The 57,064-nt window shown below is 53.6% G+C and carries 59 protein-coding genes and 1 tRNA gene (2 of these 60 running past the window's edge); 21 read left to right on the top strand and 39 right to left on the bottom strand.

Annotated elements, in window-relative coordinates:
* The 4 genes from AC4G46_RS11675 to AC4G46_RS11660 form a co-directional block, all read left to right on the top strand.
* Positions 1-449 carry the 3' portion of a YitT family protein gene (locus tag AC4G46_RS11675; protein WP_491128071.1) on the top strand. It extends 385 nt beyond the left edge of the window, so the window shows 449 of its 834 coding nt (coding positions 386-834); its start codon lies beyond the left edge, outside the window; the stop codon is at positions 447-449.
* Positions 450-612: 163 nt separating this feature from the next.
* Positions 613-807 (top strand): hypothetical protein, encoded by a 195-nt coding sequence (locus AC4G46_RS11670; protein WP_068727877.1) that lies wholly within the window; start codon positions 613-615, stop codon positions 805-807.
* Positions 808-1,045: 238 nt separating this feature from the next.
* Positions 1,046-2,272, top strand: a complete 1,227-nt coding sequence (locus tag AC4G46_RS11665) for a putative glycoside hydrolase (protein WP_491128070.1) — start codon at positions 1,046-1,048, stop codon at positions 2,270-2,272.
* A gap of 120 nt (positions 2,273-2,392) precedes the next feature.
* On the top strand, positions 2,393-3,763 hold the full coding sequence (locus AC4G46_RS11660) for an MATE family efflux transporter (protein ID WP_491128069.1): 1,371 nt from the start codon (positions 2,393-2,395) through the stop codon (positions 3,761-3,763).
* A gap of 131 nt (positions 3,764-3,894) precedes the next feature.
* Here AC4G46_RS11660 and pfkA read toward each other — a convergent pair whose 3' ends face one another.
* On the bottom strand, positions 3,895-4,866 hold the full coding sequence (pfkA, locus tag AC4G46_RS11655; protein ID WP_068727881.1) for a 6-phosphofructokinase: 972 nt from the start codon (positions 4,864-4,866) through the stop codon (positions 3,895-3,897).
* A 66-nt stretch (positions 4,867-4,932) separates the two neighbouring features.
* Positions 4,933-6,015, bottom strand: coding sequence for a tetraprenyl-beta-curcumene synthase family protein (locus AC4G46_RS11650; RefSeq protein WP_491128851.1), 1,083 nt, complete (start codon positions 6,013-6,015; stop codon positions 4,933-4,935).
* A 203-nt stretch (positions 6,016-6,218) separates the two neighbouring features.
* Here AC4G46_RS11650 and AC4G46_RS11645 point away from each other — a divergent pair, with 203 nt between their 5' ends.
* On the top strand, positions 6,219-7,529 hold the full coding sequence (locus AC4G46_RS11645; RefSeq protein WP_491128068.1) for an MFS transporter: 1,311 nt from the start codon (positions 6,219-6,221) through the stop codon (positions 7,527-7,529).
* A 171-nt stretch (positions 7,530-7,700) separates the two neighbouring features.
* On the opposite strand, the gene AC4G46_RS11640 is transcribed toward AC4G46_RS11645, so the two are convergent.
* Positions 7,701-7,898, bottom strand: a complete 198-nt coding sequence (locus tag AC4G46_RS11640; RefSeq protein ID WP_019911834.1) for a cold shock domain-containing protein — start codon at positions 7,896-7,898, stop codon at positions 7,701-7,703.
* A 171-nt stretch (positions 7,899-8,069) separates the two neighbouring features.
* On the opposite strand from AC4G46_RS11640, the gene AC4G46_RS11635 reads away from it, so the two are divergent.
* The 5 genes from AC4G46_RS11635 to AC4G46_RS11615 all read left to right on the top strand — a co-directional run bounded on the left by AC4G46_RS11635 (position 8,070) and on the right by AC4G46_RS11615 (position 12,781).
* Complete coding sequence (locus tag AC4G46_RS11635; RefSeq protein ID WP_039872008.1) at positions 8,070-8,303, top strand: hypothetical protein; 234 nt, start codon at positions 8,070-8,072, stop codon at positions 8,301-8,303.
* Positions 8,304-8,678: 375 nt separating this feature from the next.
* Entirely contained in the window at positions 8,679-10,469 is a 1,791-nt protein-coding gene (pepF, locus tag AC4G46_RS11630; protein WP_491128067.1) for an oligoendopeptidase F, read from the top strand.
* A gap of 97 nt (positions 10,470-10,566) precedes the next feature.
* Positions 10,567-10,866: a LapA family protein gene (locus AC4G46_RS11625; protein ID WP_491128066.1), complete on the top strand. Its 300-nt coding sequence runs from the start codon at positions 10,567-10,569 to the stop codon at positions 10,864-10,866.
* 48 nt (positions 10,867-10,914) lie between these two features.
* On the top strand, positions 10,915-11,958 hold the full coding sequence (locus AC4G46_RS11620) for a M42 family metallopeptidase (RefSeq protein WP_491128065.1): 1,044 nt from the start codon (positions 10,915-10,917) through the stop codon (positions 11,956-11,958).
* On the top strand, positions 11,942-12,781 hold the full coding sequence (locus tag AC4G46_RS11615) for a hypothetical protein (protein WP_491128064.1): 840 nt from the start codon (positions 11,942-11,944) through the stop codon (positions 12,779-12,781). Before AC4G46_RS11620 ends, AC4G46_RS11615 begins: the two co-directional genes overlap by 17 nt.
* A gap of 178 nt (positions 12,782-12,959) precedes the next feature.
* On the opposite strand, the gene AC4G46_RS11610 is transcribed toward AC4G46_RS11615, so the two are convergent.
* The 10 genes from AC4G46_RS11610 to hemE form a co-directional block, all read right to left on the bottom strand.
* Positions 12,960-13,463, bottom strand: coding sequence for a tetratricopeptide repeat protein (locus tag AC4G46_RS11610; RefSeq protein WP_491128063.1), 504 nt, complete (start codon positions 13,461-13,463; stop codon positions 12,960-12,962).
* Positions 13,464-13,506: 43 nt separating this feature from the next.
* Positions 13,507-15,417 (bottom strand): ABC-F family ATP-binding cassette domain-containing protein, encoded by a 1,911-nt coding sequence (locus AC4G46_RS11605; protein WP_491128062.1) that lies wholly within the window; start codon positions 15,415-15,417, stop codon positions 13,507-13,509.
* Between the two features lie 48 nt (positions 15,418-15,465).
* Positions 15,466-16,065 carry a TetR/AcrR family transcriptional regulator gene (locus tag AC4G46_RS11600; protein ID WP_491128061.1) on the bottom strand — a complete coding sequence of 200 codons (600 nt, stop codon included), beginning with the start codon at positions 16,063-16,065 and terminating at the stop codon, positions 15,466-15,468.
* A gap of 61 nt (positions 16,066-16,126) precedes the next feature.
* Entirely contained in the window at positions 16,127-16,927 is an 801-nt protein-coding gene (locus tag AC4G46_RS11595) for a DUF92 domain-containing protein (protein WP_491128850.1), read from the bottom strand.
* 18 nt (positions 16,928-16,945) lie between these two features.
* The gene (locus AC4G46_RS11590) at positions 16,946-17,569 is read right to left on the bottom strand and encodes a fumarylacetoacetate hydrolase family protein (RefSeq protein ID WP_068727893.1); all 624 of its coding nucleotides are present in this window, start codon (positions 17,567-17,569) and stop codon (positions 16,946-16,948) included.
* A gap of 39 nt (positions 17,570-17,608) precedes the next feature.
* Complete coding sequence (locus tag AC4G46_RS11585) at positions 17,609-18,340, bottom strand: glycerophosphodiester phosphodiesterase (RefSeq protein WP_491128060.1); 732 nt, start codon at positions 18,338-18,340, stop codon at positions 17,609-17,611.
* A gap of 89 nt (positions 18,341-18,429) precedes the next feature.
* On the bottom strand, positions 18,430-19,722 hold the full coding sequence (locus AC4G46_RS11580; RefSeq protein WP_491128059.1) for a CapA family protein: 1,293 nt from the start codon (positions 19,720-19,722) through the stop codon (positions 18,430-18,432).
* Positions 19,723-20,379: 657 nt separating this feature from the next.
* Complete coding sequence (gene hemG, locus AC4G46_RS11575; RefSeq protein WP_491128058.1) at positions 20,380-21,831, bottom strand: protoporphyrinogen oxidase; 1,452 nt, start codon at positions 21,829-21,831, stop codon at positions 20,380-20,382.
* Positions 21,828-22,778: a ferrochelatase gene (gene hemH / locus AC4G46_RS11570; RefSeq protein ID WP_491128057.1), complete on the bottom strand. Its 951-nt coding sequence runs from the start codon at positions 22,776-22,778 to the stop codon at positions 21,828-21,830. The genes hemG and hemH overlap by 4 nt, the downstream gene beginning before the upstream one ends.
* 18 nt (positions 22,779-22,796) lie before the next feature.
* Positions 22,797-23,858: a uroporphyrinogen decarboxylase gene (gene hemE, locus AC4G46_RS11565; RefSeq protein ID WP_491128056.1), complete on the bottom strand. Its 1,062-nt coding sequence runs from the start codon at positions 23,856-23,858 to the stop codon at positions 22,797-22,799.
* A gap of 240 nt (positions 23,859-24,098) precedes the next feature.
* Between hemE and AC4G46_RS11560 the strand changes: the two genes are divergently transcribed.
* Positions 24,099-25,319, top strand: coding sequence for an MFS transporter (locus AC4G46_RS11560; RefSeq protein ID WP_491128849.1), 1,221 nt, complete (start codon positions 24,099-24,101; stop codon positions 25,317-25,319).
* Positions 25,320-25,335: 16 nt separating this feature from the next.
* On the opposite strand, the gene AC4G46_RS11555 is transcribed toward AC4G46_RS11560, so the two are convergent.
* Positions 25,336-25,965 (bottom strand): O-methyltransferase, encoded by a 630-nt coding sequence (locus AC4G46_RS11555; protein ID WP_491128055.1) that lies wholly within the window; start codon positions 25,963-25,965, stop codon positions 25,336-25,338.
* A gap of 191 nt (positions 25,966-26,156) precedes the next feature.
* On the opposite strand from AC4G46_RS11555, the gene AC4G46_RS11550 reads away from it, so the two are divergent.
* On the top strand, positions 26,157-27,296 hold the full coding sequence (locus tag AC4G46_RS11550) for a THUMP domain-containing class I SAM-dependent RNA methyltransferase (RefSeq protein ID WP_068727920.1): 1,140 nt from the start codon (positions 26,157-26,159) through the stop codon (positions 27,294-27,296).
* A 110-nt stretch (positions 27,297-27,406) separates the two neighbouring features.
* Here the strand turns inward: AC4G46_RS11550 and AC4G46_RS11545 are convergent, their stop codons facing one another.
* The 5 genes from AC4G46_RS11545 to AC4G46_RS11525 form a co-directional block, all read right to left on the bottom strand.
* A complete protein-coding gene (locus AC4G46_RS11545; protein WP_491128054.1) occupies positions 27,407-28,231 on the bottom strand; it encodes an aldo/keto reductase in 825 nt (274 codons plus the stop codon).
* A gap of 296 nt (positions 28,232-28,527) precedes the next feature.
* Positions 28,528-28,770, bottom strand: coding sequence for a YuzB family protein (locus AC4G46_RS11540; protein ID WP_039871963.1), 243 nt, complete (start codon positions 28,768-28,770; stop codon positions 28,528-28,530).
* Between the two features lie 39 nt (positions 28,771-28,809).
* Positions 28,810-29,112 carry a HesB/IscA family protein gene (locus AC4G46_RS11535; protein WP_039871960.1) on the bottom strand — a complete coding sequence of 101 codons (303 nt, stop codon included), beginning with the start codon at positions 29,110-29,112 and terminating at the stop codon, positions 28,810-28,812.
* A 135-nt stretch (positions 29,113-29,247) separates the two neighbouring features.
* A complete protein-coding gene (locus AC4G46_RS11530) occupies positions 29,248-29,499 on the bottom strand; it encodes a hypothetical protein (protein WP_068727904.1) in 252 nt (83 codons plus the stop codon).
* A gap of 111 nt (positions 29,500-29,610) precedes the next feature.
* A complete protein-coding gene (locus AC4G46_RS11525; RefSeq protein ID WP_491128053.1) occupies positions 29,611-30,825 on the bottom strand; it encodes a M14 family zinc carboxypeptidase in 1,215 nt (404 codons plus the stop codon).
* 865 nt (positions 30,826-31,690) lie between these two features.
* Between AC4G46_RS11525 and AC4G46_RS11520 the strand changes: the two genes are divergently transcribed.
* Complete coding sequence (locus tag AC4G46_RS11520; protein WP_491128052.1) at positions 31,691-32,848, top strand: hypothetical protein; 1,158 nt, start codon at positions 31,691-31,693, stop codon at positions 32,846-32,848.
* Between the two features lie 76 nt (positions 32,849-32,924).
* Here AC4G46_RS11520 and racE read toward each other — a convergent pair whose 3' ends face one another.
* The 5 genes from racE to AC4G46_RS11495 form a co-directional block, all read right to left on the bottom strand.
* Positions 32,925-33,731, bottom strand: a complete 807-nt coding sequence (gene racE, locus AC4G46_RS11515) for a glutamate racemase (RefSeq protein WP_491128051.1) — start codon at positions 33,729-33,731, stop codon at positions 32,925-32,927.
* Positions 33,732-34,078: 347 nt separating this feature from the next.
* A complete protein-coding gene (locus AC4G46_RS11510) occupies positions 34,079-34,540 on the bottom strand; it encodes a YtxH domain-containing protein (RefSeq protein ID WP_491128050.1) in 462 nt (153 codons plus the stop codon).
* A gap of 102 nt (positions 34,541-34,642) precedes the next feature.
* Positions 34,643-35,320, bottom strand: coding sequence for a helix-turn-helix transcriptional regulator (locus AC4G46_RS11505; RefSeq protein ID WP_491128049.1), 678 nt, complete (start codon positions 35,318-35,320; stop codon positions 34,643-34,645).
* A gap of 73 nt (positions 35,321-35,393) precedes the next feature.
* On the bottom strand, positions 35,394-35,834 hold the full coding sequence (locus AC4G46_RS11500) for a DUF86 domain-containing protein (RefSeq protein WP_491128048.1): 441 nt from the start codon (positions 35,832-35,834) through the stop codon (positions 35,394-35,396).
* 214 nt (positions 35,835-36,048) lie between these two features.
* Positions 36,049-36,336 carry a Dabb family protein gene (locus AC4G46_RS11495; protein ID WP_068725332.1) on the bottom strand — a complete coding sequence of 96 codons (288 nt, stop codon included), beginning with the start codon at positions 36,334-36,336 and terminating at the stop codon, positions 36,049-36,051.
* A 164-nt stretch (positions 36,337-36,500) separates the two neighbouring features.
* On the opposite strand from AC4G46_RS11495, the gene AC4G46_RS11490 reads away from it, so the two are divergent.
* Positions 36,501-37,085, top strand: coding sequence for a helix-turn-helix domain-containing protein (locus AC4G46_RS11490; RefSeq protein ID WP_068725334.1), 585 nt, complete (start codon positions 36,501-36,503; stop codon positions 37,083-37,085).
* Between the two features lie 98 nt (positions 37,086-37,183).
* Here the strand turns inward: AC4G46_RS11490 and AC4G46_RS11485 are convergent, their stop codons facing one another.
* From AC4G46_RS11485 to rpmG, 9 genes are all read right to left on the bottom strand, one after another.
* A complete protein-coding gene (locus AC4G46_RS11485) occupies positions 37,184-37,810 on the bottom strand; it encodes a class I SAM-dependent methyltransferase (RefSeq protein WP_491128047.1) in 627 nt (208 codons plus the stop codon).
* 24 nt (positions 37,811-37,834) lie between these two features.
* Positions 37,835-38,587 carry a GNAT family N-acetyltransferase gene (locus AC4G46_RS11480; RefSeq protein WP_491128046.1) on the bottom strand — a complete coding sequence of 251 codons (753 nt, stop codon included), beginning with the start codon at positions 38,585-38,587 and terminating at the stop codon, positions 37,835-37,837.
* 22 nt (positions 38,588-38,609) lie between these two features.
* The gene (locus AC4G46_RS11475) at positions 38,610-39,029 is read right to left on the bottom strand and encodes a DUF6157 family protein (RefSeq protein WP_491128045.1); all 420 of its coding nucleotides are present in this window, start codon (positions 39,027-39,029) and stop codon (positions 38,610-38,612) included.
* Positions 39,030-39,187: 158 nt separating this feature from the next.
* Entirely contained in the window at positions 39,188-39,457 is a 270-nt protein-coding gene (gene rpsN, locus AC4G46_RS11470; RefSeq protein WP_491128044.1) for a 30S ribosomal protein S14, read from the bottom strand.
* A 41-nt stretch (positions 39,458-39,498) separates the two neighbouring features.
* Positions 39,499-40,689 carry a metal ABC transporter substrate-binding protein gene (locus AC4G46_RS11465; RefSeq protein WP_491128043.1) on the bottom strand — a complete coding sequence of 397 codons (1,191 nt, stop codon included), beginning with the start codon at positions 40,687-40,689 and terminating at the stop codon, positions 39,499-39,501.
* A 37-nt stretch (positions 40,690-40,726) separates the two neighbouring features.
* Positions 40,727-41,590, bottom strand: a complete 864-nt coding sequence (locus AC4G46_RS11460; RefSeq protein ID WP_491128848.1) for a metal ABC transporter permease — start codon at positions 41,588-41,590, stop codon at positions 40,727-40,729.
* Positions 41,536-42,243 (bottom strand): metal ABC transporter ATP-binding protein, encoded by a 708-nt coding sequence (locus AC4G46_RS11455; protein ID WP_491128042.1) that lies wholly within the window; start codon positions 42,241-42,243, stop codon positions 41,536-41,538. The genes AC4G46_RS11460 and AC4G46_RS11455 overlap by 55 nt, the downstream gene beginning before the upstream one ends.
* Before the next feature lie 345 nt (positions 42,244-42,588).
* Positions 42,589-43,797, bottom strand: a complete 1,209-nt coding sequence (locus AC4G46_RS11450; protein WP_491128041.1) for a GTP-binding protein — start codon at positions 43,795-43,797, stop codon at positions 42,589-42,591.
* A 49-nt stretch (positions 43,798-43,846) separates the two neighbouring features.
* Complete coding sequence (gene rpmG / locus AC4G46_RS11445; RefSeq protein ID WP_039871924.1) at positions 43,847-43,996, bottom strand: 50S ribosomal protein L33; 150 nt, start codon at positions 43,994-43,996, stop codon at positions 43,847-43,849.
* Between the two features lie 223 nt (positions 43,997-44,219).
* Between rpmG and AC4G46_RS11440 the strand changes: the two genes are divergently transcribed.
* The 3 genes from AC4G46_RS11440 to AC4G46_RS11430 are packed head-to-tail and all read left to right on the top strand — an operon-like array spanning position 44,220 to position 47,182.
* The gene (locus AC4G46_RS11440; RefSeq protein WP_491128040.1) at positions 44,220-45,263 is read left to right on the top strand and encodes a CobW family GTP-binding protein; all 1,044 of its coding nucleotides are present in this window, start codon (positions 44,220-44,222) and stop codon (positions 45,261-45,263) included.
* A 30-nt stretch (positions 45,264-45,293) separates the two neighbouring features.
* Complete coding sequence (locus AC4G46_RS11435; protein WP_491128039.1) at positions 45,294-46,283, top strand: permease; 990 nt, start codon at positions 45,294-45,296, stop codon at positions 46,281-46,283.
* A 20-nt stretch (positions 46,284-46,303) separates the two neighbouring features.
* A complete protein-coding gene (locus tag AC4G46_RS11430; protein ID WP_491128038.1) occupies positions 46,304-47,182 on the top strand; it encodes a TIGR03943 family putative permease subunit in 879 nt (292 codons plus the stop codon).
* Here AC4G46_RS11430 and AC4G46_RS11425 read toward each other — a convergent pair.
* The 4 genes from AC4G46_RS11425 to AC4G46_RS11410 all read right to left on the bottom strand — a co-directional run bounded on the left by AC4G46_RS11425 (position 47,175) and on the right by AC4G46_RS11410 (position 51,638).
* The gene (locus AC4G46_RS11425; RefSeq protein ID WP_491128037.1) at positions 47,175-47,573 is read right to left on the bottom strand and encodes a NusG domain II-containing protein; all 399 of its coding nucleotides are present in this window, start codon (positions 47,571-47,573) and stop codon (positions 47,175-47,177) included. The two genes, AC4G46_RS11430 and AC4G46_RS11425, sit on opposite strands and share 8 nt — an antisense overlap.
* Before the next feature lie 91 nt (positions 47,574-47,664).
* Positions 47,665-47,847: a DUF6954 family protein gene (locus AC4G46_RS11420; RefSeq protein ID WP_491128036.1), complete on the bottom strand. Its 183-nt coding sequence runs from the start codon at positions 47,845-47,847 to the stop codon at positions 47,665-47,667.
* Between the two features lie 24 nt (positions 47,848-47,871).
* Entirely contained in the window at positions 47,872-51,345 is a 3,474-nt protein-coding gene (locus AC4G46_RS11415; protein ID WP_491128035.1) for a PAS domain-containing hybrid sensor histidine kinase/response regulator, read from the bottom strand.
* Between the two features lie 209 nt (positions 51,346-51,554).
* Positions 51,555-51,638 (bottom strand) — tRNA-Leu (locus AC4G46_RS11410).
* A gap of 191 nt (positions 51,639-51,829) precedes the next feature.
* On the opposite strand from AC4G46_RS11410, the gene AC4G46_RS11405 reads away from it, so the two are divergent.
* The 3 genes from AC4G46_RS11405 to AC4G46_RS11395 all read left to right on the top strand — a co-directional run bounded on the left by AC4G46_RS11405 (position 51,830) and on the right by AC4G46_RS11395 (position 53,759).
* Complete coding sequence (locus tag AC4G46_RS11405; RefSeq protein WP_491128034.1) at positions 51,830-52,297, top strand: Lrp/AsnC family transcriptional regulator; 468 nt, start codon at positions 51,830-51,832, stop codon at positions 52,295-52,297.
* On the top strand, positions 52,294-52,899 hold the full coding sequence (locus tag AC4G46_RS11400) for a LysE family translocator (RefSeq protein WP_491128033.1): 606 nt from the start codon (positions 52,294-52,296) through the stop codon (positions 52,897-52,899). Before AC4G46_RS11405 ends, AC4G46_RS11400 begins: the two co-directional genes overlap by 4 nt.
* A 101-nt stretch (positions 52,900-53,000) precedes the next feature.
* On the top strand, positions 53,001-53,759 hold the full coding sequence (locus AC4G46_RS11395; protein WP_491128032.1) for a class I SAM-dependent methyltransferase: 759 nt from the start codon (positions 53,001-53,003) through the stop codon (positions 53,757-53,759).
* 55 nt (positions 53,760-53,814) lie between these two features.
* Here AC4G46_RS11395 and AC4G46_RS11390 read toward each other — a convergent pair whose 3' ends face one another.
* Complete coding sequence (locus AC4G46_RS11390; protein ID WP_491128847.1) at positions 53,815-55,011, bottom strand: CynX/NimT family MFS transporter; 1,197 nt, start codon at positions 55,009-55,011, stop codon at positions 53,815-53,817.
* Between the two features lie 242 nt (positions 55,012-55,253).
* Positions 55,254-55,355, bottom strand: a complete 102-nt coding sequence (locus AC4G46_RS11385; RefSeq protein WP_277470219.1) for a YjcZ family sporulation protein — start codon at positions 55,353-55,355, stop codon at positions 55,254-55,256.
* Between the two features lie 201 nt (positions 55,356-55,556).
* Between AC4G46_RS11385 and AC4G46_RS11380 the strand changes: the two genes are divergently transcribed.
* Positions 55,557-57,064, top strand: the 5' portion of a protein-coding gene (locus AC4G46_RS11380; protein ID WP_491128846.1) for an ABC transporter ATP-binding protein. 208 nt of this gene lie beyond the right edge of the window; the window shows 1,508 of its 1,716 coding nt (coding positions 1-1,508); the start codon lies at positions 55,557-55,559; its stop codon lies off the right edge, out of view.

The raw sequence follows: 57,064 nt of genomic DNA, 5'->3' as shown, positions 1-57,064 counted from the left end.
GCGGGTTTGATATCCTCGGTTCCATTATTACCCGATACCGTGACTTTCCAATCGGAAATGTGCTGGTCGGATTAAACGGATTAGTCATTCTGGCCGCCGCCTATTTCGATGATAATTGGAATCTGGCGCTGGCCTCCATGGTTTCCATTTATGTAACCGGCAAGGTAGTCGATCTGATTCACGTCAGCCACATCAAAGTCACCGTATACATTGTAACAACCCGTACCGAAGAGCTGCTCGAGCAGCTCCTTCCGCTTCAGCGCGGCGTAACCAAAATAAAGACCGAGGGCGCTTATTCTCATATCGAACGGGACATGCTAATGACTGTGACAACACGTTATGAGCTGGCGGAGCTGAGACGGATCATCAAAGCCAGCGACCCGCAGGCCTTTGTCAATATTGTGGAAACCGTAGGTGTTATGGGCTCCTTCCGGAGAAGATCCAGCTGAAAGAAATGCGCGTATTTTAAAATTGTGATATATTAGATTCACGCAGGACCTAATAAATTCATGAGGATTGTGCTTTACCCCTCTTTTTTCCAGGCACTTCGTTTTACGGATGTTCCCTGAATGAACCGTTCAGTACCATTCGAAAAAGGAAAGGGTGACTCTTATGGAAATGGAAACGGTAAAACTGTCAGCAATCGTCATGAGGTGGTATCCCGATATGATGCCGTTTCTCAAGCAGGACGAATTGAATTCTGTAATCGTGCTGCGCGACGGTCTAAGCATTCTGGAACCGGCGGATGCCATGGATATCATCCATTACAGCATTTGTGAGCATCAGAATCCTGCGTATCTTCAATAAGCACGACCGCTTGATGGCAAGTTTTGATTTGTTGCCGCCCGGAGCCAGCCATTGCCGCTCCGGGCGGCATTTACTTTTAATATGGAGGTTTAGAATCGGTACAGTCCGTTTAAAAACTCAAAGGGCGGTAAATATCCTGGCTTTTCAAAATTACACGGATTGTTACAAGTCTGTTCTTTTTGGATGCTGCCGTTCCATTATACTTTAAAGGAATGTACATAAAGGGAGAGAATACACAATGAACATCACCTGGGCATTACTAATGATGGCTCTGGGCAGCGTTGGCGTCCAGTCCGGCGGACATGAATCCGACGTCTCCGCAGCCCTGCAGTCGGCTGTTAATCCACCTGTCACGGCAGAACAGGCCGGATCCACTGCTTCTAATACATCAGCCGGAAATGTATCACCATCCCCTGCCCCAAGTGCTACACCCGCAGCGGACAGCGCACTTCATACGGATCCGCAGCCTGATGCGCCCAAGGTCAAAGGCATCTACGTCACTGCTTACAGCGCAGGCGGCTCCCGGATGGAGCAGCTCCTTGCTCTCCTTGACAAGACCGAGCTCAATTCGATGGTCATCGACATTAAGGACGACGCCGGATATATCACATATAAGACTGACAATGCCGAGCTGCAGGAAATGGGCACACCCCAGAATTTCATCGGCGATATCAACAAGCTTATGACACGGCTGAAGGAGCATGACGTCTATCCGATTGCCCGTATTGTAGTGTTCAAGGATTCCGTGCTGGCCAAGAAGCATCCGGAGTTGTCCTTCGTCAATTCTGACGGCAGTGTCTGGAAGAACAAAGGCGGCGACAGCTTCGTTAACCCGTACAATGAGAATGTATGGAAATACAATGTGGACATTGCCAAGGAAGCAGCAAAGCTAGGGTTTAAGGAGATCCAATTCGATTACGTCCGTTTCCCTGAGGGTTTTGAGAAACGCGCCGATACACTGAAATATACCAAGAGTGACCGTCCGCGCGTCGAAATCATTGCAGACTTCGTCAAATATGCCAAGGCTGAACTTGCCCCGCTCGGTGTCAGAGTATCTGTTGATATTTTCGGTTATGCGGCATCTGTCCCTGCAGCAGAAGGCATCGGCCAGGATTTTGTCAAAATCTCCAAAAATGTCGATGTAATCAGTCCGATGGTATATCCGAGCCATTACTCCACCGGCTGGTTCGATGTTAAGGATCCCGATAAGGATCCATACGCGACAATCAAGGGCTCCATGGTCGATACCCATAAGAAGCTGGACCCGCTGGGCAGCTACAAGCCGGTGATCCGGCCGTGGATTCAAGACTTTACCGCCAGCTGGCTGGGAAGCGGTCATTTCATTAAATACGGCAAGCAGCAGGTTGAAGATCAGATCCGTGCGCTGAAGGACGAGAACGTAGATGAGTTCCTGCTCTGGAACGCCAATAACCGATACACCTCAGATGTTGATTACGAGCAATAAGATTTAAGCCATCATATCCATTATATCCGGCTGTTAAGCGGATTCGGGACCCGGCAGATGCCGGGTCTTTTCCTGAATAAAATCTTTAAAAATCTTATCCAGATAATGAGGCAGCTATCCATGAAACAAACGCATTCACTCAGACAAAAGGCCGGGCAGTTCTTACATATTCTTTTTCCCATTCTGATTACCCAAATCGCTTTATCGGCCATCACCTTCTTCGACACCAATATGTCCGGTAAATTCGGCACGGATGATCTTGCCGGTGTTGCAATCGGCACAAGCCTGTGGATTCCTATCCAGACCGGCCTCAGCGGGATTCTGATGGGTATCACCCCTATCGTATCCCACCTGATCGGCAGCAGAAAAAATAAGGATGTAGCCTACCAGGTAACCCAGGGCCTATGGCTTTCGTTGCTGATTTCACTCCTCGTGCTGGCCGCAGGCAGCCTTGTTCTGTCCCCGGTACTGAATTTCATGAATCTGGAGCCGCAGGTCAGGGATATTGCCTTCCGTTTCCTCTGTGCCATCTCCATCGGAATTATCCCCCTGTTCGGGTATACCGTACTGCGCAGCACCATCGACGCCCTGGGACAGACCCGCGTTTCGATGCTGATTACGCTGATTGCCCTTCCGGTCAATGTCGGCCTGAATTATCTGCTGATCTTCGGGAAATTCGGCTTCCCTGAGATGGGTGGTGTAGGGGCGGGTGTTGCCTCGGCAATTACCTATTGGGTTATCTTTGCAGTCGCCCTGCATTTCATTTACCGGTTTGAGCCGTTCAAGAGCCTGCAGCTGTTCCGCAAGTTCTACGGGCTTTCTCTTAAAAGCTTCAAGGAACTGCTCAAGATCGGCGTGCCGATCGGGTTCTCCATCTTTTTTGAGACAGCAGTGTTCTCCGCCGTCACACTGCTGATGAGCCGCTTCGACACCGTTACGATAGCGGCCCATCAGGCAGCCATCAACTTTGCCTCTACTCTGTATATGATCCCGCTGAGCATCTGCATGAGCCTAACCATTCTCGTCGGCTTTGAGAGCGGGTCCGGCCGGCTGAAGGATGCGCGCCAATACAGCATTATGGGCATTGGCTCCGCTGCTGCACTGTCGCTGCTAACCGCACTCGTCCTGTTATTCGCAGGCAATCACGTAGCCGGTCTCTATTCGGACGAATCCGAGGTGATTGCCCTGATCCAGCATTTCCTGATCTACGCAATCTTCTTCCAGATTTCAGATGCAATAGCCACACCGACCCAAGGCGTGCTTAGAGGGTACAAGGATGTAAATCCGGCTTTCATCATCTGCTTTATTGCCTATTGGGTGATCGGTCTTCCGACCGGCTACCTGCTGGCCACCTATACAGACATGGGAGCATACGGCTACTGGATCGGGCTGATCGCCGGTCTAGCTATTGGAGCCATACTGCTGCTGGGCCGCCTCGTTAAGGTTCAGCGGAATTTTTCCGCCCGGATCATTGAGCAAAATAACGGCTGACCATACTTTCGCAAGCGGTCCTGTCCTCCTCCTGACTCCGGGAAGGACAGGGCCGTTTTATCATCCTCTGCAATTTACCCGAAATGTAAAAAGCCGCCTAGTAATAGGCGGCTTAAAAGCATATGCTGATGTTATTGGGACAGACGGGAAGCCAGCTCGTACAATTCAGTATCGAATGCCTTCTTGGTGTTTACAACTGTATCAATATCGGTAATAGTCAATTCACCTTTAATGATTCCGCAAGCTTTGGCGGATTCGCCTTCAATCAGCTTACGTACAGCAAAGTCGCCGAGACGGCTTGCCAGGTTGCGGTCTGCCGGAGTCGGCGTACCGCCGCGCTGAATATGGCCCAGCACCGTCACGCGGGCGTCGAGTGAAGCATGGCGGTCTTTGAGCGCCTGGGCTACATCTTCGCCTTTGCCTACGCCTTCAGCAACAATTACGATACTGTGGCGTTTGCCTCTGGCAAAGTTGTCCTTCATGCGGTCTGCCACTTCATTAAGGTCATACGGCATTTCCGGTACAAGAATGGTTTCAGCACCTGATGCTAGACCGGCGTGCAGAGCAATATCTCCGCAGTGGCGGCCCATAACTTCGACAATGGAAGAACGCTCATGAGAGGACATAGTGTCACGGAGCTTGTTGATGGCATCCACAACAACGCCTACCGCTGTATCAAAGCCAATGGTGTAGTCAGTGAAGGAGATATCATTGTCAATAGTTCCCGGCAAAGCCATTGTCTTGATACCAAGCTTGCTGAGCTTGTTGGCGCCTTGATAGGAACCATCACCGCCGATAACCACCAGACCGTCGATCCCCATTTCATTAAGGATATCCGCACCCTTCTGCTGGCCTTCCGGTTTAATGAACTCCAGACAGCGTGCCGACTGCAGAATCGTACCGCCGCGCTGAATAATGTCGCCTACACTGCGCAGATCCATCGGGAAAATATCACGGTTCAGCAGGCCCTGATAGCCGCGTTGAATCCCGTACACTTCAATTCCATAAAAGATTGCGCTGCGCACTACCGCGCGGACAGCCGCGTTCATGCCTTGTGAATCTCCACCACTGGTAAGTACTGCGATTTTTTTTACGTTTGACATCCTGTTAGTTCCTCCTTAAATTGTGCGAAGCATGGTTCCCTTAAACGGAAATTAAGCCCCGCAGCCTTAGTACATGTGCTTGCGGATCCAGCGGCTGTTGACGAAGAAGAACAATCTGGTAAGCGGGCTTCTTCTCATCAGCCGTTTGGATACCGAACGAACCTCCCGCTGTTCGCTGACTTTTGGATCGGATAAATAAAGTGCCAGAAGCCCCTCGATAACCATCCGATGCATTGAGTTCTCAGGCAGACTCCGGACATCCTTGCGGGCCCACTCCACGATGGAAGCAATCCGATTCAGCATGGTATCAGTATTGTCGTAATAATTGCAGAAATTGAGGTCACCGCCGGCCCGGTCTTCATCCTGATCAATGAGATAGTCCAGCATAATGTGCAGCCCGCAGACATGCGGAAAGTAAGCAGCACGGATCGAAGCCGCTTTCGACTTGTCCAGACGGGGGTCACACGCAGACAGAAACAGCATAAACACCCCCAGCGTAGAGCCGGTGGCCGCCGCAAATTCATTCCAGTGAAGATGGGGGGCACGCTTGCCTTCCACAGCCCACCATTCCTTCAGAGCATCTTCCCTGAGCTCGGGGCGGATATGCTTGTACACCTGCAGATCTGTATATAGCACAGCGAGATCATAAATCTCTTCAGCAGCTGCAGCGTAGCCCGGTAAAAGCGCAGTCATCTCCTGGCACTTGCGGACCAGCCTGCGCAGGTATCCCCCGTCATTCTGTTCGCTGCGCAGCGCATAGTAATTGACGGGTTCGGCATCCGGTCTGATTGCATCCAGCATCGACTGATGCAGCAGCCTGAAATCGGCCGGATCAAGCGAGGTGCTGCGGTCACACAGATTATCCAGATAATCACTGATCGTTTGATAGGCGACAATAAGCGGAATCAGTATATGTCTCATCGACAAATTGCCGGCGGCATAAATTCCGCCGCCTTCACAATGAAACTGTTTGGTTTCAATGCTGGCAAGCGCTTGTTTCCGGAGCTCGGGATCGGGAATCCCATCTGCATCCTCACGCCAGGAGTGCAGACACTCCCGGACTTCCGGCAGCACGTACTTATAAACCCGGCTCATAAGCCCTATCGGACCGCGCGGGCTTAGGTTACGGCCTTGCTCAAATTCATTCAATGACAGTGCCTCCACATTGTTGTCTCCTTATCCAAATCATCATTATTATAATATGCGGAACGTTTTTGTACAAACAACAAAATCACTTTCGCAAAACCTTGAAATATTCAGAAATCGCCCCAGTTTAACAAACTTTTAACAAACATCAGGTATGGCCTTTATGCTATACTGAGCGTATTTGATACCCCAAGGAGTGCAAACACATGGAATCAGGACGGACCGGCAGCCAGTACAGCGATCAGAATTGGCTGCGTTCCTTCATCTTCACCCTTTTCGGCACCAGTGTACTGGTGGTCTCTTATTTTCCGCTTTTTTACACCCATCTCGGCTTCAGCAGCACGCAGGTGGGACTGCTGTATTCCCTCGGCCCGCTGATCTCCATCTTGTCCAATCTGTTCTGGAGCATGATGAGTGACCGGCTCGGAACAATCAAAAAAATTATGGCTATTCTGCTGGCAGGACAAATGGTCACCGCTATTATGCTGGCGAAAGCTACTGATTTTTCTATGGTAATGCTTATAATATCCTTATTCTATTTCTTCTATTACCCTGTTTTCCCTCTGGCGGACACCATGGCGATAAAAGTTGCCCAGCGGCATGGGCGGAACTTTATAGCTATCCGTGTGTTCGGCTCACTCGGCTATTCTTTTTTTGCCCTTACTATCGGTTATGTGCTGAGAGCGCTCGGCTCCTCTTACAGCATTGGCGTATGTATCGTTATTATTATAGCAGCCCTGCTTATTTCCATTGGATTAAAGGATGTCAAACGTTCTCCTGAGGCGGACGGTAATGCAGGCCCTTCTCCTAAACCCGCTGTAAAGAGCAACGGCCTGAAGGAGATTTTGCTGCAAAAGGAAGTGCTGTGGTTCTTCGGCTGTGTCTTTATCCTGGCCCTCGGGCACCGGATGAATGAAGCTTTTCTGACGCTTAGCCTCAAGAGCATGAACGCCGGCGACGACGTAATCGGCTGGGCGCTGCTCGCATCCGCGCTGAGTGAGATCCCCATCTTCTTTTTGCTCAGTAAATACGGTGAACGGTTCAAGGAGCTGCCACTGCTCGCTTTTGCCAGTCTCATGTATGGAATGCGCTTTCTGTTTATGTCGCTTGCTGACCACCCGGGCGCCATCATTGCGATTCAGGCTCTGCACAGCATTTCGTTCGGCATTTTCTATGTGACGGCGGTCCGCTACATTACAAGAGTTATTCCCGATCATCTCCGGGCAACCGGCCTGGCGCTATTCACCGTAGTCTGGTCCAGCGCTTCCGGTCTGCTCAGCGGAACTTTCGGCGGTCTGATCTACGAGGATGCCGGACGCCGCATTTTCTATCTGGTGGCAACCCTCTTCTCTGTGCTTGCATTCATCGGCTTTATCACCAAGCATCTGCTGGATATCGGAGGACCTTCGCGGAGCTATTTCCGCAAAAGAGTCATTCCCGCAGTACCGCCGGAATCAGAGCCCGCCATCGCACCGCCGCCTCCGGAAGTTCTCCCCTCACAAAAGGCAACACTCTAGCCATATCCCGGTCCTTGCTGTCCGCCAGCGGCGGCGAGGACTTCCATGGCACAAAAAAACACAGTTCCCGAGAGAACTGTGTACTTTGTAAGTTGATGGTTACCACTCTTGCAAGTGCCTGCCATAAATCAAATATATATTGCAGCTGACAGCAAACTGTCCAGCCGTTTCTTATAATTTAACTACGTTAGCTGCTTGAGGACCGCGGTTACCGTCAGTGATGTCGAATTCAACCGCTTGGCCTTCATCCAAAGTCTTGAAGCCGTCGCCTTGGATAGCTGAGAAGTGAACGAATACATCTTCGCCGCCTTCTACCTGAAGGAAACCATAACCTTTTTCTGCGTTAAACCATTTTACTGTACCTTTCAAATGAACAACCTCCTAAAAATACCGCCATATATGGCGTATGCTTACATTATACCCCAACTATTCCTGCAAAGCAATCCACTTTTTCCCTATATTAGTGATTTAATTTGCTTTTCACTTCCCCGGTGCGTTATCATTGAGCCAAAAGCCAAAAATCGCCAGGGTGGTAATGATATGATCAAAAAACACGAAATATACAAAACAGACAAATGGAATATGATGACCGTCGAGGTTCAGGGACGCTACATTATCCTCAGGGAAATTTCCGACCAGTGGGGAGAAGAAACGCATACCTTTATGAGCCGTCCGGCCATGATGGAATGGGTGAACAACCGCTTCAATAAAGAGTCCTATAAAGACAACGAAGAAGAATACAAAAATATTATCGCAGCGTTTAAACAGGTATAGGCTGGTATGAATAACGAAAGTCTGGTTATTTATATCGTTGTGGTCCTCTGCCTCGGAGCCGTTCTTATTATGAGTAAGGACAAACTGCCGCCGCGCCTGAAGCGCGGTATGGCTCTGACTGCAGTCATTCTGATTGCTCTCGCCTTTATCTTCATTATTTATAGCCTGCTGGCATAACTCTTGTTAAGAAGAACATAATCAGAAACTGGCAGGGCATACTAAGCCGACTCTATGATCCAGGAGGCCTAAGTAATGTCCTTTACCGCCAGATCTCTTCGTCTTCTGCTGGCATTGAGCCTGCTGCCGGTCGGCTCCTCAAACGCTGCAGCACAGAATTCTATGCCTGCTACATCCCATCATTTAAGGAGGATTTCCATGGAACAGTTATTAAAGAGAAGTGAAGTGCCTGCCGAGAACCGCTGGAAGCTGGAAGATATGTTTGCATCACAGGAACAATGGGATAAGGAATACAATGAAGCAAAAGCGCTGATCAAGAAAGCCTCCGCCTTTCAGGGTAAGCTGGATTCGGCAGAAGAGCTCAAAGCCTGCTTTGAGCTGGATGATGAGCTGTCACTGCTGACTGAACGGCTCTATGTATACGCGCATATGCGCCAGGATGAGGATACTGCAGCCCCTACTTATCAGGCTCTTACCCAGAAGGCCAAGAAGCTCAGTGTCGAAGCCGGAGAGGCGCTGTCTTTTGTAACACCGGAAATCCTGGCCCTGCCGGTAGAAAAGCTGGATCAGTTCATTGCTGACCCTACCCTCTCCGCTTACGCCTTTACACTGAATGAAATGAAACGTGAAAAGGCCCATGTCCTTTCCAAGGCTGAAGAAGCACTGCTGGCCCAGGTTGGCAACATTTCACAGGCGCCGCAGAACATTTTTGGCATGCTGAACAATGCTGACCTTAAATTCCCCAAGATCAAGAACGAGGAAGGCAAGGAAGTCGAGCTGACCCACGGCAGCTATATTCAGTTCCTGGAAAGCCCGGACCGCGAAGTGCGCAGGAATGCCTTTAAAGCTGTTTATGAAACCTATGCCAAGCAAAAGAACACGATTGCCGCTACACTTAGCGCGAACGTGAACAAGAATGTGTTTTACTCACGGGTACGCAAATATCCGTCTGTTCTGGAAATGTCGCTGTACGGCGATAATATTCCGAAGGAAGTATACACTAATCTGATTGACACCATTCACGAAAGCCTGCCGCTGATGCACCGCTACATGAAGCTGCGCCAGAAGCTGCTCGGCGTTGATGAATTACATATGTACGACCTGTTCGCTCCGCTTGTGGACGAATATAAGCTGGATATTACTTTTGAAGAAGCGAAGCAGATCACCAAGGAAGGCCTGAAGCCGCTCGGCGACGATTATCTGAATGTGCTGCAGGAAGGATATGACAACGGCTGGATCGACATCTACGAGAATGAGAACAAACGCACCGGCGCATACAGCTGGGGGGCTTACGGCACTCACCCTTATGTCCTGCTGAACCATAACGACAACTTGAACAGCATGTTCACACTGGCGCACGAAATGGGTCACGCCCTGCATTCGTACTATTCGGACAATGCACTGAAATACCGTGACGCACAATATACCATTTTCCTTGCGGAAGTGGCTTCTACCACCAATGAGGCGCTGCTGATGGACTATCTGCTGAACAAGTCGACTGATCCTAAGGAAAAAATGTACCTGCTGACCTACTACGCCGACCAATTCCGGACCACAGTGTTCCGCCAGACGATGTTCGCTGAATTCGAGAAAATAATCCACCAGCGTGCAGAGGAAGGAGAATCATTGACTCCTCAGGATCTGTCGGCCATCTACTACGATCTTAACGTTAAATATTACGGTGCAGATATGGTAGTAGATAAAGACATCGAGATGGAGTGGGCGCGGATTCCGCATTTCTACAACAGCTTCTATGTTTACAAATACGCTACTGGCTTCTCGGCAGCAACCAGCTTCTCCAAGCAGATCCTGGAGGAAGGCAAGCCGGCAGTGGACCGTTACCTCGGCTTCCTGAAGAGCGGGGGCAGCGATTATTCCATCAACATCCTGGCCAAGGCCGGTGTCGATATGTCCTCTCCGGAGCCGATCCGCGAAGCAATGAGTGTATTCGAGAGTGTTATCGAGCAGATGGAGCAATTGACCAAATAAAGCCTGAACAAGCCGCTTAATCCTGCTGTAATCCCTTGCCCTCTGCGGGCAGGGGATTTATATTTGTCATTCTCGTCCATGGGGGGTAAAAAATATTATGAAATTTCAATGGTCGCTTATTCTCGGTCTGATATTCGCACTGATTACAGCTGTGTTTGCAGTCATTAATGTCGATCCGGTTCAGGTTAATTTCGGCTTCGATCAGATCAGCATTCCGCTGATCCTCGTCATACTGGGCTGTGCCCTGATCGGCGGCATTATCGTCGGCTCCTACGGGATTTTCCGCCAGTACAAGCTGCAAAAGCAGATCAAGGCGCTTAATGCAGAGTTGTCCAAGCTGCGCGATGCGGATCATTCGCTTGACTCCATGCAGCCGCTGCCGGATGAGACAGTCTGATTACCTGTTACTACCTTATCCTAAATGATGAATGGAGGATTTTAACCTATGCTTACAATTCAGCCTAATGAAGACTACATTCTATCCCTGCTCAAAAAATTGCTCGACACCCCGAGCCCCAGCGGGTTTACCGCTGAAGTCATGCGGGTGGTGGCAGAGGAAGCCGCGGCTCTGAACGTTCCGCTCAGCTGGAATGAAAAAGGCGGCGTCATCCTCACCGTACCGGGACTCGACCCTTCCCGCACTATCGGCATCAGCGCCCATGTGGATACGCTTGGCGCCATGGTCCGCTCGATCAAGCCAAACGGAACGCTGCGCCTGACCTCTGTCGGCGGTTTTACCATGAACAGCATCGAGAATGAATATTGCGTCATTCATACCCGCAGCGGCCTGACCTACACCGGTACGATTCTGACCAGCCACCCTTCTGTGCATGTTTACGCCGACGCGCGTGATTTCAAACGTGCCGAAGAAAACATGGAGGTCCGGATTGACGAGCTGGTTTCAACCAAAGACGATGTGCTTAAGCTAGGCATTGCTGTCGGGGACTTCATCTCCTTTGATGCGCGGGCGGTTATTACACCAAGCGGGTACATCAAATCACGCCATCTGGACGACAAAGCCAGTGTAGCCGCCCTGTTCGGACTGCTGGAAAGCATTAAGCGCGAAGGCTGGAAGCCGCTGCACAACCTCGCCCTGCTGATCTCCAACTATGAAGAGGTCGGCCACGGCACGTCGTGGATACCAGGTAATATCAGCGAATTCATCGCAGTAGACATGGGCGCCATGGGCGATGATCTCAGCTGTAAGGAAACGGACGTCTCCATTTGCGCCAAGGATTCCTCCGGACCTTATGACTACGCCATGACCGGACGTCTGATTGAGCTGGCGAACAGCCTGGCTATCCCTTTTGCGGTAGACATCTATCCGCAATACGGCTCAGACGCTTCGGCTGCACTGCGCGGCGGCAACAATATCCGCGGCGCGCTGATCGGGCCGGGTGTGCATGCTTCCCACTCCATGGAGCGTACGCATAAGCAGGCTGTCCTGAACACAGCCAAGCTGCTGGCCGCCTATGTCGGCACCAACTGAACCAGCAGACCGTAAATGGCGGCTGCTGTGGGAGCGCAGACGCTGGCAGCTTGGCTCTGCCCTGCTCGCCCTCCTTGTGCTGCTGATTCTGGCTGTGGCGGCTCTGCTCAATAAGCCGGACAAGCAGCCGCAGGAGGTTTTCAGCGGGCTCCCGCACAGCTATGAATATCTGGAAACGAAGAGCCCAGGCAAAGTGCAGCTGCATATGCTGGCAGTATCTCCCGAGGACGTTGTCCTGCGGGCCGACGGCCTGCCCCTGCGCCAGATTGCCGCCTACGGGATTAACGGCGGCTTCTTCTACGGCACAGATCTTCTGTCTGTAGCGATCATGAATGATGTCCCTGTTAACGGGGACAAGGGAGCCTACGGCTCCGGCTGGTTCAATGCCAAGTATGCCCGCGGCACGCTGGTCTGGGACGGCGCTGCCGGCAGGCTGTCGGTCCAGACCGTGTCCTCCGGCGACGAGCTGGCTGTCACCGACCGCGGCCGCTACTGGGCCCAGGGCGGGATCAGCATGAATCTGCAGCGGGAGGCGCTGTGGAAGGCCGCAAGTACGGCCGAGCATCTGCCCTTTGCTGAGGAGCAGCGCATGCGCTCGGGGCTTGTCTATGACAGGGACGGGAAGGTGTGGCTGATCGTCACGCCTACGCTCTGTACGGCCGAGGAATTCCGCCTGGCCGTGCTGGACGCCGTTCCCGGTGAAGGCCGGGAAGGGATCTTCCTCGACGGAGACGGCTCCTCGCAGCTGAATGCCGATGAAATAGTACTGACCGGCGACTCCCGCCCGGTCGTGCAGATGATTGCTGTAGCGGGCGGGAAATAGCGGACTGAATTAGCTTGAGTTAATAAGAAGATAAGGGATTAACGGAGAGGATGCAGGATCTGGCAGCACGGCTGCCGGTTCTGCATTATTCACGCTGACAACCTCAGTGACCACAAAAAAACAAGCTGAACACCAGTTACTCTGGTCTCAGCTTGTTTTTTTGATTGCTAACGAAAGGTTAAGGCCATATCTTGTCCAGCTTGTCTGCATAGAATGAGATAGCTTTACGGTACTCCCGGATGCCCGGACTTTCGGATGTATCGGCAAGCAACCGGAGCAGCATCCCGGTACCTTCACCGTGCTCTCTCAGGTTATATAACGCCATCGCAAGAAATGCTTTGAATTCTGCCCGTTCCGGGAATTCTTCCGCCCCTTGCTGCAGCAGTGTTTTGGCACGGGTGTACTCGCCCAGTGTCCGATACGTACTGCCTAACCCAAGTAGAGCACCCGCCCGCTGCTCCGTAGGCAGTCCTATAGCAAGGCTCTGCTCATAATAAGGAACAGCCTCCCGCTCAAGTCCAAGCACATCATGCGTCCAGGCCAGCTGGTACAGCAATTCGGCATCCGTATCAGCGCCGGCATCCTTGCTGTTTACCGCAAGTAAATCCAGCAGAAGCACCCTCGCTTCTTCTGCCCGGCCGGCCTCACGCAGGACTATCGCATCCTGCATCCTGGTATCCATGATTGTTGCCTCCTGACCTGCAAAGTGCTGTATGCGCCGGAATTTATTTGCCGGCAATCCGCTCTGCCAGCTCGTTGAGATACGTCCAGCGCTCCATCAGACGCTCCAGCTCCGCCTCACCCTGCTTCTGCTGTTCAACAAGCTCCTGCAGGGTCGCCGAATCGGCGAAGGCCGCTTCCATTTTCGCAGAAAGTTCAACGAGATGCTGCTCGGCCTGCTCAATCATTTCGTCGATGGTTTCGTATTCCTTTTGTTCTTTGAAGGTGAACTTAACCTTTTCTCTCACCGGAGGTGCCGCTACAGCAGAGGATTCCTGGACTGCGCTTTTCTTGGCTGCCCCGTCGTTACCGGCAGGTACATTCTTGGCCAGCCATTCCTCATACTCGGTGTAATCGCCGACATGCAGCCGGATGGTGCCGTTCTCGAATGCGATCAGCTTATCAATGGTGCGGTCGAGGAAGTACCGGTCATGGGATACCGTGAAGACTACACCCGGGAATTCATCCAGATAGTCTTCCAGTATCGCCAGTGTGCCGATGTCCAAGTCATTCGTAGGCTCATCCAGCAGCAGCACATTGGGCGCGCCCATGAGCACACGCAGCAGGTACAGCCGTCTTTTTTCGCCGCCGGACAGCTTGGCTATCGGTGTCCACTGCATCGCAGGCGGGAACAGGAAGCGCTCCAGCATCTGTCCGGCTGTAATCACGCTGCCGTCGGCCGTGCGTACGATTTCCGCTTCTTCTTTTACATATTCAATAACCCGCATCGTATCATCCATATCCTGATGCTCCTGGGTGAAGTAGCCCAGCTTGACCGTTGCCCCCAGCTGTACCTCACCGCTGTCCGGCTGAAGCTTCCCGGCAATCAGGTTAAGCAGTGTTGACTTGCCGCTGCCATTCGGGCCGACAATCCCGACCCGGTCCTGCGGAACGGCAATATAGGTCAGGTCCTTGATGAGGGTCCGCCCGTCCATCGACATGGTCAGATCCTTCAGCTCAATAATCTTGCGGCCCAGCCGGGTTGAGGCCACCGAAATATCCATAGAACCGGCGGAACTGCCGCCCACACTGTCCTTCAGCTTCTCGAACCTGTCGATTCTCGCTTTCTGCTTCGTCGTGCGCGCCTTGGCTCCGCGGCGGATCCAGGCCAGCTCGGTGCGCAGCAGATTTTTGCGCTTCTGCTCTTCGGACGCTTCACGCTCCTCGCGTTCAGCCTTCAGCTCCAGAAACCGCGAATAGTTCGCTTCATAGCGGAACAGGCGGCCGCCGTCCAGCTCCAGCATTACACTGGCTACGCGTTCCAGGAAATAGCGGTCATGCGTAATCATCAGCAGCGCACCGCGGCGCTTCTGCAGATACTGCTCCAGCCAGGCTACCGAGTCGGTATCAATATGGTTGGTAGGCTCATCCAGAATCAGCAGCTCTGACGGGGTAATCAGGGCGGCTGCAAGTGCCACCCGCTTGCGCTGTCCGCCGGACAGCGTGCCCATCCGTGCGTCAAACCGGGTAATCCCCAGCTTGGTCAGCACGGTTTTGGCCTCGCTCTCCAGATGCCAGATGCCGGCGGCATCTATTTTTTGGCTGGCCCGGACCATGGCGGCTTCCAGAGCGGTATTACCGGGGTCTTTTTCTATGCCGGAAAGAATCTCCATATATTCACGCATCGTCCGCAGATCCGGGTCATCGCCTGCAAACACCTGCTGCAGAACGGTATGGTCCGGCTCATAGGGCGGATTCTGGGCCAGATACTGGACACGTACATCATTGCCGATGGCAATCTGCCCTTCGTCTGCGGTATCAAGACCTGCGATTATTTTCAAAAAGGTTGATTTCCCGGTTCCGTTCACTCCAATAACGCCGATCTTGTCCCGCTCATCCATGCCGAACGAGGCATCCTGGAACAGCACCTTCTCCCCGTAGCTTTTGGAGAGATGCTCCACTGTCATAATATTCATGCTCTGTCCTCACTTGCCTTATAGTTTAATAGCGGGTTACGCTTCGTCTTAATCCCGTTCTGGTGTGGTATGTTCCTGACGGTTGCCGAGTGCACCGTGGATAAACAGGCCTGCGGCAAATTCAGCCCGTTTGCGTGCATCCGCTTCTGTGAAGCCGGGACGCAGCATGATGTCCATTTTGAGTCTGTCGAGCGTGCCGATATAGGACTCTGCCAGCAGCTCCGGCTCGGCAGCACCGCTGTCCTGCATCACCCTCATCACTGCCCGCATGTATTCTTCCATAAATTGCGCCATATAAGCTACCAGCTCGGAATGATTGTTGGGGGCACGGAAGAAGAGCTTCGTGTGCTGCTTGCGCTCATAATAGTACATCAGATGATGCCCGGCAATCACCGTAAGCTGCTCCTGCAGGCTGCCGCATGCCTTGAGCTTCACATCCAGCTGCTCGAGGAACCCTTCGCAATCACGGCGTGTGACAGCGAGAAACAGCTCTTCCTTGCTTTTAAAATACAGATAGACCGTCCCTTTGGCGATCCCCGCCTTCTCGGCCACCTCTGACATCTTCGTCTCGTAAAAGCCCCCTGAACCGAAAAGCTCATAACCGGCATCAAGTATGGCTGTATGCTTGTGACTTACTGTGCTGCCCAACCGGTTCACCTCCACATCTTAATCTCTGTGCCCCTTTAAGGAGCATTCTGCCGGCTTTTCGTCAGAGCAGGCTGACCAGCAGGGCGGCAGCGCCGCCGGCCAGCGTGCTGAGCGCGTTGACGGCATCATTGTTCATCCAGCGCCAGCCTCTGGCATGCACAGTAGGCCGGCCGCAGTGCCGCGAGGCTTCTACTTCGCGGCCGCATACGGTGCAGCGGTTCATCCGCTGCACCGTTGCCCCGAGGAGCGAGTCGGCGAACGCGCCGGCGAGTCCGCCCAAGAGGCCTGCCAGTGTCAGCAGCAGGAAGGAGCGCTCTTCCATGCCGGAGACCGCCCGCAGCAGCCAGGAGGCTGCGCCGATCAGGGCTCCGCCGGCTGCGGCGGCAAGCGTGCCCGGGAGCGAGACGCCGCCCGAGGTACCGGCCGGCACCACCTTGCCGGTCAGCACAGACCGCGGCGGCCGCCCGGCCAGTGTGCCGATCTCGGTCGCCCAGGTATCCGAGGTAACGGTAGCCATAACGCCGATAAACAGCAGCTCCCATAGCTCCAGAGGATACACTGCGTTCAACAGAACCAGCAGCATACCCATCCCGCCGTTGGCAAACACCTGCCCGGCATCCCTCGTTCCCGTTTTGTCATAGGTCAGCTCAAGCTCTGCCTTGTTCTCATGGTGAAGCTTCGAAAGCAGGCTGGAGGAGATGAAAAAAATCAGCAGAATCCCGAACCAGAACGCATTGCCCGCCCCGAAATAAACGGTCCCCATAACAAAGGCTGCGATCATCCCCGAGAAGCTGAGCGATCGTTTGCGGTAAGCCGCTCCAGCCACCAGCATAGCGCCGAGGGCGCCAATTATCCAAGACACCATTACCGGCCAGCTCCTTTATCCGATGATGCAGGTGCCAAGCAGCCGCTCGCCCCAGAACAGCTCGAAGGAATCACCGGAAACAACGGGGCCGACTCCTGCCGGTGTCCCTGTGAAGATCAGATCATTTTTGCCAAGCCCGTACCGGGACGCTATAAATTCAACAATCTTCTGCAGCGAAAAAATCATATCCTTCACATTGCCGCGCTGTACCTCAACCCCGTTTTTACGCACAGTAAAGTCAGTAGCCTCCAGCTCCTCCTGTTCAGGTAAGGCGATGTAGGGCGTCAGCGGGGCGGCATTTTTGAAGCCTTTTGCCGCTGTCCAGGGCAGCCCCTTCTTCTTTAGGTCCTCCTGTACATCACGCAGCGTGAAGTCCAGGCCAAGCGCCATTACATCCACCAGCTCCTCCACACTCATCCCGGGAACATAATCACGGGCAATGCGCAGAACCAGTTCACCTTCATAATGGATCTGGCCGGCGTTCTGGGGAAGATGGATAATGGCCTTATCCAGCGGCACAGCAGCATGGGAAGGCTTTAGAAAAATCAGCGGCTCCGCAGGAACTTTGTTCCCCAGCTCCTCCGCATGTAATCTGTAGTTCCGTCCAACGCAATACACATTGTTAATATCAGCGCACATTATAGCTTCAGCTCTTTTCCCGATAAATTTGGAATCCGTTCAGGCTTTCAGAAAAGTGTCACCCCAGATGTCCGGACGGTTCGTACAGATCATAATATCCGAATGCATCTCGGCTAGACGGTGCATTTCCTTGGCTTTGTCCACAGTCCACGCCATCATTTTAACCCCGCGCTCCGCAAGCAGACGGGCCAGCCCCGGGCTTAACCTGGCAAAGCTGATCGACAGAAAGGAGCAGTCCAGCTCCTTAACCTTGCGCGCAGGGTCACCCAGCCGCGAATCGTAGATCAATCCGGTGTGAAAGCGGGTATCCAGCTCTTTAATCCGTTTAAGGACTCCTGCATCAAACGAGGTCAGGACGACCTCATCCCGCATGCCTTTGGAGGAGACAAGGTCGATAACTGCCTTTTCCAGACCGGGGTACATATCACCGCTTGTCTTCAGTTCAATGTTCAGCTTCAGCCTGCCGGACGCCAGCTCAAGCACTTCTTCCAGTGAGGGCACCTTTTCTCCGCGAAAAGCACGCCCCTTCCAGCTTCCCGCATCCAGACGCCTCATTGGCTCAAAATCCATATTCTTGACCTTGCCGTGCCCGTTGGTCGTCCGGTCCAGCGTGAAGTCATGAATGACGACGGGCACACCGTCCCTGGTCAGCTGCACATCGATTTCCATCCAGCTGACAAAAGGCAGGGCGAGCGCCATGCGTACGGCGGCTAATGTATTCTCCGGTGCTTTGCCGGAAAACCCGCGATGGGCTACACATATGTTTTGCATTAGCATCTATCCCTCCAGCAGAAGTAGTCTGACCCGGCACCGGAAAAGGTTTCCGCAGGCAAGGCAGCTCATGCAGGACCCTGCCGCTATTATCTGCCCGCCTGGGAAACACGCCCGTCATTGCCGATACTGATCAGGCCCGCAGACAAGGATTGTACCTTGTTCAGCAGCAGCTGCCCGTCAGCATCATTCATCGGCACCGGCCGGCCCAGCTCGGCATACATCGGATGCAGCGTCAGCGAGCACTGGCCCTTGATGCTGCACTCAGCCTGAAAGACCGCCGTTTCCCAGGTGGCCGGTGTTGCGGAACGGGTAAAAATAAAATTGCCTGTACTGTAAGCAATCCACTTGCCATGGTATGGCTCAATACCCTGAAGGACATGCGGATGCCCGCCTATGACCAGATCCGCTCCGGCATCAATGAAGCTGCGTCCCAGCGTCTGTTGCGTGGAATCATACTGCTCCACCCGCTCCTTCCCCCAATGGACCACCACCACAACGATGTCGGCTTTTTGCTTCACGGCTGATATCGTCTTGAGCGCTTCCGTATTGTCATAAACCGAGGCCAGGCCCGGCTTGCCGGCACCGGCTGTCCAGTCACTGCGTGGAATGACCCGGGTGAAGCCCAGCAGGGCGATTTTGATTCCATTTCGCTCAAAATACTGGGCGGTGTAGGCTTCCTTGCTGTTTTTGCCGGCGCCAACGTAAGGGATTCCCCTTGTATTGAGGTGATTCAAGGTATCCAACAGCCCCTGTTCTCCCTGGTCCAGCGTATGGTTGTTGGCCAGATTGACCGCGTCCACACCGGCAGATTTCAGCGCATCCAGCGCCTCCGGGGCTCCCTTGAAAACAAACTGCTTATCCGCAGCGCCAACCCCGCCGGTTGTAATCGGAGTTTCCAGATTCACAACCGTAAGGTCATCCTTCTTGAACATCCCGTCCAGTGCGGAGTAGGAATAATTGTAGCCCTGCTTCTGCAGCAGCTCAGCCACTTTACCGGCAAAGATCACGTCTCCGGCAAAATTGAGAGTAACGGTCTGCCCGCCGGCATCCTCAGGCAATCCCGAGGTGGCACCGCCCTGAGCAGCACCGCTACCCTGCTCATCATCCGGCTTGCTGTTATCCGGTGACGGTAGGGGTGATGGCGTTACTGCCGTCTCCGGGGACGGCGATGGGGCCGGAGTCGCTTCCGGAGCGGGAACCGGCGTCTGCACCGGCTCCGGCGTGACTTTAGCTTCCGGCTGCAAATCAGCCGTTGCTGAGGGTTGAACCGCCGGGAGCTCCGGCGTTGATGATGGCGGCGCTGAGGCGGTACTCTCCGCCGGCGGAGGCTGTGCTGCAGGTGAACTGCCGCCGTTTCCGGCAAAATAATAAGTTAACATAGCGGTAATCAATAATAAAAGACTTACATTGATCCATGCCCAAGCCCTTCTGCGTCGGCGTTTGCTGCTATGCTTGTCTTTCTCCCGGCTCTGAGATCGCGGTGGATACATGGGTACAAATAATCTCCTTTATATATAAAGTGTTTCTATTATAGCATACCTGATACACAGCCCTCCAAACCACCCAAGTCCAGCATATAATCTACTAAAATAATGTATAGGAGTGGCTCTGGCCCGGACAGCGGCGCATGCGCGTGATCAAAGGGATTTTTCCCTTTGAGGGTACCAGTAAGCGGCTCATGCGCATGATTCAAAGGGATTTTTCCCTTTGAGGGTACCAGTAAGCGGCTCATGCGCGTGATTCAAAGGGATTTTTCCCTTTCATGGAGCCAATCAGCGGCTCATGTGCGTGATTCAAAGGGATTTTTCCCTTTCATGGAGCCAATAAGCGGCTCATGCGCATGATTCAAAGGGATTTTTCCCTTTCATGGAGCCAATAAGTGGCTCATGCGCATGATTCAAAGGGATTTTTCCCTTTCATGGAGCTGGTAAGCGGCGCATAGGCGGATTCAACGGGACTTTCCGTTAATCTGACCCGGCCACGCCCGGATGGACAAATACAAAAAAAACGGTGAAGCCTGGCTTCACCGTTTCTCCTTATCTGACCGCCGGCTCAAGCTTAGGCTGGTTATGTAAACCGGCAGCGGCGGCCCCGGCGGCCTCCTTCGCCTGCCTGATGCAATCCGGCAGGCCGATGGCATCATAGCCTGCTCCAAAAGCGTATACGCCGGGCAGCTTCTGCCCCAGCTCACTGCGCAGGCCGGCAATCCGCGCCGGGTGGCCGACCGGATATTGCGGCATGGAACGGCGGAGCCGGGTAATCTCCGAGAATAGCGGTTTGGCAGTAATCCCCATGATTTCCCTCAGATCCTTCAGCACCAGCTCCGTCAGCGCCTTGTCGGGGAGCTCCACGTTCTGCTCATCCCCGGAGCGGCCGACATAGCAGCGAAGCAGCACCTTATCATCCGGGCTGGTATGCAGCCACTTGGTCGAGGTCCAGGTGCACGCCGTTATATTCCGTCCCTCTTTGCGTGGAACCAGGAAACCCGAGCCGTCATATTCAGTAACAATGTCCTTCTTGGCAAAGGCCAGTACTACATTGGCTACGGAGACATAGTTAACATCCTCCAGCGGTGCCACATCTACATGTGGACGGAGCAGGCCTGCGGCGGCAAAATCCTGCACGGTAACGAAAATATCATCCGCCTGCAGAACTTCGCCGCTGTCCAGCTGCACCAAATAACGCGAGGCTCCCGTTATTCCGCTCTCTTTAATAGCCGCTGCAGCCGTTCCGGTCCGCTGCTCAACATCGTGCAGCTCCTGTATCAGCGCCTGCACAAGACTTTGCAATCCACCCCGGAAGGTAAGGAAGGCACTTTTCTTGGTTCCGGTATGGGTCTCCACCGGCTTGCGGCCGGTGGTCATTCCCCGGATCAGGCTTCCGTACTTGCGCTCCACCTCTCCGAATTGCGGGAAGGTTGCCTGGAGGCTGATCTTGCGCATATCGCCGGCATAAATTCCGGCCAGCAGCGGCTCGGTCATGTTCTCCAGCACCTCTGTCCCCAGGCGGCGCTCGATCAGCTCGCCCAGCGACTCGTCCTCCTTGCTCCGGCGCGGCGGGAGCACGAAGTCCAGCATGGCCCGCATTTTGCCGCTGAAGGAGACAAGACCGCTCTGCAGAAACGGCTTAAGCTCGGTTGGAATACCAAGGACAAGTCCGGCAGGCATCGGATGCAGCTTGCCTTTTTGCAATATGTACGTCTTCTTGGCATTTGGATTGGTAGTCACCAGCTCATGATCAAGCTTCAGCTCCTGGGCCAGCTCGACCATTGCTGTTTTGCGGGCCAGAAAGGAATCCGGGCCTTTCTCGATAACGAAGCCCTCACGCTGCAGCGTCTCAATTTTGCCGCCCAGGACGTTTTCCTTTTCCAGGAGCACGATGTCGGGCTGCACCCCCGCCTCCCGGTAATACTTGCGCACATAAAAAGCGGCGCTGAGGCCGCTGAGGCCTCCGCCGATAATCACGACTTTGCGGCGGGAACCGGTCATGGCTGGTTCACCTTTAATTCTCCCGCTTTGGCACGGACCACATCGCTGAGAACAGACATATAGGCCGGATCGCTGTTCAATGACTCAATACGCATGAGCCGCAAATCCAGCTCGGAAGCCAGATCCTGAGCCTCTATGTCCAGATCGTACAGCACTTCGAGATGGTCGGACACGAAACCGATCGGTGCCGACAAAACATATTTCACTTCGCTCTTGGCCAGCTCGCGCATGGTATCAAGAATGTCCGGACCGAGCCACGGCTCAGCCGTTCTTCCCGCACTCTGCCAGGTGAACTGCCAATTGCTCACACCCGTCCGGTCAGCAATGGCCTGCGAAGTCGCAAGCAGCTGATCCACGTAAGGATCACCCATTGCCAGAATACGTTCAGGCAGACTGTGGGCACTGAACAGCACCCGTACATCCCCGCGCGCCGCACCAGTCTCTTCGAACTGGTCCAGCTTTGCCGTCACCCGGCGGCTGAGCACATCAACCAGCTCAGGATGCAGGTGGTAGCTTTCCACGAATTCCATGATGATTCCGCAGGCTTCCGCTTTTTCTCGGGCCCGCTTAATATAAGTTCCAACACTCATAACCGAATAATGCGGGGCAAGGACGATGCCAACTGCCTGACTGATGCCGTCACGTACCATCTCCTCCACGCCGTCCTCGATAAAAGGCTTGGCATGCTTCAGTCCCTGATAGCACACATATTCTACATCACCGCCGGATTTGTTCAGTGCATCCTGCAGTGCTTCAACCTGCCGGTTCGTATTTTCCCGCAGCGGAAATACGCCTCCGACAATCGCTTCATAGCGGTCCTTCAGCTCCTTGAGCTGTTCTGCTGTCGGGGCATGCCCGCGCCGGATATGAGTGTAATACGCCTCAACTCCGTCCAGGCTCTCGGGTGTGCCGTAGGACATCACAAGTACACCAATTTTTGCAGTCATGGATTCCAGCTCCTTGTATTAGATTTGCGGCTTGGCCGCCTGTTGCAGCGCCTGCTTCGAATAGTCATGGATATATTCCGTCAGCTCTCTTAGGGTATCCAGCGAAGCCTCGGGAAATAAGCCGTGTCCCAGGTTAAAAATATATCCCGGCTGCTGTATGCCCTCGTCGATCAGATCCTTCGCCCGCTCCTTAAGCAGCTCCATCGGTGCAGTCAGCAGGTAAGGATCGAGGTTGCCCTGAACGGCAAAGCCCTCTCCGATTCTGCGTCTGCCCTCAGTAAGGCTTACACGCCAGTCCAGTCCGATTACATCGGTCTGCAGTCCCTTAAGGCTAGGCAGGAGTTCTCCAGAGCTGACGCCGGGAAAATAAATTTTCGGTACATCAAGATCCGATAATTCGGCAAAAATACGGGAAATCGTTGGCAGCACGTAGCGCTCGAAATCACGCGGGGCCAGCGCTCCTACCCAGCTGTCGAACAGCTGGAATGCCTTGCCGCCGCTTTTTACATGGGCCCGCAGGTAAGCAATAACCATATCGCCCAGCTTATCCATCAGCTTTTCCCAGACACGCGGCTGGCTGAACATCATTTCCTTGGTCCGGTGATAGCTCTTGGAAGGTCTGCCTTCTATCAGATAACTGGCAATCGTGAACGGAGCGCCGGCAAACGTAATCAGCGGCACATCAAGCTCCTTGTCCAGAATAGCGATGGTCTCCAGCACATGGCTGAGATCACCCTCCACATCAATCGGTTTCAGCCGGTCTACATCGGCAGCGGTCGCAATGGGATTCTCGATGACCGGGCCGATATTCTTAACGATGTCGAACTTCACACCGATTGAAGCGACCGGATTCATAATGTCGGAATACAGGATAGCCGCATCCACACCCAGCTTGCGCACGGGCATCAAGGTTACTTCGGCCGCAAGCTCCGGCTGGCTGCAAATTTCGAGCAGCGAATATTTCTCCTTGATTTTACGGTACTCGGGATCATAACGGCCGGCTTGCCGCATGTACCATACGGGAACGTGGTCCGTCTCCTGCCGTCTGCAGGCGCGGATAAAAGTGTCATTGTAGGTCATGATAAGATCTCCATTAGATTTAGATTTGATAGGATAGTTGCACACGCATATAACTTATTATGCCCCTTTTAAAAGATGGTAACAAGCGTTCTCACCCGCCCTAGAATGACAATCCAATGACATTACTATGACAAGTGTTGCACCGGAAAGAGGAAAATATATGATATACTGATAGAATGTCAATTTTTCGTGAATTTTTTCGCAAATAATCTGAATCTGCTGAAAGGAAGTGAAAGCACTTTGAAGAATTGGGAGACCTGGAAAATCAACCTCATGGTGCTTTGGTTTGGCCAGTTTCTTGTAAATGCCGGTATGACTATGATTACCCCGTTCCTGTCGCTTTATCTCGCCAAAGATTTGGGTGTCACGGGTGACAGGGAGATCGGCCTCTGGGCCGGACTTATTTTTGCCGCAAATTTTCTGACCTCATTTATATTCCAGCCTCTGTGGGGCAAGCTTGCCGATAAATACGGCCGCAAAATCATGCTGCTGCGCTCCAGCTTCGGTATGGCCATTGTCATTGTGCTGATGGGCTTCGCCCAGACCCCGATGCAGCTATTGCTGCTCCGGCTGCTGAACGGGACGATCTCCGGCTTCAATCCGGCCTCTATCGCCCTGGTGTCAGGGACGACACCCAAGCACCGCATGGGCTTTGCCATGGGCCTGATGCAGTCCGGCTCGGTGGCCGGGACCATCCTGGGACCGCTCATCGGGGGCTTGCTTGCTGACTGGATCGGCTTCCGGCCGATTTTTTATGTTGTCGGTGCCTTGCTGTTCGTAGCTTCACTGCTCGCCTTATTCCTGGTAAAAGAAAAATTCAACCGTATTGAGGCTGCCAAAGTTCCGCAGGTGTCTGTACTTGAGGGCTTTAAGGAGCTGGCCAAGGTTCCGCAGCTGCCTGCATTGTTCGGTGTTACCTTTCTGCTGCAGTTTGCGATGATCAGCCCGATGTCGCTGCTGCCGATCTATGTGGAGAAGCTGCACGGATCAGCCGTTAATATCGCCTTCTGGGCGGGAATGGTCAGTGCGGTAACCGGGATCTCTAACATGCTGGCGTCACCGCTATTGGGTAAGCTAAGTGACAAGGTCGGGGCCCATCGCATTCTAACGTATGCACTGATTGGAGCGGCGCTGTTCTTGATTCCGCAGGCTTTTGTGACGAGTGTGTGGCAGCTGATTGTGGTCCGGTTCTTGATGGGGGTGTTCATGGGGGGGCTGCTGCCGAGTGTGAACGCGCTGATCCGCTCCTATACCCCTGACGGGAAAGAAAGCAGGGCCTTCGGCTTCAACAGCAGCACGCTGGCCCTGGGCAATATGCTTGGTGCGGTAATCGGCGGTTTTTTGTCGGGTTATATCGGAATCGAAGGCCTGTTCATTATCTCCGGCGCCTTCCTGCTGATTAACACGGTCTGGGTGCGGCTTAAGCTGTACAAACCCGGCCGGCAGCAGTTGTTCCGCTAAGGCCCGGTTGTGATGCTTACTTCACCATTGCCAGAGCCAGGCCGTCATAGGCAGGCAGGAGCGTGCTGGTCAGCCGTTCATCGCTGGCAATCATCTCGTTGAACCGGCGCATCGCCTGTACGGCCGGCCCGTTCTTGTCCGTATTCAGCGTGCGTCCCCGCAGGAAGATGTTATCTCCGGCGATAATCGCCCCCGGTGAGGCCATCCGGATCGCATACTCCAGATAGTTCGGATAGTTTTCCTTGTCCGCATCGATGAAAAAGAAATCAAAGGTCCGGCCCTCCGCTTCGAGCAGCTGAAGACTGTCCAGCGCGGGGCCGATTTTGTATTCGGCGTTATCAGCGAAGCCCGCCTTGGCCAGATGGCTCTGGGCCAGCTGTGCATACTCCGGCTTCAGCTCAAGCGAGGTCAACAGCCCGCTGCCGGCAAAGCCGCGGCACAGGCAGATGCCGCTATATCCGCCCAGTGCGCCGATTTCCAGAATGCGCGTGGACCGTGAGAGGCGGACCAGCATCGTCAGCAGCCGGCCATAGCCGGGGGCGATGGACACCTCGGGCATCCCGCTAGCGGCGATCGCTTTTTTTACCTCCACCAATAATTCATCTTCTGTGTACAGCAGTTCACTGTATTCTTCCTGATTTTGCATATGTATTCTCCTTATCATGTTGTGAAGTCCCGCTCATTCCCCTATACTGAAAAGGATTGGCTAGGCCAAGCTTTACTAAGCGTATGCATGTATGGGATAAAGACGGTACAGGGTACCTCTTTGCTTATCTGCTTTTCTTATTGTACTGGCTGGGTGCAACCATCTACAAGCTAAACGGAGTTGAGCGCATTTTGGGTAAATTACAACTGATCGCCACCGCCCCTATGGGGTTGGAGGCTGTAGTAGCACGCGAATTGAACGAATTGGGTTATGAGACCACCACCGAGAACGGACGGGTGTTGTTCAGCGGGGATCTTATCGATATCTGCCGCTGTAATTTATGGCTGCGTACCTCTGACCGGGTCCTGATCAAAATGGGCCAGTTCCCTGCACGGACCTTCGACGAGCTGTTCGAAGGCGTCAAGGCTATTAACTGGGAGGACTGGATTCCCGAGAACGGGGAATTCCCGGTGGAAGGACGTTCACACAAATCCCAGCTTACCAGCGTACCTGCCTGCCAGGGGATTGTCAAGAAGGCGATTGTCGAGAAGCTGAAGCAGTCGTACCGCACCGAGTGGTTCCCGGAGAACGGGCCGCGTTATGTCGTTGAAGTCATTCTGCTGAATGACATCGCGTTGATTACACTGGACACCACCGGTCCTGCACTGCACAAGCGCGGCTACCGCCGCCAGGCAACCGAAGCACCGCTGAAGGAGACAATGGCGGCCGCTCTCATCCAGCTCAGCCGCTGGAACGGCCACCGTCCGCTGTACGATCCGTGCTGCGGCTCCGGCACGATCCTGATCGAGGCGGCGATGATCGCCTGGAACATCGCGCCCGGACTGCGCCGTTCATTCCCGTCCGAGCACTGGCCGGAGATTCCGAAGCGCCTGTGGGAAGAAGCCCGCGATGAGGCCTTTGATGCTGTACGTGACGATTACCCGCTGCAGCTGACCGGTACGGATATTGATCCGGCTGCGATTGAAATCGCCGAAGCCGCTGCCAAGAGCGCAGGTCTGGCCGGCGAGATAACATTCAAGCATATGGCCGCCGCCAAAGCCCGCCCTGAAGGCGAGTATGGCTGCATCATCACGAATCCTCCTTACGGCGAGCGCATCAGTAACGACAAGGAAGTGGAGAAGCTGACCCGCCAGTTCGGCGAGATGATGCTTTATCTGCCGACCTGGTCCTTCTTCGCGATCAGCCCCTACAAGGAATTCGAGCAATACTATGGCCGTAAGGCGGACAAGCGCCGCAAGCTGTACAACGGCCGGATCGAATGCCAGTACTATCAGTACCTGGGACCGCTCCCGCCGCGCAATCCTCAATAAGGGATTAGACAAGAGCCTTAGACCACCGCAGCTTTGCTGTTCGGGTCTAAGGCTCTTTTTGATGCTAAATGTAAGTTGTATTTCAAAGCTCTGCTTAGTTGTTCCTTCTGCTAGAACATCAGCTTGTCCGGGTCAGTCCCGATCCGCTCACCGGCATCCAGCGCGCTGATTGCACTTACTTCTTCAGCCGACAGCTCGAAATCAAAGATTTCGCTGTTCTCCTTGATCCGGGACGGGGTGACCGACTTCGGAATAATCACGATCCGGTTCTGCAGCCCCCAGCGCAAAATCACCTGGGACACGGTTTTGCCATGCTTGCCTGCAATACCCTGCAGCAGCTCGTTATCCTGCAGTCTGCCCTTCATCAGCGGCGCCCACGCCTCAATCTGGATCTGGTGCTGTACGCAGTAGTCATGCAGCTCCTTCTGGATAAACCGCGGGTGCAGCTCCACCTGATTGACGGCAGGCACGATACCGCTGTCCTTGCGCAGCTCCTCCAGATGATGAATCTGGAAATTGCTGACGCCGATTGCCCGCACGCGGCCTTCTTCATACAAGCGCTCCAGCGCACGCCAGGTGTCTTTATATTTATCCTTGCCAGGCCAATGAATCAGGTACAGATCGATTATATCAAGACCTAGCTTCTTGCAGCTGGTGTCAAAAGCTTGTAGCGCCCGGTCATAGCCCTGATCAGAATTCCATACTTTTGTAGTAACGAACAGGCTGTCACGCGCCACTCCGCTTGCTGCAATCGACTGGCCTACCTCTTCCTCATTGCCATATACTGCTGCAGTATCGATGCTCCGGTATCCCAGCTCAAGTGCGGTTGTTACCGCATTAGCCACCTCGGCTCCCTCTGCTTTGAACGTGCCAAGACCAAACCAGGGCATATGAACCCCGTTATTCAGAACCGTGCTGCCATTAAGATGCTTCATACCGTTTCATTCCCTCCTCGAAAATTGGCGGCTGCCGCCTATGTAAGTAGAAACGGCTTTGCCGTCCTTTAAGGGACGGTATCCGTTTCTGCGAGAAATATAAGGATCATTTATAATGGGCAACCTGGAAATCCTTATATTTTAAAAAACCAATCAACAACCTGTCCATTATAACACGAGCCGCAGCACGTTCCCAAATGAGGGAGCTTTCTTGTATGAAACAGAAAAGGCCTCCGCCCGAAAGCGGAGACCTCAGAACAGGCACGCCGGCACATCCGGCAGCCCGAAATCTGAAATTATTCTTTAACTGCCGCCGGCTTCTTTACAAAAGCTTCCGCCTTCGCCAGCACCTCATCCTCGGTAGGAGCACTTACATAACGTCCGTTAATATAGATAAAGGCCCGTTTGCCGCAGGGTCCGCAGTAGGACTTGCAGCCGACTTTGATCTCCGCATCCGGAGCCATCTTGCGCAGCTTGGGCATAATCGTCTTCATTCTGGTGTGATTGCACTGATCACAAATCTGTATTTCGTTAGCCATGGAGCAACCCTTCTTCTTGTCCTTATTTACAGCGGCGGTTTAGTGGTCGCCGTGATTGCCTTTGGACGGATTAGTGATGACAAAGCCTTCTTCCGGGAGATACAAGTAATCGATCTTTACACCGTCCAGCAGCGGCTGGTTCGGATCAAGGATAACATCGATGTCTTTGTCGGTGGAAACCACGATGTCATTCTCTTTAGGCGTGTCCAAATCCAGACCATAGTGGGCGTGGTCGCCGTGTGCATGCGTAATCGCTACGCGCAGCTTGAGTTCGCTGTTGCCTTCAAGTTCCATGGTTTTTTTTATCACTTTAGCCGCGTTGCGGGTAATTTTGACGTTCATCCTCATCCATCTCCTTTTGCATCTACTTCAAAACCTCAATAATTCATTTTAAGGAAAGTAGCCTGCAAAAGCAACCTTCCCGGACAAATAGAAGAGCGTCTTATGACGGATTTCGGACAAAAATTCTTTAAACTTTCATCTTCCGCTCCGGAGCGCCGGATATTTGCGGTCCATACGCGAGACAAACCAGCCCATCACCAGCATCGTTACCCCTATATCATCAATCGGCATAAAGGGCATCACATCCGGCAAAATCCAATACAGGAGCACGGGAATCGTAAAAAGCAGCTTGTCCCCCATTGTGACTGCAGGCGAGCTGATATACCTCCAGGTATTGCTGAATATATGAGACCACTGTTTCAGCGACAGCAGTTTTCTTAGTTTCATAGATTAAGTTCCTCCCTTTCCGCTAAAAAAGGACACGGCCGCGAAGCAATTGAGATTAGATTTGCGGCCGTACCCTTTGCTGTTATATTACGCAAATTTGCAGCTATTGTTTCAATTTTTATGCAAATTCGAAAGAATTTCCGCGATAATAAGTCCGGTTTCCAGGGCAGCGTCATCGTAATCCGCCAGCGGAAGCGGGTTTTTGCCGGTCCCAAGCTCAACCGTGAAGCCTGGCCTGCGGAACTGCTGGATGAACCAGTCCTTATATCCGGCATCGCTTCCGGTAAGCTCAACCGCCCGGTAGCCGCTTGCCGCCGCCAGCCGCGCCGCCAGCTCCCTGCTTCCGGGAGGCTCATAACCCCGGTAGTTCCAGTAGATTTCAGCTCCCTGACTGTGCAGGGAGACAGCTGCTTCGCCTGGATACCGCCCGGCCAGTGCGGCAAGCGCCGCTGCTTCAGGCTCGCTGAGCGGTGCAGGTCCGCTGTAGTCACGCGGTGCAGGGCCGGGAATCTGCCGCCGCTCGCGTTCCTCCTCCCAGTGGGCCGGGAACTGGTCTCCGAGATCCACTCCGCGGATGTTGGCCTTCCAGTGGCGGAAGCTGCGGCGGCCGCAGTTCCATTTCATCAGCTCCGCGTAACAAGGATGATCCGGCAGCGCCCCTTCCTGCACCAGCTCCACACCATCCGGGTTGGCCATCGGCACCGCCCACACCGTCCAGTCCCGGTACCACTTGGCGGGATCATGCCCGTTCCAGCCACTGCCGGTTGCATAGGCTTCCGCATACTGCTCTATGAATGACATCAGGCAGGGAGAGGTCAGCCATTCATTGGCATGCAGCGCAGCATTTACGTGCAGGTTACGTGAGCCATTGCCGATCCTCAGCAGATGCAGGGGCTTACCTAGTACGCTACTTCCAATGCTGCTGGCGGTGATAAAGGGGTATTTTTGCGTCAGCAGCCTGATATCCTCATCGGCCTGGACGGGGCCATACTCACCGTTGACGGCCACTATACTGCCCGATGCGGATTGCGGAATAACCAGCATTTTGCCCGGACTGCAATAACGGCCGGTGGTAACCCCCGGATTCAGCAGCTCAAGCTCAGCTATATCCACTCCGAACAAGGCAGCGATGGACGCCGCATCGTCGCCTTCCTGTACGGAGTACCGTTTACGCGGTGCGGAAGGCAGGAACAGGACCTGCCCCGGGTACAGGTAAGGCTGCCTCCCGGCCCACGGGTTTCCTTGAATGACATGCTCCGGTGTAAGTCCATGCCTGGCGGCAATCCGGCTAACTGTATCTCCCTTGCGGGCAATATATTGCTGCATATGCCTCATCCTCTCAGACCCTCTAGTTGCCGTCATCCCTGCCAAGTCTAAGGGACACAGGCTCCCTTTATTGTATGCAGGCCCTATCACCCGGCATGAACGAAAAGCCCCCGGATGGCCTGACCACGATGAAAAAATGTAACCGCATTTAAGTGGCGGGAAAGAAATAAAGGGAGGCGGTGTTGGGGGGATTGTCGGGAGATGTGCTGGCGGCAGGGAGTGTTACAGGGAACTGTTAAGGGCAGGAGGTTGCGCGGGGCAGGTGCCGAGGAGTGTGCTGAGGGCGAGGATTGCGCGGAGCAGGCGCCGAGGGCTTGTGCTGAGGGCGAGGATTGCGCGGGGCAGGTGCCGTGGGGTGTGCCGAGGGCTTGGGTTGCGCCGGGCTGGCGCTGAGGGGTTGTGCTGAGGGCTTGGGTTGCGCCGGGCTGGCGCTGAGGGGTTGTGCTGAGGGCGAGGATTGCGCCGGGCTGGTGTCGGATTGCGGCGGACTCAGCAATGGTAGTGCTATTTTTCAGAGATGGGTTGGTACGAAAGGTGGTTGTAGCGGGTGTTGGGAATGGTCTGATAGTAGCTAGGGTGTGGTTAATAGGGAAGCGGTAGTTTATTGAGACAATGTTTGCGGCGGATCGTTAGTTTTGTTGGGAATACTCCTTTCCACGATATTAGCTCGCATTCGGTCTATGACAGGCATTGTTACCATTAGCCCCGAGGAGGCTGGTTCGGTAGCTAGAATGGCTGTGTTTGGCAGGACGTTAGTCCGGTATCTGGAATGGGTCTGTATGGCAGGGCACTGGTTCGGTTAACTGGAATAGTTTTTTGCGGGGTGTTGGTTCGGGTAGCTGATACAGGCTAGTTTGACATTGCGTTGGTTCGGGTAGCTGGAATGTGCCTGCTCTGCGAGACGTTGTATAACGGCGGTATCGAAATCAAAGGCATTTTTGCCCTTCATTTCGCACATTTACCCGTTCCGCCCGAAATCAAAGGCATTTTTGCCTCTCATTTCGCACATTTACCCGTTCCGCCCGAAATCAAAGGCATTTTTGCCTCTCATTCCGCACATTTACCCGCTTCGCTCGAAATCAAGGGCATTTTTGCCTCTCATTTCGCAAATTTACCCAATTCGCCCGAAATCAAAGGCATTTTTGTCCTTCATTTCGCACATTTACCCGTTCTGCTCGAAATCAAAGGCATTTTTGCCCTTCATTTCGCACATTTACCCGTTCCGCCCGAAATCAAAGGCATTTTTGCCCTTCATTTCTCACATTTACCCGTTCCGCTCGAAATCAAAGGCATTTTTGCCTCTCATTTCTCAAATTTACCCGCTTCGTCCGAAATCAAAGGCATTTTTGCCTCTCATTCCGCACATTTACCCATTTCGCCCGAAATCAAAGGCATTTTTGCCTCTCATTCCGCAGATTCGCCCAATTCGCCCGAAATCAAAGGCATTTTTGCCCTTCATTTCGCACATTTACCCGTTCCGCTCGAAATCAAAGGCATTTTTGCCTCTCATTTCGCACATTTACCCGTTCCGCTCGAAATCAAAGGCATTTTTGCCTCTCATTTCGCTCATTTACCCAATTCGCCCGAAATCAAAGGCATTTTTGCCTCTCATTTCGCACATTTACCCGTTCCGCTCGAAATCAAAGGCATTTTTGTCCTTCATTTCGCACATTTACCCACTTCGCTCGAAATCAAAGGCATTTTTGCCTCTCATTTCGCACATTTACTCGCTTCACCCGAAATCAAAGGCATTTCTGCCCTTCATTTCGCACATTTACCCGTTCCGCTCGAAATCAAAGGCATTTTTGCCCTTCATTTTGCTCATTTACCCGTTTTGCTCGAAATCAAAGGCATTTTTGCCTCTCATTCCACTCACTCCTCCCACTCCTCTCACTTCGCACACTCGCCCGCTTCTGCTAGAAACAAAGCTACGTTCCTCTTCCTCATTCCTTTTCCATTTCCTTTTCCTCTTACTCTTACTCTTACTCTTACTCTTACTCTTACTATTCCAACATACCCTTAAATACAAAAAAACCGGGATAGCTCCCGGTTTAATGCCTTCAACTTTAGAGGTTTGTCCCTATTCCAAACACCTCAGCTTACAAAGAGGACACCTGCCAGACTACAGGCGTCCGTTTAAGCTGCTCGCCGAGCCAGTCACGGGCAATCCGCTGGAACATCTCGGCATCCCCGCTGCAGAAAAACTGGTGAATCGGGGTTTCATCTCCCCGCGCCAGCTGGCCTTTGTCATAGAGAATCGTGCTGATCTCCCGCGCCGTTTCATCCGCCGAGCTGATCAGCTTCACTCCCGGACCCATCACTTTGCCAATCGGTTCTATGAGAAAAGGATAATGTGTGCAGCCGAGAATCATAGTGTCGATAGGCTCGTATTTGATGCCGTTCAGCGACTCTGCTACCGCAATATGGCTCTCCTCGGAACGGAACATGCCCTGCTCCACAAAGGGCACCAGCGCCGGACAAGCCTGGCTGACCACCTCCACGAACGGGGACAGCTCCTTCAGCGCAGCGGTATACGCCCCGCTCTTGATCGTACCAACCGTCCCGATAACACCGACCCGGCCGGTTTTGGTGGCGCTGATCGCGGCGCGGGCTCCGGGATGGATCACACCGATAACCGGAATGGACACCTTGGCCGAAATATAATCCAGCGCTGCTGCTGTTGCAGTATTACAGGCAATTACTATCATTTTAGGATTGAATTGAATTAAATAGTCAACGATTTGTTCAGTGAACAATTTCACTTCTTCTGTCGAACGGGGTCCGTAAGGGGCACGGGCAGTATCACCGAAATAAATGATTTTTTCCCTGGGAAGCTGTCTCATGACTTCCTTGACAACCGTAAGCCCCCCCACACCTGAGTCTAGTATAGCTATAGCCTGCTGCACGAACACACCGCTTCCTTTTACTTGTTTTGTGTAGCTTATGTAAGGTCAGACACAAGTGTACCTGACTTTGAGCCCCAATTGCAGATAATACTCTTTTTAGGGCTCCAGTTCAAGGAAGGATTAAAAATACCCCCACAAAGCAGGGCCTTGAAAGAAGCTGACATAGATACTTTGCCCGGACCCCGGAAACATATAAAACCGCCTCCCGCAAGGTATGCGAGAAGCGGCGTCAAGCGGCCGGAGGCCGGCTTCAGCCTATTTATTTGGAACTCAGCCAGCCTTATTTTCCGGCAAAGGGAGCAGCCGGTTCCCCCAAGTTGACCACATACCGGCTGCCCTGCCTGATATTAGAGAACGCCGCCCTTGTCATCCTTTGCAGCAGATTCCTCTTCCAGGACAGCATCCGCAGTGTCTCCGGCATCCGCTACATCCTGCGCATCCTCTGCAGCAGCCGAAATAATTTCTGCGGTTTCTGCCTCATCAAGATTCACGGCAGCTTCTTCGGCAGCAATGCCGCTAACCACGGCAATCTCTTCCTCCGCATCAATCTGGGTATACTGCTTGCTCCATTCCTTCACTTCGCTGACGACGGATTCCACTGCGTCCTTGGCTTTCCCGTACAGCTCTGAGCTTTTTTCACCTGCTGCACCCGCAATTTCCTGCACTTTATCAATGGCACCGTTCGTTCCGTCCACAATGTCCTGGCGCAGCTCTTTTCCCGGTTTAGGGGCGAACAGCAGCGCAGTCACTGAACCGACCACACTACCTGCCAGAATTCCCCACAGTAAGCTTTTGGTATCCTTTTTCATCGTCAATCTCTCCTTTGGATTCAAAGTGCCTCTGCCCGTCACCCCGGGCGTTCGCCTAGTTCTGCTATATCATAAGCATAGAGAGTTTGTCCTGTGACTGGTTCAGGAAGACTTTTCGTACGATTTGTCCCGTTTGGCCGGATGACCGGGATCCGGTGTAATCGCATACCGGCAGCACTGGCCGCCTTCAGCCATACATTCGCTGCGCGTCACCTTTGCCCCGAGCAGCTCCTCGAACAGGCTCTGTTCACACTGGCAGGCTTTGCGGTACTGGGATGCAACCTGGCGGATCGGGCAATTATACTCCCGCATCACAAAGCTGCCGTCCTCCTCCTTGCTCCACTCGGCCATGTATCCGCCGGAATTCTGGATCGAGGACAGCTCAGCCACCCGTTCCTCCAGATTCCGGTTTTCCATCATCGGCGTGTACTGGGCAAGCATCCGCCTGCGCCGGCCTTCAAACAGCACATTGACCGCCTCAATCCCGCTAGTATGATCCAGCTCCCGCAGCAGCTCCAGCGCCAGATTGTGATAGGTTTTGGGAAAATGCTCCTCGGCCCGCTCCGTCAGCGAATACACATGCAGGGGCCTGCCCATTGCCTGGCGGACGACTCTGGTTTTGGCCAATGATTCCTGCTCCAGCTGCAAAACATGACGCCGGACCCCCATTTCGGTAATCCCCAGCTCCTCGGCCAGTGCGCCGATGGTCATCGGCCCCTTCATTTTGAGCAGAGTCATTATATTGCGTCTTGTCGAACCGCTCTCCTGCCCTTTTTTCATGTTCAGGCACCTCCTCTCCTTGCGGCTTGTAAGCCGTGTATTCCAGCTCTGCCGTTCCTACGACGGATACGGCTCAGACCGTCAACTCAGCACCCAGCTCCTGATCCAGATACCGGCGCACTTCCAGTGCGAAACGGTCCAGAACATCCGGAACGCGTGCGGTCAGCGGGTGCAGCCTGCTCCGTTCCCAGACATAATAATCCTGCACCAGCGGCTTGCGGAGCGCTACCAGTTCGATAAGGGTATCGTAGATTCCGCTGTCCCCGAGCACTTTTTCGTCATTGATAATCGAGATGATATCCTCATAGCTTCCCGCATCGCGCATAATGAAGCCGTCAATCAGGCAGCTTCCGACATCCGTCACTACCTCGATCCCCAGATGCAGACAACGTTCCTGCACAAGTCCGTTTATAATGCCCCCATCCCAGGAATCCGCAGCACTGCGCAGACCGGCCCCGATCGCGGGAATCTGATCCAGTATATTCTCAATTTGCTTCCGGTTAACATAGTACACAGCTGAACCCTCCAAGTCAGGTGGTATGGAAGAATGTTAATGTGCTATACTTACTTGCCGCGTCTGCCCCGGCGTTTCAGCCAGAACAGCATGATAAAGCAGGCGGCCAGAAAAACGACCAGGTACGTCAATGCTTCCATCGGATATTCAAGCTCACGCATTTACATCCCCGCTTCCGGTATAAAATGGGAACCCTGCCGCAGCCGGCAGCTCTTTAGATTTCGTAGTCCACAGCGACAGAAAGCTCTTTAACCTCGTTAATGTGGGCAATAACTTCCTTATGGGCCGGGTGAACCTGGTAAGCCTGCAGATCCTCCAGTGAGGCAACGGTGGTCACCAGTGCGATGTCAAAAGACCGCTCCGAATGAATCACATCAGCACCAACCTCAATGGAGAGCAGCTGCGGAATCTTTCCTTCCATGTTGCGGAGCACTCCGACAGTAGTGGCCACACTCTCCGGAGACCGGTCTTTCAGTTTGAAAAATACGATATGCTTGATCATCTATTTCGCTCCCTGCTGTGAGTATTGTAAATTTGATTACTAAAAATATATCATAACGGTAACACTTCTGAAAGAAACTTAACCCCCATGTCAGCAATTACAGCATTAACCATTGCAGCGTACCGGAAAGTATTGTAGTATAACGTTAAAAATTCGGAGGAAGTATGCCTAAGAATCAACAAGAACCTCACAAAATTCAGGCCTGGTCTCTGATCAACCGCAAATATCTTGGACAGGGCGTACGTGTAAAACGGTTCCGCAGACCTAAGCGCAGCCAGATCCGCAACCGGGTGCTGCTGGCCGTTCTGATGGCCAAGGACATTAAATTATCCAAGCTTGCAGAAGAGCTCTCAGTCTCCTCGCGCAGTGTAAGCGCCTGGGTATACGAGGGACGCATCCCTTCCAGAAACAATCTGGACAAGGTCTGCCGTCTGCTGGGCTATCCGTCCCATATCCTGTTCAACGAAGCACTCCTGCGGCAAAGTCCGATTGTCTGCCAGCCTACCCCATCACGCTTTATGAAAAGAACGCTTGCCCATTCTCCGCAGAATAACGTTATTCTGACAGGGCTGTGCATGGTGTATGACTTCTCTGTAACCGATGTCAGCATCTGGATCGGCGTCCACCCGGGCACCTTCCGCAAGTGGCTGCACCAATGCCATCTTCCAACTCTGGCCCTGCAGGAAAAGGCAGAGAGCTTTTTCCGGATTCCGCGGCATATTTTATTCGCTGATTGTGAGCTGAGATAGCGGACAAAGCGCCCGGATGCTCGTTTTTACACCTTGGTGACGACTATACTTAAGGCCCTTCTTTCTATAAAAGGAGGGCCTATTGGCGTCTTTCGCGGTCAGTCTGGTTTGCGTGCGATGATGTACCGCAGTATGTATTCATGGGCTCCGCCCTGGCTGCTGTGCAGACACTCGGGGAATGATCCGGTCTCCCTAATTTCGGTTCCGGCAAAATGGTTTCTCAAATCAGCATCACTGAAGAAGTGGGCATACTTCGCTTCCTTGTACTCATAGGTCCCCGGTTCAAGCCTGCGGCCGCAGCCGTTGTTCGAGTCTTCATCGGAAAAGCTGGTGAAATACAGCAGTCCGCCGGGCTTCAGCTGGGCAAGACATGCGGCAATCAGCTGCCTGCGCTGCGCCTCCAGAAATAAATGAAGCACATCGTAGCAGTATACGGCATCCACCTGTACACTCAGCTGCGTCTCCAGCGCCGATCCGGCAAAAAAAGTAGTCTTCGGGTCCCATTCCGCCGCCAGCTCCAGGGCTTCCGTACTCATCTCAATCCCGTAGGTTGTGAACCCGGGCGAGAACACTTTGGTGTTGCGTCCATAGCCCGCACCGGGAACCAGTACCGATTCCACACCTTCCGCCCTAAAAAGCTCCTCCGCCTGCCAGGCCGACGGACTAGGCTCACTCCCCCATATCATGCCTTCCCGGGCAAAACGCCCGCTCCAATATTGTGACATGGCTATCTCCTTTGCTGTAGGAATCTAGTCTTTAATCCTATACCAGTATTGATAGACTTCTTTATAGCCCAGCTTGTCATACAATGCGGAAGCGCCGGCATTTGCCAGCACCACCTGCAAAAATGAAGCTGACGCCCCCTGCGAACGCCCCCATTGCAGCAGTCCGAGAATCAGCTCCTCTGCCAGTCCCTGCCTGCGGTATTCGGGTGCCGTAATGATATCGTACAGCCCGATATATCCATACTGTATTACACCAAGGCCGCAGGCTGCCGGCACGCCGTCCTTAAGCAGCAGCGCATATCCCTGCTGCAGGCTGGATGCGGACAGCATCCGGCACAGGGTATCCGTCTCTGTTCCGGACAATTTCGCCTGGCGGGAGAAGGCCGCGAGCCATTCCTCTGTCAGATGCCCGCTGATTACAAGTGTATGCCGGCTCTGCAGCGGCGGCAGCTGCTCCAGATCACGAGTCCGCACAGATGAAGGGCTATCTATCCGGTAGCCCAACTCCTCCAGCAGATTATCCAGCCCGGCAGGGCGGATGTAGGGGGTGATTTTGAATACCGTCTGCAGCCCAGCCCGCTCATAATACTGCTCAGATAGCAGGATTTTCTGCCTCACATCAAGGCCATGCTCCATCTCTGCAGGCCCGTATAAAGGATTAACGGAATTCGACCGTTTCGTATAACCCGAGGCTGACCGCAGAATCCAGCCCTCGAGCAGCACACTTTGTTCCGCAGGCCAGGTGTTCAGGGTCAGCTCTTCAATATTTTTATACACAGACGCATTCTCCTTTCGGGCTCTAGCCCCGTTTGCTCCGCATCGCATTCAGCAGGGTAAGCCCGCTGTCCTCGCCGGTAGTATAGCGGTCATATTCCGGCGATTCCATCGCATAGATGGCAATTCTGCCCTCTGCATCAAAATGGACGCCCCAGCCGTAGCGCTTCGGCAGCATGGACGCGCGCAGGCAGGGATGCTTCCTGGAGAAAAGCTCTGCCCATATTTCAGCCCGGCGGGAGATGCGCTCCTCCTCGGAAATTTGCTTGTGGCGCACATGGACCTCATACAGCAGCTCCTCATGCGTATAGCGGTAGGGTTCTTCTGCAAGCAGCTCATACTGGATGATATGTGCAGGCAGCTGCGGCTTTGAGGTGACCGGTATGATACCTGTCTCTACCGGACAATCTGCCGCGACGCGGATAAACGTATTAACATAGCTCATTTTCCCGCCTCCTTTCCTCCTATCTTAGTTTACCTGAACGATCAGGTAAAGGGATTCACATACAGCAAAAACAGCCATTGCCGGAAATACCGGAAATGACTGTTTCTCCCTTATAACAAGCTTAATGTCTTGTCTTAAGGCTGCTGACGTACCGCCAGCTACCAGCTGGATTTGGTGACGCCGGGAATCTGACCCTTCAACGCCAGCTCACGGAACACAATCCGGGATACCTTGAATTTGCTCAGGTACCCTCTTGGCCGGCCTGTAACAGCGCATCGGTTCTTCTGGCGTGTCGGTGAGGAATCGCGCGGCAGCTTCTGCAAAGCCAGATAATCTCCCTTCGCCTTCAATTCTCTGCGTTTATCCGCGTATTTGGCGACCAGTTCCTGGCGCTTAAGCTCTTTTACCACTTTTGATTTCTTTGCCATACGTATGAACTCCTCTCTAATCCGGTTAAAATCCGGCTGTTCTATTCATTTAATGCTATCTTCAGCGCTTCAAGATTCTGGCGCATAACGGATATATAATCCATATTACTGCTGCGTTCTTCATCTGTAAGACCTTCAATCGGGTTCAGAACGGCTGTCTTCGCTCCAATTTCCTGGGCAATAGTTTCGGCTACACTGGATGACACCAGGGTTTCGAAAAAGATTGTTTTTACATCGTTGGCCTTGGCAAACTCAACAATTTCAGCCATCTGGGCAGCAGAGGGCTCCTGCTCCGGAGACAGGCCGGCAATCGGCACCTGAGTCAGGCCGTATTCCTTGGCAAGGTAGCCGAAGGCGGCATGCTGGGTTATGAAATCCTTCCGCTTGGTACTCGCCAGCCCGTCTTTGAAGTCCTTATCCAGCTGCTCAAGCTCGGCAATATAGCTGTCGGCATTCGTTTTGAATGCAGCTGCATGCGCCGGGGCAGCTGCGGCGAGCGCTGCTTCAATGGTACGCACCTCCTGTATCGCGAGGGAAGGGGCCAGCCAGACATGGGGATCAAGTCCGCCATGATCGTGAGTATGGCCTGCTTCAGCATGGTCGTGCTCCTCACCGGCATGGGCCTCATCCGCGTGCTCATGGTCGTGCTCATCAGTACCATTTGCTTCATCAGCGTGCTCATGATCGTGGTCCTCAGTGCCGTGGGCATTTTCAGCATGCTCATGATCGTGCCCCTCAGTGCTATGAGCTTCTTCCGCGTGCTCATGATCGTGACCGCCTTCTTCCCCTTCGGCGCTTTCCATAATATCCAGCCCTTTGCTTGCCTCAACAGCAATCAGCTTGCTGCCTGAGGCACTGTCCAGTACCTGGGCGGTCCAGCTCTCCATTCCGGCTCCGTTATAGATGAGCATATCTGCGTCTGTAATCCGGGCCATATCCTGGGCTGTCGGTTCCCAGTCATGCGGCTCGACACCTGCCGGTACCAGAAGCTCCACATCGGCCAGATCACCGGCAATATGGCGGGTGAACTCATACATCGGGTAAAAGCTTACTTTGATGTCCAGCTTGTCAGCGGGAACCGCAGCCGTATCAGCAGCGGCTGTATTTGCGTTACCGCCAGCGTTTGTGGCAGCCGCATTGCCAGAGGGACTGTTATTGCTCCCGCAGCCCGCGGCAATAAGCATGGCCGACAGGGACAGGACGGCAAGATGACGGATTTTGAACGTTAGCATAATGAGGTGTGACACTCCTTTACTTCTATTATGTTTTCTATATTTCCTGAACGGATTTCCCGCTGTGCAGGGGACTCCGGTATTTACTGTGACGGCGTTTCAGCCTGATCAGCTTTTGTGCAGCAATGGCTGTCAGCAGGAACAGCAGCAAAATGAGCGCAATCGTGCCTCCGGGAGGCGTATTTATATAGTAGGAGGCGGTCAGACCGCTGAACACGCCGAGCAGCCCGGCAGATACCGCAATTAGAATGGCGGTGGTGAAGCCGGAGGCAATGCGCAGGGCGAGTGACGCAGGGAGAACGATCAGCGCAGATACCAGCAGCACACCAACGACAGGCATGGCAGCGGCAACGGTCATGCCTGTAAGCACCGCGAACGAAAAAGACAGCAGTCCTGTACGGACACCGCTGATGCTGGCAGTCTCCTCATCAAAAGTCAGGCTATAGAGCGGCCGGCGCAGCACAATGAAATACACCAGTCCAGCGGCCGCAACAATCGCGATAAGCCTCAGCTGGGTATCGCTGACGGCGACTATGGAGCCGAACAGGTATGAGCTGAAGCTTTTGCTCAGATTCTGCTTCAGACTCATCAGTACAACAGCCAGTGCGAGCCCTGTGGTCATGATAATAGCTACGGGGAGCTCACTATATGTACGGTAAGAACGGCGGAGCTGCTCAATGACCAGGCCACCGGCAACCGCGACGGCAAAGCCGCTGAGTGCGGGATTAAGCTGGAGCACCGAGCCGAGTGCCACTCCGGCAAGCGACACATGCGACAGGGTATCGGCCATTAGCACCTGGCGGCGCAGCATCAGATAGACCCCAAGCAAGGGGCCAATAATGCCGATTAGCCCCCCGGCCCAAAATGCGCGCTGCATGAATTCGTAACCAAACATGTCCAGCCCTCCTCCTCCTTTCGTTCCAGACTGATTACACTGTCCAGATAGGCACCAGCTTCTTCCAGACCATGTGTAACCATAATGACCGTCCGGCCATGCGCATTTACATAATGGCGCATCAGCTTATAAAAGCCAGTGCGGCTGGCCGCATCCATCCCGGTTGTCGGCTCATCCAGCACCAGCACCTGCGGCTGCTGGGTCAGTGCCCGGGCGATACAGATCCGCTGCTTCTGCCCGCCGGACAGCTCGCCGATCCTGCGGTTTCGGTAATCCCACATCTCCACCTGCCGCAGACAGCGCTCCACCAGCTCATCCTGTTCCCTGGTAAAACGCCGGAATAATCCAAGCTGCCCGTAGCAGCCGGACCGGACCAATTCAATAACAGAGCTCGGAAAACCAGAGTTAAACGAAGAAATCTGCTGCGGAACATAGCCAATATTCAGCTTACCGTCTGCTGTCAGCTCGCCGTTCAGTTCAACCGTTCCGCCCCACGGCCGAAGCAGGCCCAGCATCAGCTTGAGCAGAGTCGTCTTCGCCGCCCCGTTCGGTCCGGTGATACCGATGAATTGCCCGGCTTCAATATCCAGCGAGAGACGGTCGATGACCGGCTCTTCACCATAACCGAACACTACATTACGCATGGATGACAATATCATGGAACCACCTCCTTCTTCGCCGCTAGTCTGCTGTCTGGTTTCTGCCCTCCGCTTCGCATTAGTCCACTCCGGACGTTAAAAGGGAGCTCAGCAAGCATTTATTAGTAATTATTACGCTTAACTTTAATGAGTTTATCGTAATAATTACGATTTGTAAACCCGTAAAAAAAATAAATGTAAATGTTGCGATTAGCCATCATCTATGGCTTTCAAACTAGAGCGGCTCTAAACCGGCAGCTGAAACACCTTGTCATACACGGCTTCCGCGATTGCGGAGCGTTCACCAGCGTTACAGGGCTTTGATCTTTACCGTTTCTAATCCATTCCAATCCCAAGTAACAGCTGCTACTCCTGCCCCGCAGCCAGCAGCTCCTCAGACGGCCAGGGCAGCGGATTATTGAACTGCTTCCAGTCCTGACCCATCTCCTCAGCGGTCAGGAGACATCTGTCGAGCCGTGTTTCCAGCGCAGCCCGGTCCATCCCGATGCCGATGAACACGATCTCATTCATCCGGTCGCCCCACTGCTCATCCCACCGTGCCTTCACATCCGGCTCAGTCTCCAGCACCTCCACCTGCTGTGCTTCCGGCAGCGTCGCCAGCCAGTATCCGGCCGGGCCGAACTGGATCGACGGGCCGGCCTGGCTCAGGGTTGCCGCCAGATCGCCCTTAGCGGCAATCCAGACCAAACCTTTGGCCCGCACCACTTCTTCCGGCCAGTTGCTGAAGAAGAAGCTGAGCCGCTGCGGATGAAACGGCGCTCTGCGACGGTAGACGAACGAGGCGATGCCGTATTCCTCCGTCTCCGGTGTATGCTCGTCCTTGTTCAGCTCGGCAATCCAGCCGGAGGACATGCTTGTTTTTTCGAAATCAAACCGGCCGGTATTCAGAATTTCTTTAGGATCAACCACACCCTTAACGGTGCGGATTATTTTGGCAGAAGGCTGCAGCCTGCGCAGTACGGCTTCCAGCTTGTTCAGCTCCTGCTCCTCCACCAGATCGCATTTGTTCAGCAGCAGCACATCGCAGGTTTCAATCTGGTCGATCAGCAGGTCGACGATATCACGGAAGTCATTGTCCCCAGCGGTCATACTGCGGTCAATCAGACTGTCTCCGGATGCAAAATCATGCCAGAAGCGGTTCGCATCAACCACCGTGACCATCGTATCGAGTCTGGCCAGCTCCGTCAGATCAATATCCAGTTCCGGATTGGCGTAAGTGAAGGTCTGGGCCACCGGCACAGGCTCACTGATCCCGGAGGATTCAATCAGGATATAATCGAACCGGCCTTCGGCAGCCAGCCTGCTTACTTCACGCAGCAGATCGTCGCGCAGGGTGCAGCAGATGCAGCCGTTGGACATCTCCACCAGTGTCTCTTCTGTCCGTGACAGGGTGTTACCGGACTTCACCAGATTGGCATCCACATTCACTTCACTCATGTCATTTACGATTACTGCCACCTTCAGGCCATCTCTGTTCTGCAGGATATGGTTGAGCAGTGTCGTCTTGCCGGAGCCGAGATAGCCGCTCAGCACGGTTACAGGTATTTTTTTCATGGTTAAGCCCCTTACTGTATTAGTTTTATTTAGATCAGCCGCAGATGAATCAGCGGGTCTCCCGGTGCAGTGTAACGCGCTTCAGACGGGGCGAATACTTTTTCATTTCCAGACGCTCTGGGTTATTTTTCTTATTCTTGACAGTGGTATAGTTGCGGTCGCCTGTTTCCGTGCAGGCCAAAGTTACAGTTACTCTCATGATATTCAGCTCCTTTTATTTAATCGTAATTATTACGATTTACACATCATAACGTCTTCCCCGGCCAAATGTCAACTGTCTGCCGCCAAAAAATTCCTAGCAGCGCCGGACCCAATCTCTCAAAAAAAGATGGTCTTTCTGCCATTGGCAGCACGTATAGATGGAATTATGAAACTATGATTCTTGCAGTGATTCATAACAAATAAAGGCGGGAGTGTGGACCATGAAGATACCGGTGATGATATTGAGCGGCTTTCTGGGGAGCGGGAAGACAACCCTCCTGCTCACCCTGCTGCAGGAGAGCAAGGCACGGGGGCTGAATGCGGGGGTTGTGATGAATGAGCTGGGCAAACGTGACGTGGACGGATATATTTTGCAGGAGCAGACCGGGGCCAATGTGGAAAAGCTGCTGGACGGCTGTGTCTGCTGCAGCCGTAAAGAGGATCTGCCAAGAAGCCTCAATGCCGTCCTCGCCCGGCGACCCGATATCATCTATATCGAGCTTACCGGAGTGGCCGATCCTGAAGAAATCGCCTTGACGCTGCAGGAGAAGCCGCTTAGCGAAAGAGTTCATTTGCATTATACCGTCACCGTACTGGATGCGGAGAACGTGCTGGAATATAACAGCCGCTTCTCGTCTGACAAACAGCTGGTCCGGACGCTCCGCAAGCAGCTTGCCGGCGCCGATCTGCTGATCGTCAACAAATCCGATCTTGTTGAGCCGGAGCGGCTGTGGCGAATCGAAAAAACCGTCCGCAAATACAACGCGGACTCGGAAATTGTGTTCACCCATTACAGCGAGATCAATCTGGCTCCGCTGCTGGCCGGCATATATCCGCAGGAGCCCCGCAATGCCGCCGCCATGCGCAGTCCGCTTCCGGTCAGCGGCGTTCCGCTGAAACGCATGCACAGCGGACAGACTCAGGGAGCTACCGCCGTACAGGAGCGGGAAGCGGATACCGGCGGTTCCTATTCCCAGGTATCTGCCGTCACACTTACCTTTCCGCAATCGGCGGAGCAGGGCATTTCGGGCGAACAGCTTGAAGCCTTTCTCCGGCAATGGGGAAGCAGCCTGCTTAGAGCCAAAGGGCATGTCCGTTTGTCCAGCCGGGAGCACGGGCTGCAGCCTGTCCAGCTGGTCCAGTTCGCCGGAGACCGCATCAGCTGGGAGGCATCACGCTACCCCGGCCAGCCCTATATTGTGTTCATCGGACTGGGTCTCGATGAGCAGCAGCTGACTGCGCAGTGGTCCAGTCTGTTTGGCTGAAGTTATACAACGGGAAGGAGCTAATATGCATTGACATCCTTTTATCCGCTCAAAATACTGCCGCTGCTTGTTCCCGCTGTCTTCCTGATCGTCCTTGGCATAGTCTGGCTGCCGGAGCATCCGGAGCTGCTGGAGAACGCATACATCCACAGCTTCAAAACCGCCTTCACCGGCATTCTGCTGGAGGCCTTGCCATTCGTGCTGCTGGGAGCCCTGCTGTCCTCGCTGCTGCGCGTATTCGTTCCTGACGAATGGATCTCGCGTTGGATTCCGCGGCGGCCGGTCCCGGCGATTCTGTTCGGCTGTCTGCTCGGCATCCTTTTTCCTGTCTGCGAATGCGGAATGATCCCGCTTGTCCGCCGGTTGATGCAGAAGGGAATGCCGCTGTATGTCGCCATTGTATTCATTCTTTCGGGCCCGATCCTGAATCCTGTCGTATACGGGGCTACACTGACCGCGTTCCGCACTCACCCCTGGCTCGCGTATGCACGGATGGGACTGGCCTTTGCTGTGGCAGCAGCCGTAGGACTCATCATATACGCTACCGTAACCAAGTCGCCGCTGCGGCTGTCCATCCGGCGGGAAAGCAGTGAGGCACACCAGCTCGCCGCCCGCGGGGGCAGGTTCGTATCCGTGCTTGTCCATACTTCGGATGAATTTTTCGAAATGGGCAAATATTTAATCATCGGCTGCGTGCTGACTGCCGGTATTCAGAGCTTTATGGATCACGGCAGCCTGGAGGCCATCGGCGGCATGCCGCTGGGCTCGTATCTGTTCATGATGGGCCTTGCCTTTGTGCTGTCCCTTTGCTCGACCTCCGACGCTTTTGTCGCGGCCACATTCCTGCATACCTTTCCGTCAGGCGCCCTTCTTGCCTTCATGGTGCTCGGGCCGATGCTTGATTTCAAAAATTCGCTCATGCTGCTCTCGCTGTTCAAAACCAGATTTGCCATCTATCTGTTTTTTCTTATTTTCTCGGCCGTTTTCGTCGGCTCGGTGCTGGCATCATTCTGGCTCTAGTCCACTTTCAGGAGGTCCCTATGAACGACCCGCGCAGCATCCGTGTGCATTACCTGCTCAGGGCGGCCCTTCTGCTCGGTTTTGCGCTGTATATTGCACATTTAAGCCAGCAGGATGCACTGCACTATTATGTCGCCCCCAAGCTGGCCCGCTGGATCCGGCTCTGTCCGGTGCCTTTGTCATTGATGGCCGTAAGTCTTGGAATACAGGCTCTCTTCGGCAAAAGCAGTGCACTATGCGACTGTGAGCACCAGCTCCCACGGTCCATACCGAGGAGCACTGCTCTGTACGGCCTGTTCCTGCTGCCGCTGCTGCTCGGCTTTGTGCTGCCGGACCGGGCGCTCGGAACGACTGCAGCAGCGAGAAAAGGAGTCTCCCTGACCTACATTTCGCCCGAGGAAGGAAGGGAGGAACGCTTTGCCGCCGCAAACCCGTACCAGGAGGAATTCGCCGAGCTTGCAGCCAAGCTGTACAAACAGTCTGTAATCCAGGTGCATCCCGAAATTTTTTCCGAAACCTTCGGGGCCATCGACCTGTATAAGGAGCAGTTTGAAGGCAAGGAAATCGCAGTCTCAGGGTTCCTGTACCGTGAACAGGGGCCTGCCGGTGATTCATATGCGGTAAGCCGTTTTCTGGTGCAGTGCTGCACAGCAGACGCGACCCCCTTCGGCATTCTGCTTGATCCGCAGACGCAAATAAGCCTGCCCGCAGACACCTGGATTGAGGTGCGGGGCAAGCTTCATGCCGCTAATTATCAAGGTAAAACTGTTGTTCAGATTATTCCCGAAACCGTAACTCCGATTCCTCAGCCTTCAACGCCTTATGTCTACTCCAATGCCGATTCTGTAGCCGCCTGGGAACAGATCAGCAGCAGTCCGGTAATAACAGAAGCTAAATAACGGCATCCAACTCCTCATCATTATCGATCGAGGCATCCGGATTGACAACCTCAACCATCAGTCTGGCCGGAATACAGATAATCTGCTGTTTCGGCCTGGAAATGAACCCCATATCCAGTGCAATCGGCAGCGGGGCATCCGAATAGGTCATCTGTATGCCATAGTCGTACACCTTGAGAATGTTATGGCCGAATTTGGTCTGAATATCAATGGTCTGTTCTTCCTTGGTCAGCGTAACGGTCTGGTAGGTTTTGCCGTTGATTGTAATCACAGCCTGCAGGTCTCCCTGCTCATAATGCTCCCCCCGTACGTCCAGCCATTTGACTCCATAGATTCCGCCCGCAAGCAGCAGAACCAGGACAATCAATATAAAATCGCCGCGCTTCATCATATCCGGTGCAAAAATCCTCTCGCTGACTAAATTTATGCGTAATTATTACGAATACTATAAATATAGCTAGACAAGAAAAGATTGTCAATGCTTATGAAAGACGTCTCCTCACAAGCAGCAGGCCCAGCGTAAGCAGGACATAGATCAGCAGCACCACAACAAGTGTCACAATCCGTTCAGATAACGTCCCATCCGCGAACAGTACCGGACCTATTCCAAAAAAGGTGACCAGTGCGTACATCACCGCAAACCCTGTATACACGATCCCTTTCATTCATCTGTCCTCCTTCGCACGCAGTCAATCCTGATTGCGGTGCTGGGCCGACCATTCCCGCAGCACCCTGTCCAGCTCTTCGGAACGGATCGGCTTGGAGATGAAATCCTGCATTCCCGCTCTCAGGCACATCTCCTTATCTTCCTTCTGGGCAAAAGCGGTAGCGGCCACAATCACCGGATACAGGCCGTGCTCTTCTCTGATCCGCATGGCAGCCTCAATACCGTCCATCAGCGGCATCTGGATATCCATAAAGATCAGGTCATAGCGGCGCAAACGCACTGCCTCCACTGCCTGCTGCCCGTTCAAGGCAACATCGGCATGATAACCCCGCTTTTTGAGAAAAGCCTGCATAATCTGCTGATTAACCGGATGATCTTCAGCAATCAGGATCGACAGCGGCCCAAATTCACCGAATGAGTACTCCCTGCGCCTGTTCTGAACCGTTACCTGCTTGTCCCCTTCACCCGCCGTTATGAGCTCCTGTGCGGAATCCTCCCGCGGAATCAAGGCTTCGATTGTAAAATAAAACTCCGCCCCCTCACCTTCCCGGCTGTCCACCCCGATTGCTCCGCCCAGCAGCTCGACCAGCCTTTTGCTGATCGCCAGTCCCAGTCCGGTCCCGCCATACTTACGGTTAATGGAGGGATGAAGCTGGGAAAAGGATTGGAACAGCAGCCCCTGGCTGGCCGGAGCAATGCCGATTCCTGTATCTTTTACAATAAACTTGAGAATAACCGCGCCGTTCTCCCGGACCGCTTCCAGCTGCGCAGTCATGCTGACCGTTCCTTCATCAGTGAACTTAACGGCATTGCCGACCAGATTGATAAGTATCTGACGCAATCTCCCCTCATCGGTTACCAGGAGCGGCGGAAGCTCAGGGGCAATCTCCATCTGGAGCACAAGCCCTTTTTCCTTTACCCTCGGATAAAAGATTTCCGTTACGTTAGACATCACCTGCCGGAGATCAACGGCCTGCAGCTCCACGGTCATCATGCCGGCCTCTATTTTGCTGAAATCAAGCACCTCGTTCAGGATATGCAGCAGCGACGCACTGCTCTTGTTGATTATTTGCGTGTAGTATTCCTGCTCTTCGTTAAGCTCCGTGCCCGTCAGCAGATCCGTCATCCCGATAATGCCGTTCATCGGCGTACGCAGCTCATGGCTCATAATCGCCAGAAACTCCGATTTGGCCCGGTCCGCCTGTTCGGCTGACTCCTTGGCCCGTACAATTGCTTTTTCCTCGGTAATATCGCGGAATACGACAACAACGCCCTTCCGCTCCCCATTGTCGAACAGCGGGGTCATCCGGTATCTGACCAGGAAGCTGGAGCCGTCCAGACGCCAGAACACCCCTTCCTTCTCTTCATAGGAGAGATGCTCAGAGAACCATTCAGGCAGTGTCTTGCCGCCTCCCGGGTAAGGATCTCCGTCCAGCCAGGTCTGCTGTATCGCATGCAGCTCACTGTTACCTCCGGCCTGACCGGAGTCATAACCCAGCATCGTGTAGGCAGCCGGGTTAATAAACACCGTCTCCCCTTCCAGGCTTATGCCGAAAATCCCCTCGGTAACAGAGTTAAGAATCAGTGCATGCTCATAGCTCAGCTTCTCAATCTGTTCCAGATGCCGCTTGCGTTCCGTGATATCGCTTGTAATGGCAAACACACCAACTACGCGGGAATTCAGCATAATCGGCACATAAATCATACTTACCTCGACCAGGTGCCCTTTCCTGTGGATCAGCCTGCTCTCAAAGGTCTGTGCTTCCCCGCCGGCAGCGCGGGCAAATCTCTCGGTTACGAAATCGATTTCCTCCGGATCAATAAACTCGTTATAGAAGGAGTTCAGCAGGCTGTTCCGGGAATAACCGGTCAGATTCAGCAGACTGGCGTTAAGCGACTGGATGCAGCCTTCCAGATTCATGGCTATGATGGCAGAAGGGTTATAGTCAAACAACGACTTGTAGCGGTTCTCGCTTTCCATCATTTTCTGCTCATATTGCATGCGTTCCGAAACGTCCCGGGTCACACCGATAATTTCGGCGGTTTCTCCGGGGCCGTACCGGATATGGCGCACAGTCGTTTCCACCCACAGATAAGACCCATCCTTGCACAAAAAACGGAATACGATTGGCTCCAGCCTCAATCCTTTCATCCCGTCGTTTATATATTGCCGGACTCTGACTTCATCCTCAGGATGAATATATCCCATCCCTTTCGTGCCGACCATCTCCTCAGGCGTATAGCCGAACATCTGCTGGCACACGGCGGAGGCATACAGATAGGTGGCATCCTCATCCGTCGCATTGCGTGTGATAAAATCCTGGGAGTTTTCTGAAATCAGCCGGTAATTCTGCTCGCTCTCGCGCAGCTGCTCCTCCATAATCCGGTGTGCAGTCACGTCCTGGACTACGCCGCTGATCTGCCTTGTTCTACCGTTATCATCCGGAACCCCTTCCCAGTGGGCGCTTATATATTTATCCGATCCGTCAGCTGCTGTGATCCGGAAGGTCATGCTGTCACTTCCCCCGTAATGCAGGCATTTCCGGATGGCTCTCATCACCTCAGGTAAATCCTCCGGATGAATAGTGTCCTGAATCAGCTTGGGATCGTACAGGGAATGATTGCTGCTGTCACCCTTATGCCCGAAAATATGACGCATCTCCTTGGATACGGTCATCTGCTTGTGGGCGTGATTCCATTCCCAGGAGCCCATTTTGGCCAGGAACTGGGCATTCGCCAGCATGTCTTCATATTTCTTGCGCTCCGTAATATCTCTGGCAACGGTCAGCACCCGCTCCACTTCTCCCTTGTCATCACGCATAACCTGGAAGGAGCTTTCAATCCACAAATAATCACCGTTTTTATGACGGACCCGTCTGGTAAATACATCTTTATCTGAATAAAGCTTGCCGGGCTCCTTCATCTCAATGGCATCTTTATTATGGTAATATTCAAGTCTTTTTTTGCCGATCATTTCATGCGCAGGATACCCCAGCATCTTCTCCACGGAAGGAGAGACATATATAATCGTTCCCTCGGGATCAGCCAGGGAGATCATATCCGGAGTATTCCGGGTGATCAGGTTATACAGGTTATACTCTTCCCTCACCCGTTGCTCCGCCTTCTTGCGCTCCGTTATATCCTGCAATTCCGCAATCATATAGACCGGAGTGCCCGCAGCCTCATCAAAGGTCAGAAACAAGTGAAGCGCCACCCAGAAGATTTCGCCGTTTTTACGGATAAACCGTTCTTCACTATCAACAGACGCGCCGGGACTCTGCAGCAGGAGCTTCATCACCCGTTCCTGGTCAGTCTGGTCTTTCTTCTCCATACAGGTGATGTCAAGATACCGGAGGCTTAGAAACTCCTCTTCAGTGTATCCGAACATACTGCATAAAGCGGGGTTCGCCAGCTCGATCATTCCGTTCGAGAGCGAAACGACCGCAAATCCGGTAGAAGACCGCATATATAAGGTTTTATAAAGGGTATCAGACAATGATATTGCCTCCTCTGTACATTCGGGGGTCTTGGCTCATTACATAGTATACCTTTTTTTCGGCTGTTCCGCTGTGGAACTGAAGTCCCTGAATTGAACCGGATCCCAGCCTGCACAAAAACCCCCCGGTCACCGGCGTGGCTGAGGGATTAATGGCCGTCTGAAAAATAAAAAAACCCTTCTGCCGAAGGGTTTCCTGATAAAGCTGATGCGGTCGAGAGGACTCGAACCTCCACGGTATTGCTACCACACGGACCTGAACCGTGCGCGTCTGCCAATTCCGCCACGACCGCATAATATGTATCTCAGTGATTTAATCACCGTAATTAAGAATATACACTCTTTGCAGATGGATTGCAAGAATTATTTATTAATATTTATCCGATCCACCGTTCATCCTGTAATCCATAAGAGAAAAGTCATTGTTTACTTATTTTTATTAGGTTATAATCCGATTAAACTTAATAAAGAAAGGATAATAAACATGGATTCTTTAGATAAAAAGATCGTTAACATCCTCATGGCTAACGGAAGAATCACCTGGTCAGAGCTGGCCGGAATGCTCGGACTCTCCTCCCCTGCTGCCGCTGACCGTGTTAGACGGCTTGAGGAACAGGGGGTCATCAAGGGCTATACGGCTCTGATCGATTCTGAATCAACAGGCTACAGCCTCGCAGCACTCGTTGCCGTCTCCCTAGAACGCCCGGCACACCGGCAGGCTTTTCTTACGCTCGTACACGAGCTGCCGGAAATTCAGGAATGTCATCATACGGCAGGTGATGATGACTACATCCTGAAAATCCGCTGCAGGGGAACAAGGGATCTCGACCGTATTATCAGTGAAGAACTGAAAGGTCTGCCGGGTATTGTGCGCACCAGGACGACCATTATCCTCGGAACAGTCAAAGAGACACCGAATGTTCCACTGCAGTCGGGAGACAGCGTAACATGACCCTCTGGCCCGCATTGCTTGGCGGCGTGGGCTTCGGCTTTATTGTCGCTGCACCGGTCGGCCCGATGTCGCTGCTCTGCATGAACCGGACACTGCGGCAGGGATTGTCCGCCGGTCTGGCCACAGGAGCAGGCATTGCGCTGGCTGATGCCTTTTATGCGCTGGTAACAGTGACCGGCTTCAAGGCGGTGGGCGACTTCACCACTGCATATACCTTGCCGCTGAAGCTGCTCGGCTCCCTGTTCATCGCTTATCTCGGAGTAATGGCTTGGCGGACAGCGGGAGCCGCTGCTATGCCGGAGACTGCGCGCAGCGGAATGCTGTACAGCCTGCTTACCTCGTTTCTGCTGACACTGGCCAATCCAGCTACAGTGCTGAGCTTTATGGCGCTGTCCGCTTCCCTGGGCAGCAAAACCGGAAGCTCACTGTTTCTGCCTGCCGGCATAGCCCTTGGCTCCTTCTGCTGGTGGCTGCTCCTGGCTCTAATCATCAAAGGGATCAGCCGCAGGCTGCCCGATTCTTTTAGCCGGATTCTAAGCCGTATCTCCGCAGCAATACTTATCCTGTTCAGCTTCTATGGCATATTCACCGCACTTCAATAGGTATAACCAATAAATTTTATAATCTTTATATATTTCACTTATAAGCCCCGGCGTGTTACAACATAGTTAACCCACTGTAACCGGAGAGGAGCTTAAACCGCATGAATCAGAAATGGAATACCGGAACCTATGATTCGGATATGGCCTTTGTCTCACAATATGGCCAATCTCTTATTGAACTGCTGAAGCCGGCAGCCGGTGAGCGCATCCTGGACTGGGGCTGCGGCACCGGGGATCTGGCGGCTGTCATTGCCGGATACGGCGCTGCAGTTACCGGAATTGATGCCTCGCCAGAAATGATCGCTGCAGCCCGCAGCAAGCACCCGGAGCTTGAATTCATCCTGGCTGACGGACAGCGCTATACCGCTGAACCGTCCGCCGATGCCGTGTTCAGCAACGCGGCCCTGCACTGGCTGACCGATGCCAATGGAGCTGCGGCAAGCATTGCCGCAAGCCTGCGTCCCGGCGGCCGTTTTATTGCCGAGTTCGGCGGCCAGGGCAATATTGCCTCGGTCACCCGGGGGCTGCCGCGCGCCTTCGCTGCTGCCGGTTGCCCGGATAAGCTTGCACTGCTCTGGTATTTTCCCGGAATCGCAGAGTACACTACCCTGCTGGAACAGAACGGGCTGGTTGCCAGCCTTGCGCTGTGCTATGACCGCCCGACTCCGCTGGCCGGCGGTGAGCAGGGCTTCAGCAGCTGGCTGAATACATTCGCGGACGGGATTCTGAGTGTGCTTTCCCCGGTACAGCGTGACGAAGTGCTGGCTTTCATGGAGCAGGAGCTGAAGCCCCAGCTGTTCCGTGACGGCGTCTGGGTAATGGATTACCGGAGAATCCGGGTGATTGCCGTAAAGAGCTAAAAAAGAGCGCACCGGAAGATGCATTCCGGTGCGCTCTTTCAATATAATAGCTGTTTCATCTGTTATTGGACAGGCCGCCAACCTGTCTGTCTCTCCCTGCTCCCAGCCCGGCAGCACACAGAAGCACTGCCGCGGCGGCCAGCAGGCCGAGCGGAATATTCCAGCTGTCCGCGGCATCATGCAGCAGCCCGAACAGCGCAGGCCCCATGGCTGCCAGCAGGTAGCCGACAGACTGGGCCATCCCGGACAGCTCGCTGGCCTCCTGGGCTGTACGGGTCCGCAGGCTGAAGAACATCATGGCCAGCCCGAAGGCGAAGCCGCCGGCGATGCCGATGCAGACCGCCCACAGTGCCATCCAGGCCGTGCTGCCCAGCCAGATGCCAAGAATCCCGATAAAGAACAATATAGAAGTGATTAGAACCAGACTGCGCTGGTTCTTCATCCGGCCTGCGAGCAGCGGCACAAAAAAGGTAAAGGGCAGCTGGGCCAGCTGCATCAGCGACAGAATCCAGCCCGCATGGCCGGCCGACATGCCGCGTTCGCCCAGAATTACCGAGAACCAGGAGATCAGCACATAGTACAGCAAGGATTGGAGTCCCATAAACAAGGTAACCTGCCAGGCCAGCGGTGACTTCCAGACGTTTATTGAGGATTTAGTAGCTTGTGCCCCGCCTCCCCGGACAAAGCCTTTCATTTGAGGAAGCCAGAATATTATCGCTAGCAAAGCGATAATAAACCAGAGCGACAATGTACCGCGCCATCCTAACCCTGCTTGTGCCGCAAGAGGCACACTGAAGCCCGAAGCTGCTGCCGCACACAGATTCATTGACACAGTATACATTCCGGTCATCAGGCCGATCCGCGCGGGAAATCTTCCCTTGATCAGTCCGGGAAGCAGTACGTTACAGACCGCAATAGCCAGTCCGATCAGTGCGGTGCCTGTGAAAAAGGCAACGGTGCCCGCAGCTGAACGGAGCAGAATACCAGAAGCCAATGTCAGCATGGCCAGCAGCAGCACGTTGGCCAGGCCAAAGCGGCGGGCCAGCTGCGGCGCAAACGGCGACAGCAGGGCGAATGCAAGCAGCGGCAGTGTTGTAATAAACCCGGCCAGCGTATTGGACAGGCCCAGATCGTCACGGATCAGGCCCAGCAACGGACCTACAGAGGTGAACGGCGCCCGCAGGGCAGCAGCAACAAACAAGATTCCAAGCACCAGCAGGAGCGGGCCGGAAGCGGTGCGGGTTCCGGGCATGCCTGGTTTTGCGGATGTCCGGTCTTGAGATTTTACAGTCATGATGATCCTCCTGATCGCAGTACAAACGGCTGACAACCGGTGATTGTCAGCCGCATCAGACCAATTTTCTTACACAGATTGTTATATTATAACCCCGCCAGACTCAAATTGCATAAGTTTTTAACACGTCCTGCGCCCGATATGTATAGCGATCCTGCCAGTCCTAAGACTGGCAGGATCAGCCGGATGGACCTGCTCCATTATACCCAGAAGGATTTAGTAATGATTACAAGCAGGATGAACAAAACCAGAATGGCGCCAGTTGAAGTGAACGGGCTGTATCCGCCGACATTTTCGCTCATGCTTAACTCCTCCTTTTTACTGGAATATCCATAACATATGTTTAAGTATCCGGCTTGGACTGGGTGACACGGCAGGAATTCCTGCCCCCTTTCCACATGACAAAGGTTGACAAATCCGGTAACCCTCTTTAGTATCCTAAGAATAAGACAGTTGAGAATGACTCTCAACTAACAATACATACAGAAATGAGTGAACAAGAGATGCTGCGTCGTTTTTTCTCCTATTACCGGCCCTACAAGGGGCTGTTTATTCTCGACTTCACCTGTGCGGTGGGGGCGGGGCTGCTGGAGCTCGCTTTTCCGGTAGCTGTGAATAAATTCATCGATGAGCTGCTGCCCGGCAAGGACTGGCCGCTGATTCTGCTGGCTTGTATCGCCCTGCTCGCGATTTATGCCCTGACAACTGTGATGAACTACGTGGTCACTTACTGGGGGCATATGCTGGGAATCAACATCGAAACCAATATGCGCAAAAAAATGTTCGACCATATCCAAAAGCTCTCCTTCCGTTTCTTTGACAACAATAAAACCGGTCATCTGATCGGGCGGATCACCAATGATCTTAACGATATCGGCGAGGTGGCCCACCATGGCCCGGAGGATGTGTTCATCGCCGTAATGACACTGGTCGGTGCTTTTATCCTGATGGCAGATCTTAATCTGCAGCTGGCTGTGATTACTTTCATCATTGTGCCGATTATGGCCTGGGTGATTATTCACTTCGGACGCAATATGACCTCAACGTACCACAACCTTTTTGGCAATGTGGGGAATTTCAACGCCCGGATTGAAGATAATGTCGGAGGCATCCGCGTGGTGCAGTCTTTTGCCAATGAAGAGCATGAGAAGGTGCTGTTCGCTGAAGACAACCAGAGATTCCGCCAAACCAAGCTGATGGCATACAAGCTGATGGCCAAAAGCTCCTCGGTCAGCTACATGATGACCCGGCTGATTACGATCGTGGTGATGATCTGCGGCGCCTGGTTCTTTATCCAGGGTGAGCTTGAGATCGGTGAATTCGTCGCTTTCATTTTGTTGTCCAATATCTTCTTCCGGCCGATCGAAAAGATCAATGCCGTTATCGAGAGTTACCCGAAGGGCATCGCCGGGTTCAAGCGCTATCTTGAAATTATTGATACCGAGCCGGACATTGCCGATAAGCCGGACGCCGCCCATGCAGGCTCCCTGCGCGGCGACATCGTCTTTAATAACGTGAGCTTCGGTTATGAGGCAGACCGGCCTGTGCTGAACCGGATCAGCCTGAAGGTCAATGCCGGAGAGACGATTGCTTTTGTCGGACCGTCCGGTGCCGGCAAAACAACCATCTGCAGCCTGCTCCCCCGCTTCTATGATGTCACCGGCGGTGCCATCTCCGTGGACGGGACCGATATCCGTGACATGAAGCTGCACTCCCTGCGCAAGCAGATCGGGATCGTACAGCAGGATGTGTTCCTGTTCTCCGGTACCATCCGTGAGAATATCGCCTATGGCAAGCTCGATGCGCCGCTGGACGAAATCTGGACAGCCGCCAGACGCGCCCATCTGGAGGACTTGATCAACAGCCTGCCGGACGGCATGGATACCATCATCGGCGAACGCGGCGTGAAGCTGTCGGGCGGTCAAAAGCAGCGTCTGGCCATTGCCCGGATGTTCCTCAAGAACCCGCCGATTCTGATTCTGGACGAAGCCACCTCAGCGCTCGACACCGA

The organism is Paenibacillus sp. fava2 (assembly GCF_058313675.1).
This window is presented reverse-complemented; position numbering and strand designations above follow the sequence as displayed.

Bases quoted from the DNA above. Each gene is read 5' to 3' on its own strand.
- AC4G46_RS11670 (WP_068727877.1), top strand. From the start codon at position 613: ATGGAAATGGAAACGGTAAAACTGTCAGCAATCGTCATGAGGTGGTAT.
- AC4G46_RS11665 (WP_491128070.1), top strand. From the start codon at position 1,046: ATGAACATCACCTGGGCATTACTAATGATGGCTCTGGGCAGCGTTGGC.
- AC4G46_RS11660 (WP_491128069.1), top strand. From the start codon at position 2,393: ATGAAACAAACGCATTCACTCAGACAAAAGGCCGGGCAGTTCTTACAT.
- pfkA (WP_068727881.1), bottom strand. From the start codon at position 4,866: ATGTCAAACGTAAAAAAAATCGCAGTACTTACCAGTGGTGGAGATTCA.
- AC4G46_RS11645 (WP_491128068.1), top strand. From the start codon at position 6,219: ATGGAATCAGGACGGACCGGCAGCCAGTACAGCGATCAGAATTGGCTG.
- AC4G46_RS11635 (WP_039872008.1), top strand. From the start codon at position 8,070: ATGATCAAAAAACACGAAATATACAAAACAGACAAATGGAATATGATG.
- pepF (WP_491128067.1), top strand. From the start codon at position 8,679: ATGGAACAGTTATTAAAGAGAAGTGAAGTGCCTGCCGAGAACCGCTGG.
- AC4G46_RS11625 (WP_491128066.1), top strand. From the start codon at position 10,567: ATGAAATTTCAATGGTCGCTTATTCTCGGTCTGATATTCGCACTGATT.
- AC4G46_RS11620 (WP_491128065.1), top strand. From the start codon at position 10,915: ATGCTTACAATTCAGCCTAATGAAGACTACATTCTATCCCTGCTCAAA.
- AC4G46_RS11615 (WP_491128064.1), top strand. From the start codon at position 11,942: ATGTCGGCACCAACTGAACCAGCAGACCGTAAATGGCGGCTGCTGTGG.
- AC4G46_RS11610 (WP_491128063.1), bottom strand. From the start codon at position 13,463: ATGGATACCAGGATGCAGGATGCGATAGTCCTGCGTGAGGCCGGCCGG.
- AC4G46_RS11605 (WP_491128062.1), bottom strand. From the start codon at position 15,417: ATGAATATTATGACAGTGGAGCATCTCTCCAAAAGCTACGGGGAGAAG.
- AC4G46_RS11590 (WP_068727893.1), bottom strand. From the start codon at position 17,569: ATGTGCGCTGATATTAACAATGTGTATTGCGTTGGACGGAACTACAGA.
- AC4G46_RS11585 (WP_491128060.1), bottom strand. From the start codon at position 18,340: ATGCAAAACATATGTGTAGCCCATCGCGGGTTTTCCGGCAAAGCACCG.
- AC4G46_RS11580 (WP_491128059.1), bottom strand. From the start codon at position 19,722: ATGTTAACTTATTATTTTGCCGGAAACGGCGGCAGTTCACCTGCAGCA.
- hemG (WP_491128058.1), bottom strand. From the start codon at position 21,831: ATGACCGGTTCCCGCCGCAAAGTCGTGATTATCGGCGGAGGCCTCAGC.
- hemH (WP_491128057.1), bottom strand. From the start codon at position 22,778: ATGACTGCAAAAATTGGTGTACTTGTGATGTCCTACGGCACACCCGAG.
- hemE (WP_491128056.1), bottom strand. From the start codon at position 23,858: ATGACCTACAATGACACTTTTATCCGCGCCTGCAGACGGCAGGAGACG.
- AC4G46_RS11555 (WP_491128055.1), bottom strand. From the start codon at position 25,965: ATGCAAAATCAGGAAGAATACAGTGAACTGCTGTACACAGAAGATGAA.
- AC4G46_RS11545 (WP_491128054.1), bottom strand. From the start codon at position 28,231: ATGAAGCATCTTAATGGCAGCACGGTTCTGAATAACGGGGTTCATATG.
- AC4G46_RS11540 (WP_039871963.1), bottom strand. From the start codon at position 28,770: ATGGCTAACGAAATACAGATTTGTGATCAGTGCAATCACACCAGAATG.
- AC4G46_RS11535 (WP_039871960.1), bottom strand. From the start codon at position 29,112: ATGAACGTCAAAATTACCCGCAACGCGGCTAAAGTGATAAAAAAAACC.
- AC4G46_RS11530 (WP_068727904.1), bottom strand. From the start codon at position 29,499: ATGAAACTAAGAAAACTGCTGTCGCTGAAACAGTGGTCTCATATATTC.
- AC4G46_RS11525 (WP_491128053.1), bottom strand. From the start codon at position 30,825: ATGCAGCAATATATTGCCCGCAAGGGAGATACAGTTAGCCGGATTGCC.
- AC4G46_RS11510 (WP_491128050.1), bottom strand. From the start codon at position 34,540: ATGAAAAAGGATACCAAAAGCTTACTGTGGGGAATTCTGGCAGGTAGT.
- AC4G46_RS11505 (WP_491128049.1), bottom strand. From the start codon at position 35,320: ATGAAAAAAGGGCAGGAGAGCGGTTCGACAAGACGCAATATAATGACT.
- AC4G46_RS11495 (WP_068725332.1), bottom strand. From the start codon at position 36,336: ATGATCAAGCATATCGTATTTTTCAAACTGAAAGACCGGTCTCCGGAG.
- AC4G46_RS11490 (WP_068725334.1), top strand. From the start codon at position 36,501: ATGCCTAAGAATCAACAAGAACCTCACAAAATTCAGGCCTGGTCTCTG.
- AC4G46_RS11485 (WP_491128047.1), bottom strand. From the start codon at position 37,810: ATGTCACAATATTGGAGCGGGCGTTTTGCCCGGGAAGGCATGATATGG.
- AC4G46_RS11475 (WP_491128045.1), bottom strand. From the start codon at position 39,029: ATGAGCTATGTTAATACGTTTATCCGCGTCGCGGCAGATTGTCCGGTA.
- rpsN (WP_491128044.1), bottom strand. From the start codon at position 39,457: ATGGCAAAGAAATCAAAAGTGGTAAAAGAGCTTAAGCGCCAGGAACTG.
- AC4G46_RS11465 (WP_491128043.1), bottom strand. From the start codon at position 40,689: ATGCTAACGTTCAAAATCCGTCATCTTGCCGTCCTGTCCCTGTCGGCC.
- AC4G46_RS11455 (WP_491128042.1), bottom strand. From the start codon at position 42,243: ATGATATTGTCATCCATGCGTAATGTAGTGTTCGGTTATGGTGAAGAG.
- AC4G46_RS11450 (WP_491128041.1), bottom strand. From the start codon at position 43,797: ATGAAAAAAATACCTGTAACCGTGCTGAGCGGCTATCTCGGCTCCGGC.
- rpmG (WP_039871924.1), bottom strand. From the start codon at position 43,996: ATGAGAGTAACTGTAACTTTGGCCTGCACGGAAACAGGCGACCGCAAC.
- AC4G46_RS11440 (WP_491128040.1), top strand. From the start codon at position 44,220: ATGAAGATACCGGTGATGATATTGAGCGGCTTTCTGGGGAGCGGGAAG.
- AC4G46_RS11430 (WP_491128038.1), top strand. From the start codon at position 46,304: ATGAACGACCCGCGCAGCATCCGTGTGCATTACCTGCTCAGGGCGGCC.
- AC4G46_RS11425 (WP_491128037.1), bottom strand. From the start codon at position 47,573: ATGATGAAGCGCGGCGATTTTATATTGATTGTCCTGGTTCTGCTGCTT.
- AC4G46_RS11420 (WP_491128036.1), bottom strand. From the start codon at position 47,847: ATGAAAGGGATCGTGTATACAGGGTTTGCGGTGATGTACGCACTGGTC.
- AC4G46_RS11405 (WP_491128034.1), top strand. From the start codon at position 51,830: ATGGATTCTTTAGATAAAAAGATCGTTAACATCCTCATGGCTAACGGA.
- AC4G46_RS11400 (WP_491128033.1), top strand. From the start codon at position 52,294: ATGACCCTCTGGCCCGCATTGCTTGGCGGCGTGGGCTTCGGCTTTATT.
- AC4G46_RS11395 (WP_491128032.1), top strand. From the start codon at position 53,001: ATGAATCAGAAATGGAATACCGGAACCTATGATTCGGATATGGCCTTT.
- AC4G46_RS11390 (WP_491128847.1), bottom strand. From the start codon at position 55,011: ATGCCCGGAACCCGCACCGCTTCCGGCCCGCTCCTGCTGGTGCTTGGA.
- AC4G46_RS11385 (WP_277470219.1), bottom strand. From the start codon at position 55,355: ATGAGCGAAAATGTCGGCGGATACAGCCCGTTCACTTCAACTGGCGCC.